This window comes from Vibrio sp. 1-Bac 57, assembly GCF_037546855.1.
Classification (GTDB): domain Bacteria; phylum Pseudomonadota; class Gammaproteobacteria; order Enterobacterales; family Psychromonadaceae; genus Psychromonas.
This window is the reverse complement of the sequence record NZ_JALAAC010000012.1, coordinates 57,672-115,342: the sequence shown is the minus strand read 5'-3', so window position 1 is coordinate 115,342 and position 57,671 is coordinate 57,672. Positions and strand designations below refer to the sequence as shown.

Here is a 57,671-nt window from a genome sequence, read left to right as displayed (position 1 = left end):
CCAAAGTGTTCTGGTACGTTTGTATGTGTAATTAAAATATCTGACATATTGTCTACCAAGTGATTGCATCATAAGGCTAACAGCATTGGCTTTTTTAAGGAGTAAAAAGCAAATGAACATGATTTGTCATCAATACCCACGCGTGAATTTCAACATTAAATTTACGTGAATGCTCTTTTAGCCATCTAGCATATGCTTTAAAGTCTTGTTCAGACGTGAAGCAAAGGTGGCGATTATTACCTCGTTGAATAACGTGTTGAGGAATACCGATGGGGCAAATTCTTTGGGATCTTGGCATGTGCAACTTCCCTGTTAAAATGACTTGAACTAGAGAGTATAGCTGATAAATTTAAGTTTACTCTGACCCCATTTATTACAACTGACTTAAATTAACAGCTAGCCTCAACGTCAGTCGTATCGGCTGATATTTTTCTTATTGAAGGGAATTAAATAAAGAGTGGGTAGAATTGATGAGAAATGAAGATGATAACTGGACTATTTGTCCTGAATGTCAGGGATGTGGCACAAAAAGTAAGGGGCTGCGCAAGAAAGTGAGACTCCGCTACCAGAGCGAGTTAGCGCAATTTGAAAAAACCAACAGCCAAGGGGCAGCACCCGTTCGTCCTAAGAGTCACCGCGATACATGCGTGAACTGTAAAGGATCAGGGTTGATTCATTCTGCGACTCTTCCTTTAGCTGATAAAGAAAACTACCCACACCTTGCCATTATTGGCGCGGGAATGGGCGGGGTGGCTCTTGCCGTAGCTTGTTTGCACCGTAGAATTCCTTTTACTCTTTATGAACGTGATAGCGCCTTCGATACTCGTTCTCAGGGCTATGGGCTCACGCTGCAACAAGCGGCTAGAGCGATCGATGGATTGGGGATTTTATCGTTAGAAGAGGGAGTCATTTCAACTCGACATGTGGTTCATACGATAGAAGGCAAAGTGGTCGGTGAATGGGGAAAAAGAAAATTGGGGCTGTCAGATGAGAAAACTTCACCGAAGCGCACCAATGTGCATATAGCCAGGCAGTCGTTGCGCTTGGCTCTGCTTGAGCAGTTAGGTGGAGATGATGCGGTGCAGTGGGGGCACCATTTGGTGGATTTTACAGAACGTCAAGACGAAGGTGTGGATTTGAGCTTTCAAGTAAATGGGCAGATGAAGCTCGCCAATGCGGATCTTGTTGTGGGGGCGGATGGCATTCGTAGTTCGGTGCGCAGGTTGTTGATTGGTGAGGAGGTTTCCCCATTATGTTACTTAGGTTGTATTGTGATTTTAGGGATTTGTCCTTTGGCTGATATTGAAGGTGCGGGAGAAGGTATTGATAGTGCTTTGCTGGATTCGGCCACGGTATTCCAAACAGCCAATGGTAATGAGCGGATCTATATGATGCCTTATACATCAAACTCGGTGATGTGGCAGCTGAGCTTCCCACTGTCAGAAAAAGAGGCTAAGGCGTTGAGTGCTCAAGGAACTCAAGCACTCAAGGAAGAAGCATGTCGGCGATGTCAGTGGCACGATCCTATTCCCCAGATTTTAACAGCGACGCGGGTAAATCAGATTTCTGGTTATCCCGTTTATGATCGAGCACCAATCGAGGCTGACTTATTGGCGAAAGGGGATAAGGTGACCTTGATCGGAGATGCGGCTCACCCGATGAGTCCATTCAAAGGGCAGGGTGCAAATCAAGCTTTGCTGGATGCGCTGGCACTGGCTAGGGGGATCAAAAAAGGGTGTAGACCCTTATCGAAATGGCGAAAAGCAGGCGTGAGGGAAAGTGTATTGACTGGGTTTGAAGCAGAAATGTTAGAGCGCAGTGCTATTAAAGTTAAGGGTTCTGCAGAGGCTGCACAGTTTCTGCATTCAGAAGTCGTGCTCCATGAGGGCGACGAACCGAGAGGACGGTGCCTAAAGAGAAAAGGAAAAAATGCAAAAGAATAAAGAGCAACATGACGGTAAACCGAAATAATTGCTATCAATAGATCATTAAATGAGCATAGTCTTTACCAATAAAAGTGACAATGTTGCTTATTTTCTTGTGTTGTTGGCATGAAATAAAACTAGCTACGGGGGGGGCGTTAGTGAGTTAGCTTTGTAAGGCGGAGAGGAGAACATTGCTACTTAGAAATTTTGCATTATTTATTTATTGAGATCACCATATTTACGCTCGCTTTCTCCCAATAGAGAGCGTAAGTAGCAAAAGGCAAGACACGACCCCATTGATTCTCGTTTCTCAAAAAAAATACCAAACTCATCGCGAAGACGCTTCGCTTCACTGAGGGCACGAAGAAAAGGACTCGATCTTGGTTGATTCATAATTGTGCATAAGAGACAGCGGAGACCATGAGAATGAGAGTATATTCAATTAATGAATCGGCAAAAAATTTCCACGGAGACCATGGGAACGAGAAAAATAGTTATTTCTGTATTATAGTATCTCAGTTTATTTTTTATTATTTCGTGTAACCAATTACTTCCTAGATTCGCATAATAAGTGCAATTTTAGTTTTTTTAATATTTGAAATAATTGAATATATAATTCCATGCAACGCATGATGTTACGCCAAAAATAAGACATAAATGGTTTCATTACTTGTTAAAAATCACTTAGGTTTTTCTCGGGTATGTTAGGTTTTATTGGTGAGGAGTGTAAATAAGTAGGGGCAAAGTAAACTTTATTCTATTACCTTAAAAGGGCGTCCCATTTTCTTTGAGTGCATACTTTTACCCGTTATTTTTTCTATTTAGTCTTTAAATATGTCGCTGCCGATTACCATGCCTATATTGGTTGCTTGACGAATATCGTTAATCATTTTTGCATCTAATTGATGTTGAAATAGGGCTCGGTAAGATGATTGCCTTGCTTGAGAGTCGTTGCTTATTGAAGTAAACCTGATGTGGAGTACAAAGCTGAGAGGTTTTACCTAGGGCGTTGATTTGATAGCTTGACCATACCTATTCGGCAGGGTCATTAACCATATTGGCTCTCACAGGGTTGAGTTCAATATAACGATATAGTTGGATTAAATATTCTTCGGTTTGCACTAAGCAATACTTGAAACGACCTTCCCAAAGTGTTCCGGTAAGTTTGTATGTGTAATTAATGCACAATGGTGCACAATGGGGTCAGGTCTTTCATTTTGAATTTGTTGATTATTTAGCCTATATTTGCGATGTGACTGTTAATTTATAGGGGTATTTATGAGTCGTCCTTTACGTTTAGAATTTTCAGGTGCGCTTTATCATGTTACATCGCGTGGTAATGAAAGAAAGGCTATTTACCTGGAAGACAGTGATTTCGAGATATTCCTTAATTTATTAAATACCCTTTGTTCACGTTTTAACTGGGTTATTCATGCTTATTGTTTAATGGATAACCACTACCACCTACTTGTTGAGACTCCCGATGCTAATTTGAGTAAAGGAATGCGCCAGTTAAACGGTGTATTTACGCAATCAATTAATAGAAAGCACGGTCGAGTAGGGCACCTTTTTTAAGGGCGCTATAAAGCTATTCTGGTTGATAAGGATGCTTATTTATTAGAACTCTGCCGTTATATTGTTTTAAATCCTGTGCGTGCAGAAATGGTTGATACGCCTGATGAATGGTTGTGGAGTAGTTGGCATTGTATGGTTGGAAAACAAGCCTCCCCAAACTGGTTAGCAACGGATGCATTGTTAAATTATTTTGATAAAAATCGGTCAGTAGCGATTGCAGAATATATTCACTTTGTAGGAGAGAGGGTGAATAAAACCATCTGGGATGATTTACAGCATCAAATATATTTAGGTGATGATGCCTTTGTAGAAAAACATCAATTATTAAAAGAGTTACTTGAAGGGGATGTATCTGAAATCCCGTTTAAACAACGTTCTATGTCGCCACTGACGTTAAAAAGTTACCAAGACCAATCCAATACTCGCAATGAAGCGATTATAAAAGCTTACCAGTCAGGTGGATATACAATGAAAGAAATCGGCATTTATTTCAAAATACATTATTCATTAGTAAGTCGAATTATATCGACTGATAACAAGTAATAGTCATAAATGCAAAATGAAAGACCAGACCCTAATTTTATCAAGTGGCGTTATCAGATACACCTTATTACCACTATATATTTCGTTGTGTTCGTCGTGCATAAGTGCTTTTTGTAAAAAATATTGTCAGGTATTGTCTAGCTTTGTATATCATGGTAAGTGACACCTCTTCTTTTTAGAAAAGGCGTCCTTTTAAGCGGGGAAATCTAGTGCTATTTATCCATGTTAATTTCTCGAAAATTAGCTTTACCTGCACCGGCGCTGCCTGCTTTTGTTTATATTTTCTTTTTATCTTGAGGTTTTATTATACTAATATCTTGCATGTTTGCTTTACCTGCACCGCCGCCGCTGCCTGCTTTTGTTGATATTTTCTTTTTATCCTGAGGTTTTATTATACTAATATCTTGCATGTTTGCTTTACCCGCAGTGCGGAATGTTGATGGTTTTGATGACGTGGATGCGTTAACTTCATCCTTGTTATCAGCACCTTGGGCAACAGTATTAGCCATCAATAGTGGAATTGCTGCGACTATTAGAGTTAAAAATTTTATTTTCATGTTTACCTCATTAATTTTATAGAATATATGTCTATATTTTTTTGATAAAAACACTCAGTTTCTAATATAAAATGCATTATAACTGATATACGGCATAAAGTGACTGGGGTCAAGTCTTTCATTTTGCATTCTTTAGTAATTAGGTTCTGATATAAGTCGCAATGGGGGCGATAGTGCTTTAGATTCATAACTCGCAAAGGGACACAAACCACCTTAGAAAAATAAACTAATGTTCTTTGTATTAGTGGTTAACATTAATAAGCCGCTATAAACCTCTGCTATGATCACATTGCTGTCATAAATAAGCTTTCCTAAGATGATCGCTTTTGCACAAAGGGGAGGAAGCTTGCTACTCAGTGACCTTCACATCCGCTTTGAGCGACCGTCCATTGGGTTTTGAAACACAAACTTTTGCTCGAATATTATTTTTTATAGATATTTTTAAAGCGCATCATGGGCACTGGATTGAGCGGGTTACGACTAAGTTGAACCACGGTAAATCGCATTAATGTCTTATGAAACCCTGCATTGGGTATTGCATTTCGTACCTGCTTGATAAAAGCCTTGTGGATACGATTTTTAACGAGACCCAATGAGAAATCAATTAAATCGGCTTTTCTAAATACTTCAGCTAACTTTTCATACGGCCCTTTATAAGTAAAGAGTAAATGGTGCATATCAATGATAATTTGAATCTCTTCCTTCCAATCCTCTAAGCCTTCATTTTCAAGATATTGATGACAGCCTTGATATGATGGGACTAAATAGTCAACCCTGTTATGCGTCCATAATGCAATATCATGAAAGGCCGCCGCAATTTGTATTTTTTTACTATCTTCCATTGTTATATCTGGCATTAAATAATGGCAAAAATTTAGCATTCGGGTCACATGGTTACGATAGCCATTAAAGTCATTTTTTATGACAGGTTTATACGTTTCTAAAATCTCATCTGCCAGCGAATAGCTCATTACAACGTTCATTGTTACACCTCTATTAATTCAATGAAGTAAGTTTAAAGTCTTTTAGTTAAGGCTATAATGGTCAAAATGACACATAACATTACTTTTAGGCCAGTCTATATGATCAACGTGGTGATAGTGGTTTTCAATAGAATTAGCATGTTTCACTTATCTGTCCCTACGGCTATTTTCAACGATGCGGCACTAAATAGTGAAAAATTATTTGACGTAAAAATATGTGCAGAACAGAAAGGGCAATTAAGTTTCGCTAATGGTCTTAGTTTCATTGTTGAAGAGGATTTTTCCATTATTCAACATGCTGATATAGTTATCTTTCCCAGTTGGGAGCCTGAAATTCGACCTAGTACAAGACTTATTAATCTCATAACAAACCTCTCTAGAAATAATAAAATGGTAGTCGGTTTATGTTTGGGGGCTTATGCGCTTGGTTATTCAGGTCTATTAACTAAAAAGCGTGCAACAACTCACTGGAAAATGAGCGAAGATTTTCCATTAAAGTTTCCTCAAGTTCAATTTGAAAGTAACCCATTATTTATAGTGCAGGACAATATTATTACCTCTGCTGGCAGTGCCGCTGCGATAGACTGTTGTTTATATATCGTTAAATATTTTTACGGTATAAAAAAATCAAATCACATAGCTAGGATGATGGTTTCATCACCCGAAAGGGATGGTGGTCAAAACCAATACATTGAACACCCGGCCATTGAACGAGGGAGTGATGAGCGCTTAGTTAAATTAATAGAATACATCCAGACAAACTTAACTGATGATTACTCAATAGAATGGGTGGCTTCATATTGTGCAATGAGTATTCGAAGCTTTAGTCGTTACTTTAAAGCTAACCAAGGAATAAGCTTCAAACGATGGCTGAATAATTTACGGCTAAATCGTAGTCAAGAGTTACTAGAGTCAACAGCCTTATCTATTACTCATATATCAGAACAAGCAGGGTTTAGCTCAGAACAAATATTTCGTAAACACTTTAAACAGCGATTTGATACAACACCTAATGCTTGGCGAAATTTGTTTAGAAGCAAAAATAATGAGTGAACAACCTATTGTTAGTGATTGTTTTATAAAAATTTTCATTTTAAATGTCTTGAAAAACACCGGTGATGAGAAAGTGGTTTTTTGTTTGCTTTCCTGGCTGTTGAGACTAGATAATATTGACTACTGATTTCAATTCTGTAACTCGCAATAGGGGCGTTTTCGCGTTAGCCTCCTGTGTCGTTTCGGGGCGAAAACGATTCTTCTCGATTAAAAAGCATGTTCGCCAATCATTGGAGCGGTTTGATTGCTACTAAACAAGCTGGCATGTAAACGCAGCGCATGGTTATCCGTTAAGCTAGATATATAATCTGCGATAACTCGTTGTTCACGTGATGTATCGCCATCTTGAGCTTTCCATAGTTGTTTTGCTCGTTCAGGTAAAAAGCGTAACGGTCCTGCCTTAAATGCTTCAAATAGTTCCATCACAATTTGCTGACCACGATATTCTAATATTTGTAAATCTGGACTTTTAATCACATAGTTTAAAACAAAGCCTTTTAGTATCTCTAATGCTTTAAACATCGCTGGATCTAAGTAGGCGTTGTAGGCTAATAAGGGCTCGATAAATTGTTTATTAACACGCTGAATACTGATTGATGTGATCAAGGCATTAACTAAAGCACCAATCGCATCTTTACGTTTAAAGTGTTGCAATGAAAATAGATTCTCAGTGATCTCTTGCAGGTTATCGCGCAAACAAAAATCTTCGATGGAGGATAACTGGTTGAGTACCTTTTCTTGCCATAATGGTTTATTAATAATGCCCATTGCAATTGCATCTTCAAGGTCATGTACGCCATAGGCAATATCATCTGCAATTTCCATTATTGAACAATCTAATGATTTGTACTTAGATTTATGGTGCTGTTTTGAATCATTAACAGGTGTTCTTTTACTGCCAAATAAAAGTCGATCACTACTGCATAAAGGAGCAAGAACAGACTCTAACAGTGCTTTATCGTGGTCATAAATACCTTTAGCTGGCATCCATTCTTCGGTTTTTAATTGGCGAAAGTTACGGCTATTATCCACTGGATAGGAGGTGCTAATTTCGCTCAAGCAAACGGGATACTTTAATAAACCTAACAAACTACGACGCGTCAAATTCATGCCATTATGCTCAGTGTATTGTTCAAGTTGAGTTAATATTCTAAAGGTTTGACCGTTACCTTCAAATCCACCGTGTTTAATCATCATATAATTAAGTGCGGTTTCTCCGCCATGACCGAATGGTGGGTGCCCAATATCATGGCTTAAGCAGATAGTTTCGATTAAGTTATTGCCGGGTAAAATATCTTCAAACTGTGGTTGAATAATTTTTAAATTAGCAACAATACCAGTGCCTATTTGTGCGACTTCTAAGGAGTGTGTTAAGCGAGTTCGATAAAAATCACTGAGACCATTATTATGAATTTGGGTTTTAGATTGTAAACGACGAAAAGCAGCAGAATGTAGCACGCGCGCTTTATCTCGTTGAAAGGGAGTGCGTTGGTCTAAACGTCTTTTTTTATTGGGTTCTTCAATTAAACGTTCAAGCCATTGCTCAGAAACGCAAAGCGGTGAAGTTAACTGATGACTGTTAGCATCAACTTTATTTGAAATAGTATTTTTATCTATAGCGGTATTTTTTTCTAAACTCATATTTCCACCGTTGTTTGCTAAGTACACAAAAAGTGTAACGTGTTTTTATGCTGAAAAATACCACTAAGTTATTGTAACAAGTGGTTGTAACAGAAAATATAAAGGCGCTAGAAAGGATCAAGGTCAAATATTATAGTCAAATTATATAGTCAAATAATATAGTCAAATAATATAGTCAAATTATATCGTTCAATACCATTGAGTAAGGACAGCGGGAAAGCTGAAAGTAGCTAAGCATTTATCTGGATAACAGATGTCGCTAATAAACAGTCAATATATTTTTTAGATGTAGAAAGTGGTTATTAAAAAACAATATATAAAAAGAGCAACAGAAAGCTTTCTGCTGCTCTTTTTATTAACTTATTAAGATTTGAATCTATTGTTATATTACTGACGAATACCTTCTAAAACGATATCCAAATCAACGTAAGTTGATGCACCTTGTACATTCATACCAAAATCAGCTAATTCTAAGCGTGTTGTTCCTTCTAAACCCGTACGGTAATTGCCCCATGGGTCGTCGCCTTGCCCGATCACTTTAGCATCAACAACAACCGGTTTAGTCACTCCATGGAAAGTCATATCTCCAGTAATTGTTAAACCGCCATCAGCTGTTTCAGCAACGCTTGTACTAACAAATTTTGCCGTAGAGAATTTACCCGCGTTAATGTAGTCATCACTTTTAAGATGCTTATCACGCTCTGCATGGTTTGTATCTAAGCTAGTTGTATCAAGGTTAATAGAGACTTTAGACGCAGCTACATTTTTGTCATCGTAGCTGAACTGTCCTTCAAATTTATTAAAGCGTCCTTGAATAAAGCTGTAACCTAAATGACTAACTTTAAAGTTAACGAAAGCATGGGTTGTATCTACTTTATAATCTGCTGCGATTGCGCTCATTGGTAAAGCTATTGCTGCGCTTAAAGCTGACGCGATGAGTACTTTTTTCATGGTGTTTTCCTTGTTGAGTAAATTTAACGTAGAACTGGGTTTGAAATAACTAAAGCATTTTTTTCAGTGTATTATCTTTATCAATGAAATGGTGTTTCAAAGCAGCAAGCGCATGTAAGCCTGATAAACCGATTAATATATAAGCTGCATATTCATGGACTTGCCCTGCAAGATCTTCTTGGTTTTCAATAAATGAGCCTAATCCAGGCACTTCGAACCAATTAAAGACGGCGATACCACGCCCATCTGCTGTAGATATTAAATAGCCAGATAAAAACATGGTGAATAACAATACGTATATCAAATAATGTGCGTAGGTTGCGGCTTTTTTTTCAAAAGCTGAACCTTCAATTTTAGGTGCATTCGATATTAACTTCCATATCAATCGTCCTAAGGTGATCACCACAAAGCATAAACCAAATGATTTATGCCAATGTGGTGCCTTTTGATACCATTCACTATAATAGCTAAGGTCTACCATCCAGTAACCTGCTGCAAATAATCCAATGACCATAATGGCTGAAAACCAATGTAATAGCTTGGCTAGTTTATTATATGTTGTGAGTGAGTTGCTCATTTTAAAACCTTGTCCATAAAATCAATCATTGAGAGTAGTTAACCTTGGGTTAAAAAAACGTTAAGAAGAATACTATCACCACTAATCGTTTACTTTTCTTATTACTAAAGAACGGATTGTGGACTGATAAATTTCATAAATAAAACAATAAGTTATTTTTAAACTGTGTGGTGTTTTTTCGCGACATAAAATTTGTGATATTTAAGCGTTCAAATTAAGTCAAATAATGGTTAAGGAAATTCAACTGCTTTACCTGAATCTAACCACGTCTGGTGTTTTTTCATGCAAGCATTAAATAAATCGCTACCCATTAAACCTGCTAACCATTGTTTGACTTGAGGATACGGACTTTGTTCAAACCAAGTTTTATCGACGCTGGCAAATTGTCTAATAAAAGGAAAAATAGCCATATCGGCAAGCGTGATATGTTCGGCAAAAAGGTAAGGTTGACGATTTAATCGTAGCTCTAACTCCATTATAAAATCTTCAGCTTGCTCACGATAATAAGCTTCACTTTGTTCTGGATGTCTATCGGCATATTTATATTTATCTAACCATGGTTTAAATTCATAATCGTTGCTATCGATTAAAGTTAGCATCTGCGGTAATTGATCCGTTAACCAACGTTCAGGATCATGCTTAGAGAGTGCCCAGACCATTATCTCCAAACTTTCAATCAACACCTGATTTTGATCAATCTGTAACACAGGAATTGTTTTATTTGGAGAAATAGCCAGTAGAGCTGGTGGCTTATGTTTTAATACGATTTCTCTTAATTGTACCTTTTGCTCACTAATCGCAATAGCTAACCTTGCGCGCATGGCATAAGGACAGCGACGAAATGAATATAAAATAGGGATCATAAGTGCTCTCTTCAAAAAAGTGATAATTGATTGTGGCAAATTACGATCATAAGTGCATGTTAAATATTTCTGAAGTGGGGGTAAGTTATTCATTAATTTGGGTATATATTTTCTCATTCAGCTAAAACTGCTCAATAGTGAATGAGAAAAGTTGGTACATTTCTTATTTTAGAAGTGGTTAATGTTGATGATGCTTGGCATCCGCCTGTTGTTTTTTCTCGCTATTAGCTTGTTGAATGATTTGCTTTGCTGAACTTAAAAATAAAGTCGCTAAAAATGCAGCAACGATTAAGTCTGGTAGCGCACTTTCTGTGACCCATACACCGGAGGCAGCCACTAATACTACTAAATTACCAATTGCATCGTTACGGCTGCATAACCAAACAGAGCGTATATTGGCATCTCCATCTTTATATTTCATGAGTAATAAAACACTGACCACATTCGCGATAAAAGCGAGAATAGCGATGCTGCCCATAATGCTTGCATCGGGGGTTTCTATGAACCAAAATTTATACAATGTGGATGATAAAACCCATATTGCCATGGCTAATAAGCTAACGCCTTTTAACCATGCAACACGACTACGTAAAGATAATGATTTGCCGATCACCCATAAGCTAATACCGTAGGTTAGCGTATCACCTAGAAAATCCAAGGCATCAGCCTGTAGTGCTTGAGAGTTTGATTTTACTCCCGCAAACATTTCCACAAAAAACATGATTGCGTTAATAAGGATCACCGCCACTAATATTCGTTTATAAGCGGGATCCATACCTGTAAAATCTGCCTTATGATTGCAACATCCTGCCATAAAATAACCCTTTTAGATTGTAAAATGATTTTATGAATTTAATATATAAGCTCTAGTAACTAGAGGTTCAAGCATTTTATTTAGTTATTTTAAAAAATATAGGTATCTAATGATTTATACGATTGGACAATTAAGTAAAAAAACACAATGTAAAATACCCACCATTCGTTATTACGAAGAGATTGGGTTGTTAGATAAAGCAATGCGCAGTGCTGGTAATCAACGGCAATATACAAGTTCACAATGCCAACGATTACATTTTATTCGCCACAGCCGTGCATTAGGTTTTAGCCTCGATGAAATTAAACAATTGATCCATTTGCAAGACTGTAAACGCCATGACCCTCACCAAGCACATCAAGTCGCGCAACATCACTTAACTGATGTGAGAAAAAGAATTGAGCAGTTAAAGGCGTTAGAGGAAGAGTTATTAACCATGATTGATAATTGTGCAGGTGAAGATGCTGAAGATTGTTTAGTTTTGAAAAGTTTAAACGATGTGCCTGAGAAAAACTAAGATTCAAATAATAAGTGATTAACTTAATCTTGAAATCAACAAAAGTGGTGAGTAATTTTTTACCGTGGAAATAATATGTGAAGTTACAAATTTGATGGATAAGAAGGGGGCTAAATCGACTATATGAAGTAACTATATCTTAGTACTTTATTCATCAATTTAAGAATCAATGCCGATTCTACTAATAATCTTCTCTTATAAGCGAGTCATATTACTAATTATTGATGAATAGCATAATTAATTATTTGCTAACAGGTTATTTAGACGATAAATTCATCTAGACTATAAACTCATTTAACTTACCCTATTTAGAGAATACCTATGAAAAAACCGCAACGCGATATTACCCTTCGATTTTTAGCTGAAACACAAGATGTTAACTTTGGAGGCAAAGTTCACGGTGGTGCTGTTATGAAATGGATCGATCTAGCAGCTTATGCCTGTGCGGCAGGGTGGAGTGGTCGTTATTGTGTTACTGCATACGCGGGTGGTATTCGTTTTGTGGCGCCAATTCATGTTGGCAGCTTGGTAGAAGTACTTGCAAAGGTAATTTACACCGGTAAATCATCGATGCACATTGCGTTAGAAGTGAATGCTTGTGATCCAAAGTCTCTTAACAAGCGAACAACTACACATTGTATTGTGATCATGGTTGCTGTTGATCAGAATGGTCAATCAGAGCAAGTACCACAATGGATACCAGAAACAGAAGCTGATATTAAGCAGCATGATACCGCCATGAAACTAATGGATATGCGTAAGCAAATTGGTGAAGAAATGGAAATATTTGTTGATTAATTAATTGCTTTGAAAATTAGTGAGCCAATTAAAATTATTAGGTTAAATTTAGTTGGCTGATTACTTATTGGAAGCTTTGGTTATACAAAGATTAATAATCACTGCCTGTTTAATCATCGATAAATGAGCCTAGATTCAATAAATATGGTTGGTAATCTGAACTATAAAATGATGAGTATAAAAAATGAAATTAGTATTCAGTAATGAAAACCACTTTATTGTTAATAACGTAAAAAACTTAATTGAAGCTCAATCGATCCAAGTATTTATCAAAAATGAATTTGCACAGGGTGCCTTAGGTGAGACTGCCGCATTCGATTGTTGGCCTGAAGTTTGGGTGTTTGATGATGCTGATTTTGAACAAGCAGAAGCTATTGCCAATGAATCACAGTCTGAAAAATCAGGAGCCGATTGGGTTTGTAAAAATTGTAATGAAACCAATGCATCTTCTTTTGATATTTGTTGGCGTTGTCAATGTGATAAAGCCACTAACGTAAATGATCAGTAAGTTTCATTTTACAAGTAACTATTTTACAAGTGATTATTTTATAAAGTATCGGCTTTGAAAGTAATGACTCCGCTAGTAACTAGTCTTTAAGTAACTTATTCACAAATAACTATTTCGAAAAATTAAGATGGAAAATATATTCAATCCTCAAGTTATCAAGTTAAGCTGGCAACAAACAATCCCTGTTCGACATCAGGTGCTATGGCCTAACGAATCACCTGAATTCTGTCAGGTAGAAGGTGATGCAGAAGCATTACATTTTGGCGTGATATTAAATGAGCAGATAATTTGTGTAGCTTCACTTTACCTTGAAAAAAATAGAGCGAGATTGAGGAAGTTTGCAACGCTTGAATCTTATCAAGGAAGGGGGATCGGTTCATTAATGTTAAATCACCTGATTGAATCATTAAAAATGGTGGATATAAACTATTTATGGTTTGACGCAAGAGCCTCTGCATTACCATTTTATCAGCGCTTTGGTTGTACCCAAAGTGGTGATGTATTCTTTAAAAAAAACGTACCCTATTATAAAATGCACATTGATCTTTAAAGTTTTTTTCCCGTCGCTTATAAATGTTAACGCACATATCAGGTGCAATTAAGCTTAATTATCGCTGGTTTTAATGCTTAGTGGGTAATTGGTTGGTAGGTTATAAGGTTATAAGGTTATAAGGTTATAAGGTTATAAGGTTATAAGGTTATAAGTTATTAGTTAGCGGGTAATAGAGGGCTTACCTATTTCACTTATATAAGTTCCAAACTTTATATATTCCAGCTTTAATTTGCCTATTACTTACTCTCTAATATTAACTTTATAATGCAAAATCGATTTAAATAAGTTGAATATTTGACTTCAGTGCTCAATGAAACTATTGATCAAATTATCTGTAGATCAAAGTATACGAAGTTATCAACTTGCAGCTGGTCTGAAATTGCAAGTTGATATAATAAAGGAATAGCTAAATCTTATAGAAGTTAGTCACTAAAACCTTGGTGGATGAACTGCTTTCTTAATTGCACAAAATTTTCCTCTGTGCATTGTAAAAATTGCATCGCAAAGTTATATCCCTCTGGTTTAAATTTATCAAGCTTCGCTAATTCATACTCATTCATAATGATATGCATTGCTTCCTGTACTAGCTCTGCTTCATCTTCACCAATCAAGGTTTCTGGTGGATCAAAGTGTGTCACCATCCAGTCTTGAAGTTGTTCATTATCAATTTTGCTTTGTTCCCATAGGGTCAGGGTATCAATCAGCTGTTTTTTTGTAACAATAGGTTGAGTCATTTTGTATCTCTCTGCTGGTCTTGAATATTGGTCATTAAGGTCGATCATAACTGATCATAGGCGTGATAACTAATTGCTGATCATGGCCATGCCATTTAACCAAGTCTAAAAGGAGGGAAATCGATGTTTGTGTAAGGTAGCTAATAGTTAATATTGCTTTAACGTACTTATTTATGATTTATATCGTATTTAAGCCTCTATTATTCAAGGAACTATTATGCGCAAATGGGTTTTTTAGGCATAATTAACGACTATCTCTTACTGAAACATCACTTTCACCTTGAATCTCTTTTGTAGAACAAGGTTAATTTGTTCAGTAATGATGATAAGTGATTGAATAAATTAATTGATGAAGCAGTGACAACAAAAATGAAGGGATGCTAGTGGCTGAAATAGATAATCGGGAGTTTGTTCGCTTAAACCAAGTGAATTGTGGTGAACTCGTACATTTACAAATTATTACCGCCACTAAACCGATACGTTTAAAAACACGTTTAATTGGTGTTGATCCTAATATGTCAGTTATTTTGGCATTTGGTAACGATGCTACCTGGGAAAAAGCCGCGCCTCATATTAAAGAATCAAAAGACGTTATTGTGCGCTTTATGAATAATGAAGATCAACAAGCCAGTGTGATTGCATTCCGCTCTTCAATACAAAAAATAATGACCATTGCAGGGCGTTGGTTAGTTTTAGACTACCCTAAAGCCATTGAATCTGCAGAATTACGCCAACATCTTAGAGTCGCTGTAAAAATAGAAGCTTCTTTACTAGATAGTGATGCTAACTCAGTCCTTGTTACAGGTCTTTTAAGTGATATTTCTATTCAAGGTTGTGCTTTTATTACTCGTCAAAAAGAAGCATTAGACTTACATAACTTATACCGTCTTTCGATCTCCTTTGAAGATGAAAGCGCTGCTAGTAGTGCTGATAAAAGTGTTCAGCTATCTGTGGCTTTAAAAAATATTCAAACATCAATTGCCAATGGCCATACACAGTATGGACTTGCTTTTATGACCCCAGAAAAAGAGACTAAAGTAAGCATTCAAAAATTACTTTTACACCATTTACAAAAATAGCATTAGTTCTCTCAATCATTATTTGAAGCTGTATCGCGATGCTGATACAGCTTAAATCATAAGTAGATAAGCTGAAGTCTCTCATTATTTTAATACAGGGAAGTCTATGAACTATTTTATTGTATTTATCATCAGTCTATTCACGATGCCCATTATTGCTTCAAGCGAGGAACTTGATTATTTTGGTGGTAGCTTTGAAAACGATCTCTTTTTTGATGACGATGGAGGCTATAGTAATGGTTTGATGGTGAACTGGGGATATTATGATATCGATGCCCTAGACAATGATAGCTTGCCTAATTGGATCGCATATTTAACGGATAGAACATATTTAAGCTCCCTAGCAAATAGACAATACGCAATTCATTACAATCTTGGTCAATTTATTCAAACACCTGTCGATATTAAACAAACCACGCTCATTGAAGAAGATGCTCCCTATGTTGGTCTTCTAGCTTGGGAAGTCAATATACTTGCTTATAATCAATCTATTATCGATGACCTCAGCTTAACAATTGGCATTGTAGGTCCTGCAGCTGGTGCCAAAGTGGTACAAAAGTCGGTCCATGAACAACTCAGTGCCAATCAGCCCATGGGCTGGGATAATCAAATAGATAATGAAGTTGTTGTAAGGTTACAACTAAAGCGCTTATGGCGTAATGCTAGCGTTGACCTTGGAAGTTCTGAGATTGATTTTATTTCTGGCCTTAGTGCAGGAGCGGGGAACTTATTATCCGATGCAAGTGTTGGGGTTGGGGTTCGCTGGGGACAGCAATTACAATCGAGCTTTGCTTCGAGCACGCCTTTTCCGATACAGCAATTAAAAGGGCAAACGCCTAATGCAGCTGGTTGGTATATATTTGCTAATTTATCAGGTTCTTATGTATTAAATGACATCTTTATCGATGGTAATACTTTTAACAGTAGTCATCATGTGGATTTAATTCATTGGCAAACTGCAGCAACGGTGGGGGCGGTGTTTAATATTTCTCACTGGAACTTGATGTATAGTCTGACCTATTCTTCCGACCAATATAAAGATCAGTCGGAAGATAGTCGTTTTGGCACACTTTCAGCGGCCTATCACTTTTAATAAACTAATAAACTAATAACCCATACTTAATGAAGAAGGGGTACGGGGATCGGAAGCACCAAATAATCCGGTGTCTTTTTTCATGATACTTTGTGTACTACCCATGGTAGATTGAAGTTTTAGTTTATGTCCTTTCGCTTCTAATAGTTTGATTGTATCGGCATTTAAACCTGATTCAATACGAATATAATCGGGTAACCATTGATGGTGAATACGTGTTGCTGAGGTTGCCTCTGCGACATTCATACCATAATCGATAACGTTAGAGATAACTTGCAATGTGGTGGTAATAATACGAGAACCGCCGGGTGTACCTGTCACCATAAATAACGCGTTATCTTTTAAAATAACCGTTGGACTCATTGAGCTAAGTGGGCGCTTACCTGGTGCAATCGCATTTGCTTCTCCACCAATTAAACCATAACCATTAGCATGGCCGGGTTTAGCTGAAAAATCATCCATTTCATTATTTAATAAAACACCTGTTCCCTCTGCAACAATACCCGACCCGTAACTATAATTTAACGTATAAGTATTAGTTACTGCATTGCCCCATTTATCGACAATACTAAAATGTGTTGTTTGGTCACTTTCATAGGGTAAGTTAGCATCAGGTTGTACATCTTTGCTTAATGTTGCTTGATCTGGGTTAATAGCCGCAACTAACTGTTTTGCATATTTTTTACTGATTAATGTTTTTACTGGTACTTTTACAAAATCACTATCACCTAAGTGTAAACTCCGGTCTGCATAAGCACGGCGCATACTTTCGACTAATGTATGTATATGTTGCGCACTATTGTGTCCCATTGCGGTGATATCGTAATTTTCAAGCATATTAAGAATCTGTACAATATGCACGCCGCCTGAAGAAGGTGGTGGCATAGAGAAAACTTGATAACCACGGTAAGTGCCTTTAATGGCTTCACGCTCTACTATGTTATAATTGGCTAGATCTTCTTCATTGACCACACCGTCAGCTTCTTTAATACTGTTAGCAATCGCTTTTGCAACAGGACCCTGATAAAACCCTTTTTCACCTTGTTCACTGATTAAAGTTAATGTTTTTGCTAAATCAGTTTGTTTGAGTAGATCACCCGCTTGATAATTTGAGCCATCTTTTTTATAAAAGATGTTACGCGTGTTTGGCCATTGACTAAGACGCTGTTGCATTGCTGTCAGCGAGTTAGCTAAGTCTGCAGTTACCTCGATGCCTTGTGCAGCTAGCTTAATCGAAGGTGCCATCAGTTGTTCACGAGATAAGCTTCCGTAAGTTTTACGGGCATGCTCTAAGCCCATCACTGTGCCCGGAGTACCAATCGCTAGACCATGAAATTTAGAAAGGTCAGGTACCACTTCACCTTCTGCATCAAGATACATATCACGTGATGCGCTAGCAGGGGCTTTTTCTCGATAATCAATGGCGATCACTTGTTTTTTATCTGCAAGGTAGACCAACATAAAACCACCACCGCCTAGGTTACCTGCTCTTGGCAAAGTGACTGCTAATGCATAGCCCACTGCAACGGCTGCATCTACTGCATTACCGCCTTGCTTTAAAATATCGAGACCTATTTGAGTGGCTACTGCCTCTTGTGTTGCGACCATGCCACTTCTTGCCCACACTGGGTGATGAATAGACATTTGGCTATAAATAGCGGGTTGCGAAGCAGGAGGCGTAATGATTGGTGTTTCAGTCACCACTGAGGTGACTGCAAATACACTTTGGCTTACGGATAATAACAAACAGGATATGACGATATTGTTGAGGGGCTTGCTTACTGTCTTTTTAATTAGAGCTAACATAATGTTGTTCCTTATTTGGCAGTGGTGCGATAGGTTATTTATAACATCGTTGTTCTTTTATATAAGCGCATACAGGTTGTGGAGTTAAAAAGTTAATACTTTTATTTGTTGCGAGTAAATCGCGTATTTCAGATGACGATATAGCCAACTGTGTTGTACTTTGAAAATAAATATGACCCGACAAAAACTGATGTAATTGGGCAGGGTCACTTATTTGATGTTTTCTTAATAATTCACTGATAACACTATTGAATTGTGGCTCCCAGCCGGGTCGGTGGCTGACAACTAAATGACAATAGCTCAATATTTCTTGATATCGATACCAAGAATCAAATTGAATCAGTGAATCCATTCCCATAATAAAGCACAAAGGAGTCTCGGGATACTGTTGTCTTAGCAGTTTTAAGGTGTCGATCGTATAACTGCGAGAAGGTCGTAAAAGTTCTTGTGTTGTGAGTTGCAAAGTGGGTGTATCTTGAATCGCTAGTTGCACCATATCAATACGTTGTTGTGCACTTGCCAAGCTTTTAGATTTATGGGGAGCGATATAGTTAGGCATTAAGTACAAAGCTTGTAAATCTAAAGCTTGTTGAATTTCGAGTGCAGGGCGTAGGTGTCCAAAATGAATGGGGTCAAAGGTGCCGCCTAAAAAACCTATTGCTGTTTGGTTGCTTTTGTTCATCGCAAGGTGTCCTTAGGGATAGCTTTATTTTAAAAATTGATAACAGATTGCATCTAACTGTAACCAAGTATCAGATTTATTTTCAACCTTAACCGAGACCTCTAACTGCGCACATTGAATCAGCATATTTTCTAATTGCTTGGTGTTTAGTCGGGTTAAAGCATTCGTGAGTAAGGCTTGTTTCGCAGGCCACAGTTTTGGCTTTTGTTGCGCCAATAAAGTTGTTAGTGGCTGCTTTTTGAGTTGATATGCATAGGAAAGTAGTTTTTGTATTTCACTGCTTATCGTTGCACTGAGTAACAATAACTCAGTGCCTTCAGCATGCAATTGTTTAATGATACGTGCATTACGTGCTTTATCACCAGCCAAGAGGCTATCCACCCACTGAAATAAGCTAAAGTGATTATGGGTAGTAATACTTTGTTCCACTTGCGCAAGATGTAAATGTTGCTTAGGAAATAAAATAGAGAGCTTTTCTATTTCTTGTTTGGCGGCTAATAAATTACCTTCAAAATGTAACACTAGAAAATCGATGACTTCCGAATTAGCAGTTAAGCCAACAAATTTAAGGCGCTGAAACAACCATTGTGGAAAGCGCTGTGGTAATAGGGCATTGGTTGAAATAAATAAACCTTGTTGCTCTAATTTATTAAACCATACACTTTTTAGTTGCTGACTATTTAGCTTAGGGCCTTTTAACACCAATAGAATATCTGTATTTAATAGCGGGGTTATTTCGCGAATAAAGTCAGTATTTTCTTTTGTTGTTTTAGACAGGGTGAGTTCAATAATTTGCTTTTCAGAGAACAAAGATAGGGTATTAAACTGGCTAAATATTTGGTCTTTATCAAAGCTGCCATCCAAACTATAACTAAAACGTTCTAGAAAGCCTTGATTTTTGGCATGAGATTGAATTTGTTCAAAAGCTTCAATGGACAATAAAGGTTCATCGCCGAAGATTAAACAACAGCTGGGCAGTTTTTTTTGAATATGGCTACTTAATTGCTCTGGATAAATGCGCATTGAAATTACTCAGCCGATGGATCTTGCATGCTTAACATAGTCGAAATAACATGATCTGCTGCCACTGCGCGTAGCTCTTTGGTCAACAATTCCGCTTCTCTAGATTTAGCTAAGGCTTGTGTTGAATCGTCTAGAAAATCTCGATACAAATTAACGTTAAAATCACGTGGAGTATAATTAGGCAACTTCAAAGAGTACGTCATGACATAACCAATTTCTTTTTCTGCATTCTGAGCATTTGCATATAAAGAGATGGTACGTTCACTTTGACGTTCTGACTTAAGGTGTAATATTGCAGAACTTGGTGATGATTCAGTTAAAATTTTAATGTTTGCACCACGTAATCGCAATCTCACTAAGCGAGCTAATTCACCCTTTGGATTATTAGTTTGTAAGTAAATTTCTGGAAACTTTTCAACTAAACCATTGTTGTGCTTAAGGTGGAATCCGCAACCACTGAGTAAAAGAGTCATGACTAAGGTTGTTAAAAACAATCTATGACGATACAAAGCTTGAAGGTTAAATGAGTGCATAAACAGCCTTTTGATAGCATTTAATTGAGGTTAGAGAACAAACGACGTTTGCTATTCTATTTAAGAACAAACCCCTCAATCTAATTAAATAAAGTGAGAGGTTTGTTAAAATAAACGAGTAATGCTCGCTATTAAAGTATTACTTATTAACGTTAATTACTCATTAATTCTACTTACTAACAGCTCGTTAGCAATGATTAATTAGCAACGATTAATTGGCAACAATGTTAAGTAGTTTACCGGGTACATAAATAATTTTACGCACCGTTTTATCTTCAGTAAATTTGCTAACATTCTCATCTGCATTAGCAAGTGCTTCAACATCTGCTTGTGTTGCATCAGCAGCGACAGTTAATTTTGCACGCAGCTTGCCATTTACCTGAACAATAATCAGTTTTGAATCTTCAACTAGTGCTGATTCATCAACCGTTGGCCAAGGTGCTGACAAAATGTCATCTTCTGAGCCTAATAGGGTGAATAACTCAGCACAAATATGTGGAGTGATAGGCGATAACATTTTAGTCACTGCTACTAATGCTTCTTGTAAAATAGCACGATCTTGCGCTGCTTCAGTTGGCGCTTTAGCTAGTTTGTTCATCAACTCCATAACTGCTGCAATCGCAGTATTAAAGGTTTGACGACGACCGACATCATCGCTTACTTTAGCAATAGTTTTATGTAACTCACGACGTAAAGTTTTTTGATCATTGTTGAACGCTTTAATATCTAAGGTCGCTACTTCACCTAACGCTACATGTTCAAATGCTAATCTCCATAAGCGTTTAAGGAAACGTAATGAGCCTTCCAATGCGGAGTCAGACCACTCTAATGTTTGTTCTGCAGGTGCTGCAAACATCATGAATAAACGTACGCTGTCTGCGCCGTATTTATCAATCATCACCTGTGGGTCAATCCCATTATTTTTTGATTTAGACATTTTACTCATGCCATCATAAATAAGGACTTGTCCTGCGGCTGTCTTAGCAGAAATAACTTTACCTTTAGCATCAGTTTCCGTGATTGCTTCAGTTGGAGATACCCAAACTTTACCGCCTTTAGCATCTTCATAGTAATAAGCATCTGCTAATACCATACCTTGCGTTAGCAATTTTTTGTAAGGTTCATCACAATCTACTAGTCCAAAATCACGTAGTAATTTATGGAAAAAGCGTGAGTATAAAAGATGTAAAATAGCGTGTTCAATACCACCAATGTATTGATCAACCGGTAACCAGTAATTCGCTTTAGCTGGGTCTAACATTTTATCGTCACTTTGCGGTGAGCAATAGCGTGCGTAATACCAGCTTGATTCCATAAAGGTATCAAACGTATCAGTTTCATGAGTCGCAGGTTGGCCGTTATAAGTCGTTTTAGCCCACTCCAGGTCCGCTTTGATAGGCGAAACAATGCCGTTCATGGTGACATCTTCAGGTAACACAACCGGTAATTGATCTTCGGGTACAGGTACAACCGTGCCATCTTCAAGTGTTAATGTTGGAATTGGCGCACCCCAATAACGTTGGCGAGAAACACCCCAATCACGTAAACGGAAGTTAACTTGTCTTTTGCCTTTATTCTCACTTACTAATCGTGTTTCTACTGCATCAAATGCTGCAGTAAAGTCTAAGCCATCTAATGCAGTAAATTCACTAGAATTAAAACAAACACCTTTTTCTGTATAAGCTTCGTTACTTACATCTACCTCTGCATCAGCAGGTTTGATCACGGCTTTAATATCCAGACCGTACTCTTTAGCAAACTCGTAATCGCGTTGATCATGAGCCGGCACCGACATAACCGCACCAGAACCGTAACCCATTAATACAAAGTTAGCCGTCCAAATAGGTACTTCTTGTCCAGTGATCGGGTGGATCGCTTTTAAGCCTGTATCAACACCTTCTTTAGGCATAGTTGCTAATTCAGCTTCCGCTAATTTAACGTTCTTACAGCTTTCACAAAATGCGGCTAATGCCGGGTTAGATTTTGCAGCTTCTAGTGCAAGTGGATGCTGTGCAGCGACAGCAACGTAAGTTACTCCCATTACGGTATCTGGACGAGTAGTATAAACAGAGAAACTTTGATCGCTGTTTGCTACTTTAAAGTCCATCTCAATACCTTCTGAGCGACCAATCCAGTTACGTTGCATAGTACGTACTTGTTCAGGCCATTCGTCTAGTTGATCTAAATCGTCTAATAATTCTTGTGCATAGGCAGTAATTTTTATGAACCACTGTGGAATTTGTTTTTGCTCAACAACTGCACCAGAACGCCAACCGCGACCGTCGATAACTTGCTCGTTAGCGAGTACAGTTTGGTCTACAGGATCCCAGTTAACCGTTGCCATTTTTTTGTACACTAAGTCTTTTTCTAATAATTTAGTGAAAAACCACTGTTCCCAACGGTAATATTCTGGTTGGCATGTTGCTAACTCACGACTCCAGTCATAACCAAAACCTAACTGTTTAAGCTGTGTTTTCATGTAAGCAATGTTTTCATAGGTCCAACCTGCTGGTGCAGTGTTGTTTTTAAGTGCAGCGTTCTCTGCAGGTAAGCCAAATGCATCCCAACCCATTGGTTGCATTACATTTTTTCCTTGCATACGTTGAAAGCGAGAAACTACGTCACCTATGGTATAATTACGCACGTGTCCCATGTGTAACTTGCCGCTTGGGTATGGAAACATTGAGAGGCAGTAATATTTTTCTTTTGATGGATCTTCTGTCGCTTTAAATGATTGATTGTCATCCCAATACTTTTGGAATTTCGCTTCAATTTCTTTAGGGTTGTATAACTCTTGCATATTCAGTCTGCCTGCAATCAAAAATGGAATGATAATGATGCGCTAGGATACAGGAGCAGGCGCTTGGCAACAATATTTATGAAGAATGAAGCTGATTTTTTTAAAAAAAATGAATTAATGAGAACAAGAACGGTCAAAAATGATAATTAATTGATCATAATATCTGAAAATTGTCGTAAGGTTATATAGTTAAGGATTTCCCCGACTTTAAACATGGAGGCCACGTGGCTAAATTACATCAAGAGTTACTAGTAAACGATCAAGAGTTCGAGCTGCTATCTGAAATGTTGCTTGAAACTGAAATCATGAATGGTAAAGAACATAAGTATGATATCTCAGGTCAATCCGGTGGCAAAGAAGCGCTATTGTTTCAGCTTGGGTTAGCAGATGATTTACAATTAGTTGCAAATTACGGCGATCACCACCTTGTTTTTCCAGTACAAATGGAAATGGGTGACTTCAGTAATTTTAGCATGTCATTAAAGTCTCCAAAAATTTATGAAACAGGTGAACATTTACGTTCTTGGCGTTTAGCTGCCGACAAAACCATGAGTATTGTTAATGAGGCAGGTGAACTCTTGCCCTATCATGTTAAAGACTTATCCGCGTCAGGTATTTCATTATTAATTGAAGATGATGAGAATGCTGCACTACCCGAAGTCCTTAATAACCTGTATCTACAATTACCAGACCGTGAACGCCTGCCTATTTGTGGTTCGCAAATTCGCCGTATCGATCAACATACTGTTGCTTATTCATTGGGTAAAGGAACAGACGATGAGGTGTTATCTTCATTAACTGAATACTTATTCGAATGCCATGCGGAGCAACATCCTGAAGCGCATATAAGTCGATTTAAGTAATTGTTTTGTTTGTAATTTAATCTCAGTGTTGTTTATTTAAACTGTTTGTTCGATAATTCGGCAAACAGTTTTTTTTTGTTAAAATAAACTTTACAAGCAAGCCTTTAAATCTGTATTATTCGTCTCGTTCCGGAGGGGTGGCAGAGCGGCTGAATGCACTGGTCTTGAAAACCAGCGAGGGTTAATAGCTCTCCGAGAGTTCAAATCTCTCCTCCTCCGCCACATTAAAAAAACCACTTACAGTTTTACTGCAAGTGGTTTTTTGCTTTTTAAATATAAAATTTTAAAACAATTAAAAAATTCAAATCTCTCCAACATCATCTTCTTTAAAATGATCTTCTAGTAATCTTAGTCTCCTTAATCGTTAAAATATAATTTCTGCATTGTATTCAACCTTAATAATGAACTGTCTACCACTTCAAGTACTCATTATTGGTTGTTTAATTTGCTTTTATATGACTTATTTATTGCCTTAATATTAAAGTTAAGTAATATATAAATGCTTTTAAATTATCAACTTTTTCCTGCTTTTTTTGGTTAAAGTGATGTTTTATAAGAACAATCAATATTGGGCTTATAATAACTCCACAGCCTGACCTAAATAGACTGGAGTTAATTAAAAAGGATTTACCTGTGAAAGATATATTTTTCTTTGATTCAATGCTAACACCTAAAATAATTACATTTATATATTGGCTACTTTTATTGTCAGCAGTCATCACTGGTGTTATCACTATGTTTAGTGGTTACTCAGGTTTAACATTTTTTACTTTTCTAATGGGAATGCTATATATGGTTGGCGGGGCTGTTGGCGCACGAATTTGGTGTGAATTACTGATTGTCTTATTTAAAATTCACGAAAACTTACAGAAAATTGCTAATAAGTCAGAGTAACTAGTCTCATATCTAAATAGGTGTCGCTTATCGACACCTTTAAACCTCCTTCTTTATTTCGTTAAATTATCAAATGCAGAATACTAATTAGTTGAGCTTAATTGAATAATAATATTTTTAGTCTTGTTAAAGCTAATTAGTATTTTTAACAATGAACCATATATACTCGATGTGTTATTTTGTTCTTTACTACGATTTCATTTAATATTTTAGCCTTTTAAATTCAGTTATTTATAATATAAAACCGAACGATTAATTTTTTAGGTTAATAATTTCTATTTATTTATTGGTGATCTCATAAAGATAATAAGCATTTATATCCATTTTCGATTTATATTAAATGACTTTTCCGTGTGAAATTTAAAAAGTAGGCCTAATGTAATTGTGCTTATTCGTTATACTTTTTTAATTATTTCGCTTTAGGTATCTCCTTTTAGTTAATTTACTTTTGTAAGGTATTTAATGATAAAAAGATCCATTTATTCAATTGCTTTCGTCAGTATTATTATTATCGTCATACTAGCGGCGATTGCTACTCAGCAACTTTATAGTTCGAAAGTAGGCACGTTAGATATTGCACTTAAAGAGATATCTGGTATTGAATATGATAAAAATGGCAATTTGTGGGGGATTAATGACGGGGATAATAGTGCGCAATTACATCAAATAGAAAAAGATGGCAGCGTCAGTAGAAGTATTACTATTACTAATGCTAAAAATCTAGATTGGGAAGATATGACTCAAGATGATTTTGGCCATTTTTTTATCGGCGATTTTGGTAATAATGACAATATACGAAAATGGTTTACTATTTATAAAATTGAAAGCCCTATTGATATTAAAGGCACTGAGACTGAAGCTGAAATAATTAAGTTTACTTTTCCAAAACAATTACATTACCCCCCTAAAGCCTCAGAGAAAAACTTTGATTTTGAAGCCTTTGTCTTTTACAAAAAACATCTTTATATGTTTTCAAAAAATCGCACTAAACCTTTCGATGGTGATACTAATTTATATCGAATAGGGGACCATGCCGATAACTATGAAGCCGAGTTTGTTAGTAACTTTAATACCTGCACAACTTTAGAAGAGCTTTGCTGGATAACGTCGGCTGCATTGAGCCCTGATAGAACTAAATTAATTTTATTGGATTCAGAACGGTTATGGTTATTTGAAAATTGGCAAGGTGATGACTTTTTCTCAGGTGATGCCTATAAAATAAATTTAGGAATCGTTACTCAAAAAGAAGCGGTTACATTTTTTGATAATAATACGGTTATTTTTACTGATGAAGAATTCAATGGAATAGGGCGCAACTATTACATGATTCAACTCGATAAAGTAAAGAAAGAGAAAATAATTAAGAAGGAAGTAATTGAATCCGATGTGCAAAATAAGCCTTTAAAAGATGAATCTATAAAAAATGAACCTGTAAAAATAGAAGAATGAGTTTAGCAATAAATTACAGCCCTAAATCATCTAGTGTGACTTCTATTTTTCGAACTGCATTCTCACAAAAAATATAATGGCTGTTTTTTCTCATGGATAAAAGGCTAATAGGGGGTAATTTATTAATGCTGTTGGTTTATCCGACAGTTAGTCTCTTTTAAGGCTCAATTATTTTACACTCAAATTATTTTACTATATTATTCCTTTCGTTCTGCGGAGGGGTGGCAGAGCGGCTGAATGCACTGGTCTTGAAAACCAGCGAGGGTTAATAGCTCTCCGAGAGTTCAAATCTCTCCTCCTCCGCCACATTAAGAAAAAAGGCTTCTCATTGAGAAGCCTTTTTTCGTTTTAAAAGATTATTACCTACTGCTTTAAAACCAAATTCTCTGCCGTTTAATGTTCATAAATTTATATAATCATCAGCTTTTTCTTATGTTAAATTAAACGATTTTTTATTTTTTGTCTCCGGTCCACATTTGTATGGTTTGCATTTTGTTTGTGTTATTTTGTTCTCCCTATCTTTTATACCAAGGAGTCAATATGGCGCAGGAACCACAACAGAATAATCGTTATCAATTTCGCTTTCATAAACCCTTTGCACACCTTTTTCCTGTATTTGGAAATGATTGGTTCTCTCTAAAAGCAGAGCAGTTTGCTCGTTTTTTTGGTACACCAGTTTTTCTAGTATCTCAAACGGTGGTGGTGGCTGCTTGGATTGCATTGAATCTACTGGGTGTGTTTTCCTTTGATTTATATCCCTTTATTCTATTAAATCTCGCGTTTAGTTTGCAGGCGGCTTACGCTGCACCGTTGATATTGTTAGCACAAACTAGACAAGCGGATAGAGATAAAGCACAAGCGGAAGCAGATGCACTCCATCGAGAAGAGTTATCGTTAGCAAGTGAAAAAAGAGAATTATTATCTAATCAGCAAACAGAGAAATTGCTTGAGTTGATGGAACAGAATACTATGCTCACGGAAGTGACAAGGGAGTTAAGTGAACGTGTTGAGTTATTAACGCAGGAAATTCACAAGCGTATAGTCAAAGATAACTAACTCAATCACAGTAAATAATTTTATTAGTTTGATGAATCAAACTATTAACGTTTTGTGTTGTAAATTTTGCGAAAGGCGTTACGAAAAAAGCTACCACGTATCAAGTTGCTTTTTCGTTTCAATTTGTTCCTTTGTGATTGTTTAATAAAGAGATTATTATGGCATCACCCCAAAAAGGGTTAAAAGCCGTTGCTATTTTAGAGGCAACAAAAGGCATACTGGCATTATTAGTCGGATTGGGGTTACATGTGTTGGCTGGTGAAAACTTACAAATGGTAGCCGAAGCGATTGTAGATCACTTACATTTAAACCCGACTAGTGAATTACCAAGCATATTTATTCATGCAGCGAGCACAATAACAGACAGTAACGTTAAAATTTTTGCCATCGCGGCGGTATTTTATTCGGTTGTTCGTTTTATTGAAGCCTATGGTTTATGGCGTAGTTTTGTATGGATTGAATGGTTTGCATTTTTAAGTGGCGCCATTTATTTACCCTTCGAAATTTATGAAATAGTTGCTCACCTGAGTTATTTAGCTATTGCTATGTTTTTAATTAATATAGTCGTAGTTTGGTATATGGCGCAGACATTGTGGCAGGGTTATCAACATCGTAGACCTACTTAGTAAACTATTAGCAATGATATCAAAAATATGTTTGATCTGTAGGTAACCTCATTTTCATAATAAAAAATGGTTTTTTTAATAAATAAAGGAATGAGCATGATCCAATTATTTATTGGCGGAGTGCGAAGCGGTAAAAGTGATGCTGCTGAGAATTTAGTCAATATGCTACTAGAACAAAACCCAATTTTAAAACCAGCCTATATAGCCACAAGTTTAAGTGTAGGGGAGGAAAGCATTGAACGGATAGAAAGCCATAAAGTAATGCGCGAGAAGCGTTTTCAACAGGCAGTGACAACCTATGAGCTAAATTATTTACAAAAAGATTTATTGTCTGTATTGGCCGAGCTGAATCATCCTGAAAATATTGTGCTCATCGAATGTCTTTCAACATGGGTTGGTTGGTATTTGACGGTAAGTGATTCTTTGCAAGACAACTTGATAGTTTTTGGTGTTCAACAGGAAGCTTTTCTCACTTTTCTGAAACAAGCACAATGCCATATAGTGATTGTAACAGGGGAGGTTGGTTGCGGTTTAATTGGTGAAACTACTTTACAAAGACGCTATGCTGATAAATTAGGTGAATTAAATCAAAGAGTCGCTGCCTTGTCTGAACATGTTTTTTTATTAACCGCGGGTATTCAACAAGTGCTTAAATAAAAGCGAATAGTCTTATTAAGATTGCTTAATGTCGGGCACATAAATTTAATTATTTTAAAAAAATATAATTTTTTGTGATTTTTCCCTTTAAATCTTATTTTTGCTCCCCATATTATTAATTAACCTAGATGGGGAAACCCAAAATTCATTAAAAAAAGAGAAATATTATGTCTGAATATACGACTCAAGAGCAACAAGCAAGTTACGGTATTGGTTTACAAATGGGTGAGCAACTTGCTTCAAATCCTTTTGAAGGCCTAGAGATCTCAGCAGTTTCTGCTGGTATTGCTGATGCTTTTGCTGGCGCAGAAAGTAAAGTTTCTCAAGAAGATCTACAAGCGGCTTTCCAAGTGATTTCTACACGTATGCAAGCAGCTGCGGCAGAGCAAGCTAAAGTATTAGGCGCAGCTGGCGAAGCATTCCTAGCTGAAAACGCGAAGAAAGAAGGCGTTGTTGTAACTGAATCTGGTCTTCAATATGAAGTTATTGCAGAAGGCGAAGGCGAAAAAGCAACAGCTGAATCTACAGTAAGCGTTCATTACCACGGTTCTTTAATCGATGGCACTGTATTTGACAGTTCAGTTGAACGTGGTCAACCTGCAGAATTCCCAGTTGGCGGTGTTATCGCTGGTTGGACTGAAGCACTACAGTTAATGTCTCCTGGTGGCAAAATGAAATTAGCTATCCCTGCAGACCTAGCATACGGCGAACGTGGCGCAGGTGCTGCAATCGGTCCACATGCAACATTAGTATTTGAAGTTGAATTATTAGCGATCAAATAATTGATTGATTAAATTAATCTTCTAACATGATGTGTTAGGCGAATCAAAAAAGCCCTTATCGGTTATCCGCTAAGGGCTTTTTTATAGGTAAATTTAATGGAGGACCGATTAAAACCTTTATTGCATTAGACTTCTATAACATAGCTCCTGTTATGTTATATCGCGTTAAACATTCCTATCTTCCTAATCACTTAATGTTACTGTTTGAATACTTATGCCGACAGAAAGTACACTTACATTGATACTTTCGTTAATTGGCTCAAGTTAAAGTGCTCTAGATTTCAAGTTCAGCTATTGTCGATAACCAATCCATTTATTATTTGCGGCTTACTTTAGATTAGTTGTAGTTAATACCCACCGCTAAAATACTCAAGTAGTTGTGGTAAAAATTCATAGCCGGTTATGCACAGCAGCCAAAACCACGCACTTAAGCTTAAGCGCTGTGCTGCTAATGATAGCGTCTCTAAATCAGGTGTGTTGTTTTGAGCGCTAGTATTGCCTAGTTTAGTAAACGTAATTTTATCGGTTTCATAGATCCTTACCCCACCTAATTGCGTTTGAATACTCAATGCAAAACTACTAAGTAGAAGTCCAGAGGAAAAGTGATGCCAATCTGCGCTTTGCTTAAACTTAGTGACGATTCCGGTTAAGGGTCTGTCGTAGAGTGGAAAAGTAAAACTTAATAATAGGTGTACTGGCATCTGTAGTAGTGTGGTGATAAAAGAAGGTATTTGCCCAAGCACGTTGAATTGAGCTAATTTACAATTCCATTGTTGAGCACATATCGTGAGTAATTGATAAAATAATGCACCGTAAATGCCGCTCGCCAAGTACCAAAAAATCACACCGAACCAACCATTAGCAAGACGTAATACCAATGATTCAATCATCGCTTTGTAAATGCCTAATAGCGAAAGTGGTTTGGTATCACGTAAAGTAAGTTGTGCGAGTAATAACTTTGCTTTTGCTAAGTTATTACCTTGTAAGTTATTACTAATGCTTTGATATATTTGTATTTTATCGTGCCAAGATAACAGTACATAGATAACAACAAAGTCGATAATAAAAGGTTTATAAACCACTAAATATAGCTGACTTATGATCAATGCAATGGGAAAAAAAATGAGAGTAAATGCAAGTAAACTCGCTAAGCGCTTATACCCATCACTGCGTTCCGGCAAATTCACTTTCTTACCTATTTCTTGAAAAATAAGTGAAAAAGCCGAAAGTGGGTTAAGGTCGGTAGGCAGTGAAAAGAAAAACGAACACAGCGCAGCAAAAATAAAGCTGAAGTAAATGCTGTGTTGTTCAAATAGCGCTAAAGCAGTTTCCATTAATTCAATCTATCTACAATCGCAGCGACTAAAATAGAAGCATTTTTAGCGGCAACAGGTAAAAACTCTTCAAAAGACAGTTCTGATTTTTTACCGGCAATGTCAGAGAGAGAACGAATGATCACAAAAGGTACTGAAAATTGGAAACAAACTTGCGCTATCGCAGCGGCCTCCATTTCACACGCTGCCATAGTAGGGAAGTTCTCGCGTGCGATAGCTGCTTTGGTTGGATCAGCCATAAAAATATCACCGGTACAAATTAACCCTTTAATAATATTCAATCCAGGTAATGTGCTAGCAGCCTGCTCTGCTACGTCAATCAAAGCAGGTGTTGCTTCAAAAGCGGCTGGTAATTGTGCCATTTGTCCTATTTCATAACCAAAAGCGGTTAAATCTACATCGTGAAAACGCACTTCTGTTGAAATGACAATATCACCGACGTTTAAAGCAGGATCAAAACCACCGGCAGAACCTGTATTAATAATGGTATCTGGTGCAAATTTTTCTAATAATAGGGTAGTTGCGACTGCAGCTGCTACTTTACCAATCCCCGATTTTGTTAGAATGACTTGTTTTCCGTTAAGGTCACCTTGGTAAAACTCACAACCCGCCACTTTTGTGTTGATCACGTTATTCATCGCGGATTTAAGGATGTTAACTTCTTCATCCATTGCGCCAATAATGCCTATTTTCATATCTTCTTCTCTTTGTTATCTTAATTAAAGCGTAATGCTAACATATACCCGTTACCATTCAATATGCAAAAATCAGCAAGCCGTGAAGTGGGTGGGTTCTGAGCATAAAGGTGAAAGTCTGGTAGCTTAAATTATGATATTTATAACAGAATCAAATATGTCCACTTCAAAACTTGCCCTGCGGGTCGATAACTCGAAAACCAATCCTTTGTTGTAACATTCGACAAGGAATGGCCATTTTCTTCATGTTACGCCTTGTCTTGGTGTCCGAGTTAGTGACTGAATAATACATTTTGATTAGTAACGGGTATATAGTTTGTTATATCTTCACTCTAAGGTTTTTTTGTGGCAACTATCTGTGTAAAATCTCGCATAATTATTTATATTATAAGCAGTAAACTAGCAAACTAGGAAAAAATAAATGAATGCCTTACTCGAAGATTTAAAAGCGCGCGGCCTAATTGCCCAAACAACCGCAGATGAAGAACTACATGAACATTTATCGAGTGCGAGCCGTACTTTGTATTGTGGCTTTGATCCTACTGCTGATAGCTTACACATTGGTAGCTTAGTGCCTTTATTAATCCTTAAACGTTTTCAGGAAGCAGGCCACAAACCTTTAGCTTTAGTGGGCGGTGCAACTGGTTTAATTGGTGACCCAAGCTTTAAAGCGGCAGAGCGTAAATTAAACAGTGATGAGATTGTCGGCAACTGGGTGGATTCAATTAAAAAACAAGTCAGTGCTTTTATTAAGTTTGGTGAGCACGATAATGCAGCTGAAGTAGTGAACAATCTAGATTGGATCGGGAAAATGGATAGCATTTCATTTTTACGTGATGTAGGTAAACACTTCAGTGTTAATGCCATGATCCAAAAAGAATCTGTAAAACAACGAATTGACCGTGAAGGTGCAGGTATTTCATTTACTGAATTCAGCTACATGTTATTACAATCTTATGATTTTGCTGCATTGAATAAAGAAAAAGCCTGTACGTTACAAATCGGTGGTTCTGATCAATGGGGTAATATTACCGGCGGTATCGACTTAACTCGTCGTATGAATCAAGAAAAAGTGTTTGGTATTACTATGCCATTAGTGACTAAAGCAGATGGCACTAAGTTCGGTAAGACTGAGTCTGGTACTATTTGGTTAGACCCGACTAAAACATCGCCATACGCATTTTTCCAATTTTGGATCACCACACTAGATGCTGATGTTTACAAATTTTTACGCTACTTTACCTTCTTATCAATTGAAGAAATTGCAGCAATAGAAGAGACAGATAAAAAAATCAAAGGGCGTCCACAAGGCCAAGCTATTTTAGCGCGTGAAGTAACACGTTTAGTACATGGTGAAGAAGGGTTAGCATCTGCTGAGCGTATTACTGAAGCATTATTCTCTGGGAACTTAAGTAGCTTAAGTGAGTCTGATTTAGCGCAATTAGCACAGGATGGACTACCAGCGACTGAAGTGACTACAGACAGTGCTTCAATTGTTGAATTATTAACAAGTTGTGAATTAGCGGCATCAAATAAAATGGCCCGCGAATTTGTTAATAACGGTGCTGTAATGGTTAATGGTGACAAAGTCACCGATACAGAAGCAACTATCGAAAAAGTAGATGCTTTATTTGCTCGTTACACATTAATAAAACGTGGTAAGCGTTTATTTAACTTATTTATTTGGAAATAAAAGTGAATAATATGATTTTAAAAAACTCATTATTAAAAGTATCAATCGGCTCATTAGTTAGTGCATTTTCTTTATCGGCGATCGCTGCTGATAATACTGACACTTGGGTTGATATGAGTGACCCGACTGCGGTTTATTCTAATGCGAGTATTGGTGGTGGTAATGAAGGTATTGATTTATCTGCTACCTACGGTGGTTATTTAAGTGGTGTTTATAAACATAGCTTTACCGTTGCAGCCAAGCAAGATTTTGATTTTTATGAAGTCAATTATCTGTTATTAAATTCAGCCACTAAATCAGGAGTCACTTTTGATAGCACATGGGATAAAGATATTCGTATAGATCATACTGATTATGATGATGTGAATGATACCTCTGCCGGTGTATTTGCTAAGCTTGGTTATTTGAATAACCGTTTAAACTTTTATCCTAAAATAAGTGTTGGTTTTATGTGGGCAAACCACATGGAAGATACAACTTATGTAAAATTTGATGCGACAACGCGTTATAGCTTTGACCGTCGTTTTTGGGTTGGTATTACACCAACCTATGCGCATGGTATGAAGGGCGTTAATTTCAACGAGTGGACAGCAACCATTGATGCCGGTGCACAATTGTCTGATTCATTTGGGGTTAGTTTAAGTGCTAATGACGATGAAGAATTTACCGCTAACGTTACCTTTGCTTTTTAATAGATAGCAGTTCTACTAAGCGGACAATGTTAAATTAAGCCTTGTGTTAATTAAACATTGTACATCCAATATTAAAAGCCTGAATCTTATTCAGGTTTTTTTTTGCTTTAAAATAAATAATATTAAGCATCTAATTTTAAATGACCGATTTAAGATTGGTGTCAGTTCAGCGTTAAAACCTGACTAAAGAAAATAGCTAATCACTTCAATCGATGTATTGGATTAAACGTGATGCTAAGTCCTACCTAATGTAAAAGCTAATTGAATTAGCTTAAATGCACTTAACTATTATTAATCATTCATAAATAATATTAATCATCGATAAAAAATAGGCGTGTATTTACTTGCGCGGTATTGCTAATGATAATCGGAATCGTTATCATGTTGCTTTGTGAGAGTTCGGTTTTTATCATCTTACATTATAAACAATTTTTCACTGACAATATTTGGATATTTTTAATGAAGTTTACCCAAACTGTATTTATCGCATTATTTTTTGCACTTATTACCACTAAATCATCGGCTGAAACGAGCCAATCCACAACAAGTGTAGAAACAGATAGCAATGGCTTCAGCCAAACCTTTAATGACCCTCGCTATACCAAATTAAAAACTTACCTTATTGAAATGAAAGACGGTGAGTTGATCCCTGCACAACTAGTGATCCCAGAGAAAACTAAAATTCGTCTTGTGGTCCGTAATATTGGTAATAAACCTGCGGAATTTGAAAGCAATCAATTACGCCAAGAAAAAGTGTTATTCATGGGGGCGGAGACAACCTTAGTGATTATCCCATTAGATGCTGGCAGTTATGATTATTTTGATGATTTTGCGCCAGCAACACACGGTAAAATTATTGTTAAAGCAAAAGGGTAAATAAATGGGACAAACAATTTTTGTTGTCTGTAGAGAGAGCATTGAAGCACTCTTAGTGATCGGAATTCTTTATGCTTGGATGGATGGAAGAGCGGACGCTACAACAGGTAAAAAATGGTTGTTTTCCGGCGTGTTAGCTGGTTTTGGTTTGGCGGCATTATTGACGTTAACACTGATTGGTGTATCAGACTTATTAGGCGGTGAAGGGCGTGCTTGGTTTGAAATCGGCATGTTGGCATTTGCCAGTGCCTTGATTGTCCAAATGGTGATGTGGATGCGGGTTCATGGTCGCACCTTGAAAAAAGAGCTGGAAACAGGATTAGAAAAAAGCCTGCAAGGTAAAAAAAGTTGGTGGGGCGTATTTTTCTTAGCAATGATTGCGGTAGGTCGTGAAGGTTCTGAAACCGTTATGTTCCTTTATGGTTCTCTTTTACAACTTGGTACGCTTGCTTCTTACATTAGCTTTTTCACTGCGGTGGCAATTGGTCTAGCACTTGCGATGGTGTTGTTCTATGCATTGCAAATAGGCGGTCGATTTATTTCTTGGAAATGGTTCTTTCGCGTAACCGAAATTATGTTGCTTTTCCTTGGTTCGGCACTGTTTTTGACGACATCAGAAAAATTATTAAGCGGTCCTTTAGCGGCAACAGATTTACCGAGTTGGTTATACAGCAACATGTGGGACATGAGCAGTGTATTAAGCGATGGTTCTATTTTTGGGAACTTACTAGCTTCGTTATTTGCTTATCGTTCACAACCCATTGGTTGGGATGTGGCAGTGTTAGGTACTTATTGGCTGGTGGTCATGGTAATACTGAAGTGGCAATCTAAAGACAAAACTATTGCTATTGCTCAAGTGACAGCAGAACAAGTTTAAACAAACTATTTATAACAAATTGCAGAATACGATTAACTAAGTTGCAGAACATAATTAACTAAGTTGCAGGAAGCAATTAACCCAATGAGTTTTATTAATCAATTTAAAACTCACTAACGTTTTAATGTACATCAGGAGTAATGAAAGTGAAGAAAACAATTTTAAGTACCATTATCGCAGGCGCTGTATTAGCTTTTTCTGTACCAAGCCAAGCAGCTGTTTCACAGAGTGATAAATTAGCAACCTTGTCTACCTATGCAAGCATTGCTTCTGTTAACTATTCAGATGCTGTTAAAGATGCAAAAGCATTACAAGTTGCGATTAGTGCTTTTACTGCAAAACCAACTGCAGAATCATTACAAGCAGCTAAAGATGCTTGGTTAGTGTCTCGTGAAAGCTACGGTACAACAGAAATTTTCCGCCTTTCAAATGGTCCTATCGATGCTGAAGATGGTTGGGTAGCTGAAACCTATGGTGGTGTTGAAGGTGAGCTTAACTCTTGGCCGCTAGATGAAAACATGATCGATTACACAATTGATGCTAATAACAAGCGTACTAGTGGCAATATTATTGATACTAAAGGTTTATTCACACCAGGTGGAGAAGATGTTACTGCGGTAGACGTGACAACAATCACACCTGCGGTATTAGGCGACTTAAACACAAATGGTGGCGATGCAAACGTTGCAGCGGGTTACCACGCCATTGAATTTATGCTATGGGGACAAGATCAAGATTACAATAACATGATCGAAGATGCTATCAGCAACGGTGCAATGACTGCTGGACAACGTCCACTGTCTGACTTTACAACGGATAAATTAGCAAAACGTCGTCTTGATTACCTTAATGCTGTCGCAGCTAAAATGGTTGATGATTTATCAGTCGTATCTAGCGCTTGGGAAGACAACGTAAGTGGTGATAAAGGGCTGTACCGTGCTGCTTTATTAGATAAATTAACAGGCGAACAAAAATCTAAAAACATTGAACCTGCTACCTCTTTAAAACAAATTTTTGCCGGTGTTGGTGTTTTCTCTAAATCAGAATTAGCTAACGAACGTATTGCCGTTGCAGTATTAACGCCAAGTGAAGAAGATGAGCATTCATGTTTCTCTGATAATACACACCGTGATATCGCATTAAACTACCAAGGTATTAAAAACGTATTATTAGGCGAATACAAAGGTAAAAAAGTAGGTCCTGCTTTTATCGATAATGTATCAGATGAAGAGCAAGCTGAAATTGCTAAACTGATGGCTGATATTGAAATGCGTATTGCTAAAATTAATACATTAGCAACAACGACTATGCATTTTGATTACCAGATTCGTCCGGAAAATGAAGAAAGTGTACAAAACATTGTTACGCTTAAAAACCAACTACGTCGTCTAGGTGATCAAATGGTGATTGTTTCTAAAGCCTACGGTATTTCGTTAACAACAAATGATGTTACCGATGCAGAAGAAACACAACTATAAAGCGAATATATCGTAGTCGTTGTTATTGAAGTTAATGACCTTCTAGCATTAATTAGAAGGGCATTATGATAAACGCCACTAGCCGAAATCGGTCGGTGGCGTTTCTCGTCCCAGTCATTTATTTTGAAAGTGATGTATGAAAATTAATGGTAGTAAGGTCTCGGAGTATCTGCTTCTAAGTGTATTTTTGTTTTTAGCATGCAGCCATTTTGCCCATAGTGAAGCGAGCAATGTCAATATAGAACAATTTAGTAATACGGCCGGTAGTAAACCTTTTTCTCATCCTATTAAGATGACAGATACAGAGTTTGACCAGTATATTCTGGGACGTTCTTTTTTCACTATCCCATGGGTTGAAGCACCGAGTGCAACTACTGCACGAGACGGATTAGGTCCTCATTTTAGCGCCAATACCTGCGCCAGTTGTCACATCAATAACGGTAGTGCGCCGACTCTCAGTGATACAAACCAACCCTTACGCAGTTTAGTCTTCAAGTTAACTCAGCCAAGTAAACATTCATTACGTTGGTTGGTAAATAATATAGATACCCCTATGCATGATAATGTACCGGATCCCATATATGGTGTTCAGGTATCAATAAGAGGCAACGGTAAAGTAAAACCAGAAGCGCAAACAAGATTAAAAATCGAATCAATACCTTTTACATATCCTGATGGTGAATCACTAACGTTAACTAAGTTTATTCCTTATTTAGATAAGTTAGGTTATGGGCCATTAGCTGAAGAAACAACTATTTCGCTAAGGCAACCTCCTGTTTTGGCGGGTTTACGATTAATAGAGCAAGTTTCAAATGAAGATATCCTTGCGTGGGAAGACCCATCAGATGATAATGCTGACGGAATTAGTGGCCGTGCTAATTGGTTAAATTCCCCACTGCAAGATGAAAAAATATTAGGGCGAATGAATTGGAAAGCTAGTGCTGCCAATATTATTGCGCAAACGGCAAATGCTGCAGCACATGATCTTGGTTTAACTAACCCTTCTTTTCCTGAAGAGCTTTGCCAACCTGCACAAGCTGACTGTATAGCGGCACCTAAAGGAGACAATACAAGGTTAGGAAGTTTAGACTTACCAATGTTGCGTTTACAAGCGATTGCCTCTTTTATTAGAGACCATAAAGCACCTAAAACCGTCAGGTTAGATGCACAAGGTCAGCAGGGTAAAAAACTATTTACAGAAATTGGCTGTGCTAGTTGTCATCGTTCGACATTAAGCACAACGAAAGGCGTTAAATTCCATCCTTATTCTGATTTACTGTTGCATGATATGGGGGAACTGTTAAAAGATGGGCGTCCAGAATTCCTTGCCACTGAGCGTGAGTACCGCACTGCGCCTTTATGGGGAGTAGGTGAACGGGTTCGTGCACGACATCGTTTTTTACATGATGCACGCGCGAAAACACCGGAAGAGGCTATTCTTTGGCACGGTGGAGAAGCTGAAAAGGCAAAATCAACATTTATACAATTAGACCAAGCACAGCGCTTGGCCTTGTTACACTTTTTGGAGCAATTATGAAAATTTTTACCCCCCTGTCAATTCTGTGTTTACTGAGTGTGCCAGCGCTAAGTCATGCTGAGCAGACTAATACGGTGGTCAATGATGCAGAGGTCAATAATGAAGTGGTGAAAGACCCTTATGCTTCTATTTACGACAATGTACTGCAGCATAATGCCGATAACGCAGTGCTATATTGCGCAGAGTTACAAACTTCGTTAGAAAGCAAATCAAGTGATGTGCGTCACCAAGCATTTGTGCAACTTGCGGAAGGGTGGGGACGAGTACAAGCTAGTTATATTCTTGGTGACTACGACATGAATGCAATGGATTACCCATTAATGGTGGATTACTTCCATAGTGGTAATGAAGATATTCATGAAAGCATTGAACGTCTAGTGGGGCGTGACTCAAAACCGTCAACCGCATTATATAAAAATTCATATAAAACCATGGGCGCAATCGACTCTGTTATGTTCAGCGGTGAATGGTCTGAACGCAGAAAAGCCTTTGCTGAAGTAATGGTCGCGAACGTTTGTAAGCGATTTATACAAATTAGTGATGGTTATAAAGCCAATCGTGATGAATTTCTTTTTGATGTAGATAGAGGTTTGTCTTTAGTTGTGAATGCTGAGATTGAGCATATTTATAAAACAAGAGATTGGCGTATTGCTCAAGTCAGTGGGTTAACAAAAGCTAATCTTGGTGAGACTAAACCAGAGCATCAACAATACCCTTACAGCGAAGCATCTTGGGCATTTATCGGTGGGGTTTTAGAAACTAATAGACAATTGTTAGCGGAAGACCAGCAACCTAACGTGGCAACTATTGCCTATGAAAAACATGGTAAAGAGGGGATTAATGCAGTGCAAGCCGCGTTAGAAAACTCATTACTTGCTTATAAAAACACACCTGCAGACCATAATTTTAATTTAAACGACATGATCCCAATTTTCCAGGGATTGTTAGATGTTCAAAAAGCCTTTTATAGACATTTAGTGAGTCAGATTGGCGTATCGGCGAATTTAATCGATGCAGATGGCGATTGATACACCTTTAGCGGCATTTATGAATGGTAGTGACCGCATATTCTGGGGCTACCTTGTTGTTAGCGGGATCATTGCCATTGTTTGGTATGTCTTCAAAGTGGGGGCTATTTCAGCACCCCAATTAAAGGCTTATTGGTTTAATGCTGACTCAAAATTAGATTATCGTTATTTTGTATTTAATTGGGTATTCAAGGCACTGTTTATTGTGCCTGTTTTACTGTCAGCGAACACGGTTGCGCTGTCGACGCTGAATTGGTTGAACTCGATATCGGATCCCTTGTTTTTGTCCTGGTATTATCGCGATATTATTGTCGCGTACACTTTCAGTTTATTTGTACTTGGCGATTTTAGTCGCTATTGGTTGCATCGTTGGTTACATACTAATCGATGGTTATGGAAGTTTCATCAGGTACATCATAGTGCTGAATCATTGAACCCATTGACATTTTATCGCTTACATCCTGTGGAAATCATGTTGTTTGCACTACGTAATGCATTGGTTGCTGGTGTTGTTACAGGCATTTTTGTTTTTTGTTTTGGCGCGCGTATTAATCTTTATTCGGTATTAGGTGGCAATGCCTTTGTTGTGATCCTATTTTCTTTTACTGGCAACCTGAGACATAGCCATATTCGCTTGAGTTATGGGCGTTGGTTAGAGCGTTTATTAATATCGCCAGCACAACATCAGGTGCACCATCAACAGAAATATATACACAAAAATTTAGGCAGCATCTTAGCCTTGTGGGATTGGCTCTTTGGTACATTAAGGCTATCAAAAGACGTTCCTTTAGATCAAAAATTTGGTTTAGGGCGCGGTAAAAGAGAAAAATTTGATGGCATTATAAAAATTATTATTCAGCCATTTTTTGATATTTACAGAAGTATTAGACGGAATTGAAATGAAAAAAATATTTTATTGTTTACTCGCATTAATCGCTTGCACAAACGTAGCTAACGCCGCTGGTCAATTGACTGAAGCACAATTAGGACAGATCTTGTTTCTTGACTCTAACTTTTCTGTTAATCGTACTATGTCTTGCGCAACTTGCCATGATCCTTCAAAAAGTTTTAGTGACCACCGTGAAAATGTAGGACTTGGTATGGTTTCATTAGGAGACGACACTAAATCTCTCGGTACGCGTAATACTCCCATGGCAACATACGCCAACACATCACCATCATTTCATTTTGATGAAGTATTAAAAGAGTATGTTGGAGGGCAATTTTTAGATGGTCGTGCTAACACATTATCTGACCAGGCAATGGGGCCGCCACTTAACCCTGTTGAAATGGCCTTACCCGACGCCGAAACGCTCGTTAAACGCTTACAAGAAAACCCTTTCTACGTGTCTACTTTTAAGCGCTTATACGGTGAAACCGTATTTGACTCAAAGCAATCAGATACAGTTTTGCCTGCTTTTGATGGTTTTTCACGTGCACTACAAGCATTTGAAAAAACAGATGCCTTCTCTAGTTATGACAGTAAATATGATCGCTTCCTAAAAGGCGAGTACGACCTGACAGTCTTAGAAGATCTTGGGCGTACTTTATTCTTCTCGAATAACAATGTTAACTGTAATAGTTGCCACATGTTAAAAACTGAAGACAGCCCAAAAGAACCATTTACGAATCATCAGTATCGTAATATAGGTGTGCCTTCTAATGATCAATTAATAGCATTAGGTCATATAAAAGAAGACTTTATTGACCACGGTTTATTAGAGAACCCAGCAGTTGATGACCCAAAATATGATGGTAAGTTTAAAAACCCGTCGTTACGTAATGTCGCAGTGACAGCACCTTACATGCATAATGGTGTGTTTAAAGAGTTGCGAACGGTGATGGAGTTTTATGATCATTACAATAATACAGAACGCACTATTAATCCTGAAACTGGTAAACCTTGGCGTTCACCAGAAGTGCCTACGACCGTTGATAAAGAAGATCTTACCGCTCATGCTTTAACAGATCGGAAAATAGATGCCTTAGTTGCCTTTATGAAAACGTTAACGGATAAACGCTTCGAACCTTTATTGATGCTTGATAAGAAGTCGAAATAAAATTAACTCAGTAATTATTGTTATGATAATTAATACTTTTATACCCGTTACTATTCAAACTACAACAATCAGCAAGTCTGAAGTGAAGCTATTTTAGGCGTCAAGCTTAAGAGTTAACGGGTTACATCATAGTGATAGCACACATTAAAATAGTTGATTTAGGCCACAAAAATATTATTGCTGCAATGCGGTGTTTTTCAAGAGAGTGTCAGTCATAGTGCTTTACCTTTATTTCTTGGCATGATTAGTGCTTTTAATCCTTTGTAGGTAGATATCTGCTTATTTAATTTAAAAGGAATGTATTAATGAGAAGAATAATCTTAATTTTGGTGCCGTTATTATTTTCAGTAACTGCCCAAGCAACATTGATGAGTGCTGAAACCATTGGTGCTGTAACTACTAATAATGGTAGTTTTATTATAGATTCAAGCAATGGCAAAAATAAAAATAAAGTAGCGCAATTGACCGGCGTAGAAAAGAACGCTTTTAATAGTATTGCGACGGGCAACGTAACATCTGGCTCAGCTTATAAAAATACCGTTGCAGTTGATGCAGGTTCAACTTTTTCATTTGATTGGAAATGGTTGAGTAATGAGGGTTCAAACTCTTGGTACAACGATTTTGCATTTGTTAACTTGAGCTTAGGTAGTCTAGATTGGCTTGCTGATACGTCGACGCCTGACTATACAACAGGCAGCTTTGCTTGGACCGCAGCAGAATCTGGTTGGTTAACTTATACCATTGGTGTATTTAACGTTAAAGATTCTTTTGCTAATTCAACATTAACAGTGAACAATATTTCAGTGTCCAATCCTGTATCTGTACCAAGTCCTGCTTCATTCGGTATATTGGCAGTGGCATTAGTTGGATTGATGGTTAGTCGCCGTAGAAAACAGGTATAATTACAACTGTTAGTAACTTGCATGATAACGGATATACAAAAAAACCATTCAATATTGAATGGTTTTTTTATGTTTTCAGTTTATTTTAACTAATACGTTTGTATTTAATACGATGAGGTTCAACCGCTGCTGCACCAAAGGTTTTCTTCAACCACGCTTCATAATCACTGTAGTTACCCTCGTAGAAGTTAACTTGACCTTCATCGCGGTAATCAATAATGTGCGTTGCAATACGGTCTAAGAACCAACGGTCATGTGAAATAACCATAGCACAACCAGCAAAGCCTAATAGGGCATCTTCTAGTGCACGTAAGGTTTCGATATCTAAGTCATTGGTTGGCTCATCCAGTAGTAACAAGTTACCGCCAGATTTAAGTAGTTTAGCTAAATGCAAACGGCCACGCTCACCACCGGATAAATCGCCTACTATTTTAGATTGGTCAGAACCTTTAAAGTTAAAACGTCCTAAATAAGCACGGCTAGGAATTTCAATATTACCAACTTGAATAATATCGCTACCGCCAGACACTTCTTCAAATACTGTCAACTTGTCATCCATATGATCACGGAACTGATCAACACTGGCCATTTGAACCGATTCACCAATGATGATTTCACCTGAATCTGGTTTTTCTGTGCCGTCCAACATTTTAAACAGCGTTGATTTACCCGCACCATTGGCACCGATAATACCGACGATAGCACCTTTAGGAATACTAAAGCTTAAATCGTCAATCAATACACGCCCATCAAAGGATTTAGTCAAGTTATTGACATCAATTACTTGATCACCCAAACGTTGTCCAGTTGGAATAAATAATTCGTTGGTTTCATTACGTTTTTGGAAATCTTGATTATTAAGCTCTTCAAAACGTGATAAACGTGCTTTGCTTTTAGATTGACGACCCTTAGCATTTGAACGAACCCATTCCAGCTCTTGTTCAATTTGGCGTTGACGTGCCTTCTCTTGTCCGGCTTCTTGTTTTAAACGCTCATCTTTCTGTTCAAGCCAAGATGAGTAGTTACCTTCCCATGGAATACCGTAACCACGGTCTAATTCCAAGATCCAGCCTGCTACATTATCAAGGAAATAACGGTCATGGGTAATCGCCACAACAGTTCCTTCATAGTCATGTAGGAAACGCTCTAACCATGCAACAGATTCAGCATCCAAGTGGTTAGTTGGTTCGTCTAGTAACAACATGTCAGGTTTTTCAAGTAATAAACGACATAATGCAACACGGCGACGTTCACCACCAGATAGGACTTTGACAGGTTGATCCCAAGCCGGTAGACGTAGTGCATCGGCAGCACGCTCTAATTGGTTATCTAAGTTATGACCATCGTGGGCTTGAATAATATCTTCAAGTTGACCTTGGCGTTTTGCTAAGGCATCAAAGTCTGCATCTTCTTCTGCGTATGCAGCATAAACCGCATCTAACTCTGTTAACGCAGATTTAACTTCAAAAACTGCTTCTTCGACGACTTCACGGACATTCTTTTCAAGATCTAATACAGGCTCTTGCGGTAAGTAACCAATTTTAGTACCGGTTAATGCGCGTGCTTCACCATCAAATTCTTGGTCGATACCGGCCATGATACGTAACAGGGTCGATTTACCTGAACCATTCAGACCTAAAACACCGATTTTAGCGCCAGGGAAAAAGCTTAATGAGATATCTTTTAAAATAGTGCGCTTAGGTGGCACTATTTTAGAAACGCGAGACATAGAATAAATGAACTTATCAGGCAATGGTTGAGCCATGGGGGATCCTTTATAATGAATAAAATAATTGAGAGCTATTGTAGAGTATCTACTAATCAACAAGCAACAGATGGTAATGTCTTAGGTCATCAAAAATAACCAAAGCATACTAATGAGTAAAAAAATGAGCGCTTAATAGTTAACTGCTTACCTTGTTTAGCCATCTAAGCTTTGTACTAAGTTGAGTAGTAGGATATTTAGCAGTGTGACAAATAAGAACCCTAATAAGCATGATGTTAACCCTATTTGATAAGTGAAATATAATCGTATTATTTATAGGGGGCTATTGGATAGAGTATTAGATAGATTGTTAACCGAGCTGGTTCAGTCTACATTTACAGGGTCTTACAGTGATAGATGAATAAAGTGGTAGATGAAATTCCCTTATCTATTTAGATTAGATAATAAATACGACAGAGTCCTGTCCTAAAGGGGGTCATAGGAAATTTTAAGTGCAAAAAATATGGCCTATTTTTCTATTTTTGCTTTAAGTTGAAGTACATCCAAAATTAGATTGCTTTTAAACAAGTCATAATAGAGATATTCCCAGATAGTGAATTCATCAGTTCTTATGTATTCATTTAAATCATTTGACGTCATATCAATTTGGCTAATATATTGCTCTATTTCTTCTCGTTGCTTATCCCAATCAAGTTCTACTTTATGTTTGTTTTTCTCCCAATTACGTTCATCAACGGTTGCTTGCACTGCATCTTTAAGCTCTTTTTTATTATAGAAAAACTTGGTTAGCTCGGTAATATCAAAGGACTCAAATGCTTCAGATAATGGTCCATGTTGCTTATCATTTGGGGTTCGACTTACTGTTGTCGCCAAATCGACTATTTCCTGATGGTCTAATGTTGGCCATCGGTCGACAATAATAGTTTGAATAAATGTCCAATAATTTCTACAAATGGCAACTTGCCATCCGAGTTCATTCATTGCTTCTATTAAAGCCCAACGTTCTGTTGCTGAAAAAATACTGCCTGATATCGAGGCTATCTGTGTTTCTAGCATTTTAAACTTGCTGTATGCATCGTTATTGGTGGTTTTAGCTGTTTTTTTGTTATTTTTTAAAATTAATATAGCAGTTTGGTGAGGGGTTAAAATACGTCGTCCCATTGTTGGTGGGGTGTAATAGCTTCTAAAGGTCATCATTTTTCCTTAATGTTGAATACATTCAAAGACTAATTCCTTAGATTAGGTATTGTTTAGGTATAAAAAGAAGGTTTTCAATGAATGTAAATTACTTGTGTAGTGTTTTGTGTGTAGTTGTGTAGAACTATAAATAGAGGATTTTGTTGAACAATCAAACTACCGGTTTTAAATACCAATATCAAGGCTCAAACGTACAATTTAACTTACAACTTTCTATTAGTTCGATTATGCATTCGATGATCTATTAATAAGGGAAGCTAAGGTAAAGCATCGCTGTTATAAAAATGTCTAATAATAGTGACTTATTAGTAACGTCGGCATGTCACTTGTTAATGAGGATAACGCTCGAACAGTTATAACCCTGTTGCAACATAGTTATTTCACTACTTAAAAGAACTAGTTGGTTTATCAATTTGCTACATAATTGAGTCATTGTTGAGCATTAAAAAATGATTCCGTAATTTAACTAATATACGGAATCATATTTTTTCTATTTTGCTTTAACACCTAACCTAACATCTAAACAAACTATTGATTACGGCAGCATTGTGAATGCTAACAAGCAAATATTGAGTTTATTAAGACTCTGTTACCGGTGCAGTCGTTATTTTTTCTTCTGTTTCTAGGCCTTTCTGAGCCCAATATCCAGATAGAATAGACCCTGAAATATTGTGCCATAGCGAGAACACTGTGCCAGGGATTGCGGCAGCAGGCGAGAAGAACTTCATTGCTAAAACAGCTGCAAGACCTGAGTTTTGTAAACCCACTTCAAAGGCAATGGTACGGCTGGTTTTTTCATCAAACCCTAATAATTTGGTAATGAAATAGCCAGAAAACAGGCCAATGCTGTTATGGATAATCACTGCCAGCATCACAATCGGACCGACATCTGTTAATTTACCCGCGTTTAGTGCAACCACGATAGCAATAATTATCACGATTGATAGCATTGAAATAAGCGGTAATAGAGAAGAGATAGCTTGTACTTGTTTATTTAAAAATGAATTTATCAAGATACCAATAGCAATCGGCAACACCACTATTTTAAGTAAACTAATAAAGATGGGTAACATTGGGAAGTCAACGCTTTGACCCACTAATAAACCACTGATGACGGGAGTTAATACCACGCCAACTAATGTTGATAACGCAGTCATAGTGATTGATAATGCAACATCACCCTTTGCTAGGTAACACATTACGTTTGATGATGTACCACCTGCAACACTACCCACTAAAATCATACCAACGGTTAATTCTGTGTCTAATTGCAAAAAATAACACACTAAAAAAGCCGTAATTGGCATAATGGTAAATTGTAATAACATGCCAACACCGATTGCTGATTTCTTATTAATGACATTTTTAAAATCTTGCAGCGTTAATGTCAGGCCCATACTCAACATGATCAGCATCAGTAATGGAACAATATAGCTTTTTATCCCAACGAATAGTTGTGGAGAAAGAAAAGCGACGCCAGCAAAAAGAATGGCCCAAACGGGAAATAGCTTGATTAGTTTATTCAACATTTAAATCCTTTTATAATTATTTAATTTTTATTAATGAGATAGGGAAGATGAATTTATCATAAAATTAAAAAACGTATATATTTAGTTGTGCATCAACAGAATTTAAAATGTATTTAGTGGCTAAATTAAATGTTAAAAAGTAAATTTGGTTGGTGCTTTTTCAATGCCATAAATATTTTTAATAAAATAAATTTTATTGCTGAAATCCTTATAAAAAATATGTTATAAAGACCTCCTCTGAATCGTTATTCACTTTTAAACTTGTAAAATATTTTACTTTTTAATGAGTTAGACATCCGTCTCAACGTTTTCAATTATCAGCATATCAATTAATAAAAACAGCAATCGCTAAGGTGAAGCAATGAGCACAAAACCATACCAAACTGTTAATCGGCAACGTTATCGATTAGCAGAGGATGGTTCCTTTGAGATGCGTTTGAGTCAAGATTTGGTGATCAGTGAAGAGCCTCTCAACATCGTATTGCATTGGACATGCCAGGAAACGGGTGAACTGCTTGAAAAAACCTTGATGGTCACCATGAGAACCCCCGGAGATGATGCTTCGTTAGTGACTGGATTATTACTATCGCATGCAGTTATCGAACATGCAGATCAAATACAATCAATTATTAGTTCTGAACTTAATCAATGTGACATTACCTTAGCTACATCGGTTGTGTTAGATTGGGAATCCTTAACGCGTCATTTTATTAGCCATTCAGGCTGTGGTATTTGTGGCACCAGTAATGTGAAGAAACTAGCGCATACTTTTAATGTCACTATCGATGAAACGCCACAGTGGTTGCCAGTCTCTGCTTTACTTACATTCTCAACGCAATTACGGCAACAACAGTCTTTATTTTCTTTAACGGGTGGCGTTCATAGTGCTGGCATATTCTCTTTGCAAGCTTGCTTGTCAGCGAAAGAGGATGTGGGTAGACATAATGCAGTTGATAAAGTGGTTGGCGATTTATTGACACAGGGTAAGCTGGATAATCAATCTATCTTAATGCTCAGTGGACGTATCAGTTTCGAACTTATGCAAAAAGCGGTTGCCGCAAAGATACCAGTGGTCGTTGCGATAGGCGCGCCATCAAGTTTAGCGATAGCAGTAGCAAAACAATTTAACATCACTTTAATAGGCTTTGTTAGTGAGCATACTTTTAATGTCTACCACGGTGACTTTCGTTTACAAAAACAACATTAATAACCATTACAAATGATAGGTAGGCATTATGAGTGTTAAAAAATATACAGCAGCAGCTGGTGGTTGGGGTTCACTTGCAAGTACAGCCAAACATTTATTACACAGTGAGAACGTAGCAAAAAACGTTTTGAATTTACTCAAAACCAATCAAGATCATGGTTTCGATTGTCCCGGGTGCGCTTGGGGTGAAGAAGGTAAAAAAGAACGTTTTCGCTTTTGTGAAAATGGCGCAAAAGCCGTTAACTGGGAAGCGACTTCTCGCCGTTTAACACCTGAATTCTTTGCGAATAATAGTGTGTCTGCCTTACGTAAACAAAGTGATTACTATTTAGAAGATCAAGGGCGTCTTTCAGACCCTATGCTGTACCAATCAGAAACAGATTGTTATGTACCCATTAGCTGGGATGATGCTTTTTCATTGATTGCACAGCACCTAAATGGCTTAGAAAATCCTAATCAAGCAGAGTTTTATACCTCTGGCAGAGCAAGTAACGAAGCTGCTTTTTTATACCAGTTGATGATAAGAAAGTTTGGTACTAATAACTTTCCTGACTGCTCAAATATGTGCCACGAAGCCAGTGGTTATGCATTAAAACAAGGTATTGGTGTAGGTAAAGGTACAGTAACACTAGAAGACTTTGACCATGCCGATGCCATTTTTGTGTTTGGTCAAAACCCAGGGACCAACCATCCTCGTATGCTACATACCTTGAGCCATGCTGCACAACGTGGCGCAAGTATTGTGACCTTTAATACATTAAGAGAGCGTGGTTTAGAACGCTTTGCTAATCCTCAATCACCAGCGCATATGGTGCTTGGTGGTGAAACGAAGCTGACCAGTCAATATTATACCCCTAATTTGGGCGGCGATATGGCTGCCGTGCGCGGCATAGTTAAAGTCTTGTTAAAACGTCATAACCAAGCACTTGAAAATGGTGACCATGTATTCAATGTTAAATTTATTGAACAGCATACCAGTGGTTTAGATGCCTACTTAGAGCAAGTAGATGCAACGCCTTGGTCATTAATTACTGAACAATCCGGTTTATCTAAAAAGCAGATAAAATCAGCGGCAGATATTTACCAACAAGCAAAACGTGTTATTTTTACTTGGGCAATGGGTATTACTCAACATAAGCACTCAGTGCCTACGATCAACGAAATGACCAACCTACAATTGTTGTTTGGCAATATTGGTAAAAAAGGGGCAGGTTTATGTCCTGTTCGTGGTCACTCTAATGTGCAAGGTGACCGCACCATGGGCATCGATGAAAAACCTAATGCCACATTGCTTAATAACATAGAAAAAACCTTTAACTTTACGCCTCCCGCGGAGCATGGGCACAATGCCGTACAAGCCGTGGAAGCGATGTTACGTGGCGACAGCAAAGTGTTTATCGGGTTAGGTGGCAACTTTGTGGCGGCAATGCCGGATTCTGAAATCACACGCCAAGCAATGAGTCGCTGTGATTTAACCGTTAATATTGCGACTAAACTTAATCGAACTCATTTATACCCCGGCAAATCTGCGTTGATTCTACCTTGTTTAGGCCGAACAGATATCGATTTACAGGCGGGTGAATCTCAAAAAATCACAGTGGAAGATTCATTTTCCATGGTACACAGTTCGCAAGGGGTAATAAAAAGTGACACCAGACAAATGCGTTCTGAGCCTGCGATTATTGCGGGCATAGCGCAAGCCACATTGGGTAGCTCTCCAATCAATTGGTTAGATACGGTTCAAAACTATGATCTTATTCGTGATTATATTAGTCAAACTATTCCCGGCTTTAGCGACATGAACCAACGTTTGCAAGCACCAGGTGGGTTCTATTTAGGTAATGCTGCTGGGCGAAGAGAATGGAATACGAGCGATCAAAAAGCACAATTTCATAGTGCACCTTTACCCGATGCAATTATTTCAGCCTCGCAACGAGCGTTAACTAAAAACCGTATTTTTGTTTTACAAACACTGCGTTCTCACGACCAATACAACACAACTATTTATGGTTTCACAGATAGATACCGTGGTTTAAGTGGTGATCGTAATATTATTCTTCTTAACGAAAATGACATAACCGCATTAGGATTAAAAACCGGTGATAAAGTCGATATTGAAGCGCTATGGGGAGATGAAGTCGTGAGAGAAGTGACTAATTTCACTTTGCTTGCCTATGATATTCCTACGGGTAACGCTGCCGCTTATTATCCGGAAGCAAATCCTTTAGTGGCATTGGCTAACTATGGTGATTTTACCTTCACGCCTAACTCAAAATCGATCGCGATAGTGATCACAGCAGCTAAAAATCCGTTACCTGAGCGTATTGTATAAACTGTTTTTCCCTGTATTGAGAGGGTGATAAAACAACAAAAGGTTATTAGCAATACGTTAATAACCTTTTTAGTACTAACTTATCTATTAGTCCTAGTACTTAGCATTCATCTATTAGCCCTAGCATTTGACGCTTAAACATAACCTTGACGCTTTCATTCGTGTAATGCTTACTTTACCCTTTGTCCTAATTAAGAGAGAGTATTGTGCGCAATTGTTTATTTCTAGATCCGCATAATAAGTGTAATTATTATCTTTATTCAACATAAATTAATTAGCATTACTTTTATTCAAGTTCATGTTCGCTATATTTCACACTATTTGCTCTATGCAATAGCGCAAAGATTGCGTAAAATGCGCATCATAAATTGACTTACACTATAATTCCTACCAGGAGATGCACATGTTTAACCGAGATATGAATATTGCTGATTACGATCCAGAACTATGGAAATCAATGACTGATGAAGTACAACGCCAAGAAGATCACATCGAGCTTATTGCGTCTGAAAACTACACTAGTCCACGTGTTATGGAAGCACAAGGTAGTCAATTAACAAATAAATACGCAGAAGGTTACCCTGGTAAGCGTTACTACGGTGGTTGTGAATATGTTGACGTTGCTGAATCTTTAGCAATTGAACGTGCTAAATCTTTATTTGGTGCAGACTACGCAAACGTACAACCACATGCTGGTTCTCAAGCAAACAGTGCTGTTTACGCTGCATTATGTGCTCCTGGTGATACGGTTTTAGGTATGAGCCTTGCTCACGGTGGTCACTTAACACACGGTGCATCAGTTAGCTTCTCTGGTAAAGTTTACAACGCTGTTCAATACGGTATCAACCCAGACACAGGTGTTTTAGATTACGCTGAAGTTGAGCGTCTAGCAATTGAGCACAAACCAACAATGATTGTTGCTGGTTTCTCTGCATACTCAGGTATTGTTGATTGGGCTAAATTCCGTGAAATTGCTGACAAAGTAGGTGCTTACCTGTTTGTTGATATGGCGCACGTTGCTGGCCTAGTGGCTGCGGGGCTTTACCCTAATCCTGTACCATTTGCTGACGTTGTAACAACAACTACGCATAAAACATTAGGCGGTCCACGTGGCGGTCTTATCCTTGCTAAAGCTAATCCAGCACTTGAGAAAAAATTAAACTCAGCTGTATTCCCTGGCGGTCAAGGTGGTCCATTAATGCACGTTATCGCTGCTAAAGCAGTAGCATTTAAAGAATGTGCTGAGCCTGCGTTTAAAGAATACCAACAAAATGTATTAGACAACGCTAAAGCAATGGTTAAAGTATTCCAAGAACGCGGTTACAAAATCGTTTCTAACGGCACTGAAAACCACCTTTTCCTAGTTGACTTGATTGCTCAAGACATCACAGGTAAAGAAGCTGATGCAGCGCTAGGTCTTGCTCACATCACAGTGAACATGAACTCAGTACCAAACGATCCACGTTCTCCATTTGTTACATCTGGCCTACGTATCGGTACTCCTGCATTCACTCGTCGTGGTGCAAACACTGCTGACGCTGCTGAATTAGCGGCTTGGATTTGTGACGTACTTGATGCGATTAAAGATGAAGAAAAACTAGCAGCAACAATCGAAGCTGTTAAAGTGAAAGTCGCTAAATTCTGTACCGCACACCCTGTTTACGCGTAAACTCGATGCTTATCTGAATCGCTTTATTGGTTAGACTGTAAAAATAACCGATAAACGACTTTTAAAATCCGTACTTGTTAAACAAGTGCGGATTTTTTTATTGTATTTTTAGTATCGTTTAGCTGAATGTTGAGGTTTAGTTGGACGTCGAAGGAACTTACTTATTCATTTCTATTGTTTACTGTTCAATAATAGGGCTGTTATTTATAAGACAAAAACACAACATAAAGTAACAGTTGCACTAAATTATATTTAATTTCATAAATAGTTATCAATTACATTTTGTAAATAAAAAATCTGCTTAACAAAACAAGTAATTTTTTTGTTATTTTTAAAAAAAAACTTGCTTGCTCCTATTATCGAATCTATATTTATCAAATATTTACATATAAAAATAACTCTTAATAGGGAGAGGTGTTTTTGAAGTGTTAAAATACAATTAATAAGTCTCTGTTTTTTTATTTTTTTGATGTTTTTATATAGGTGATTTAAATCTATTTAATCGATAAAAGGTTAGCTTTTTTCAAGGTTAACGGTTTTATTAATCATATTACAATAATAAATCATAGTGATTAAACTGCTTAAAATAGGTTGTTTTCTCTAAGGCTTTCAAATAATAAAGTTAATTCACCCGTTTAAGCTACTTAGATTTAAAATAAGTAAGTGGATAAGCAAAATTATATTTTAATAAATTAGAGAATGTAGAGAAAATAGATTGACTAAACTTGTAACGACAACCGTGTTTTCAAATGAGGCTTCACATTGGCTAGACTGGCAATGTAGCATGATCTCAAATGTTAAATGTGGAAGCATATTTCTAACCAAGACAGACCAAGAAGATCTGCAAAGTATCGCCCTTTGGCCTAATGCTGATTCTTTCTCTTCAACACTTACCAATATTGCAGTAAATACTATTAAGAGTGCTACAGGAGGAGTCAATAAAGCGCTTGATGATAGTTCACAACTTATTGATTATATTTCTAATCCACTAGTCCAGCAAGGGCAAGTTGTGGGTGTTGTTGTTCTCGCTGTTGCTGTTCGGTCAGAGCAGCAATGCCAAGCTGTATTGCAATTATTACAGTGGGGTAGTGTTTTCCTAGAAAAAATGTTGGAACGTAAAAGTGAACGACAGGATAGCGACGCAACACTTGCTTTAAATGCTGTTGCATTACTTGCCGTAAATGAACCTTTGCCGGTAAGCGGTTACCATTTTTGTAATTTTATTGCGGAACATTTTGACTGTACCAGAGTAGAGCTCGGCTTGGTTAAAGGCTTACAAGTGAAAGTACTAAGCGTATCACATCAACTTCATTTCGACCGTCGTATTGAGCGTATTAGACAAGTTGAATTTGCGATGGAGGAGTGTGTAGAACAGAATGAAAATATTATTATTCAAGCTAATTCAAAACAAACAACCTCAGTTATTCATAAACATACCCAGCAGCTACTCAATGATAAAAATGGCGCAGTTTGTTCGATTATTTTACGTGATGATGTAAGCCCGATAGGGGTATTAACACTCGTTTCTCAGAAGAGTAATCGCTTTAACGCCGAAGCGATTAAAAGACTTGTTACTATTGCTGATAGTATCGCGCCAGTGGTTCGTTTACATACTAATAATTCGTTACCGATTTGGAAAAAAGCGGCGAATAATATTAAACAGCAACTACATCGATTAATCGGTCCTGGGTACTTTCGTACTAAAGTGATCACGCTTACAAGTATCATCTTGATAGGGCTGTTAACACTGTTGCAAACGGATCATATTATTACTGCGCCAGCTTCGGTGGAAGGAAAAGTGCAACAGTCGATTGTTGCTCCTTTCAGCAGTTATATCGCAACTGCTAAGGTGAGAGCGGGTGATTTAGTTGAAAAAAATCAAGTGCTAGCAACTTTAGACGATAGAGATTTACAGCTTGAATATGATAAGTGGTCTAGCGAACGAGACAAACAAGCGAAAGAATACCATCAGGCTTTAGCACAACGAGACCGTGCTCAAATCAGCATATTGAAAGCTAGCATCGCACAAACTGATGCGCAATTGGAGAGTATTGAGGAGCGATTGCTGCATACTCAATTAAAGGCACCATTTAGTGGTTTATTAGTTAGTGGAGACTGGAGCCAATCGCTTGGCGCACCGATTGAGCGCGGACAATTACTTTTTGAGGTAATACCGGCTAAAAATTACCGTGTAACACTACAAGTAGATGAGCATGATGTTGCTAATCTGATGTTGGGACAAAATGCAAATTTACGTTTAACAGGTTTATCTGATCAATTAATTTAATTACGCATCTCACAGATCTTTCCCATCGCCTCAGTGACGCAGGGTAGCAATAATTTTCGAGTAGAGTCTGACATCATCGACTCCCCCGAAGGTTTGCGTCCTGGTATGCAGGGAACCGCAAAGATAGTCGTTGGTCGTGGGAGTTTATTAAGTGTTTGGACTGATTCGCTCGTTTCTCGATTACGCCTTTGGGCTTGGTCTTTGGGTTTCTAAGCGATGAATAAACAACAGCAAACTTCATCCCTTTGGCAACATGTAGCAGAATTACGCCCTTATCTGCGTAAGCACGTAGAAATTCTTGTGCAGGATTATCGAGGGGAACGTTGGTACCTTCTGCATGATCAATCAGGTGGTAAATTTACCCGATTTAATGCCACTGCCTATGAAGTGATTGGCAGATTAAATGGTGATTTCTCAATGCAGGAAATCATGTACTTGGTTAATAAAAACCGAGAAATTGATGAATTACTTGAAATTGAAGATATATTAAATATTTTGGCACAATTACAACGTGCCGAAGTATTACGTAACGGCCTTCCTGTTGGTAAGCAAGAGGTGCTAAACCGCTATTATCAAACCCGACATTCAAAGCGTTCAGTGATAAGTAACCCACTGGCGATTCGAATTCCATTGTTTGATCCTGATCGACTGTTGAACTACTTAGCCCCCTTAGCAAGGTTTGTTTTTTCAGTAAAAGGGCTTTGGATTTGGCTGATAACAATCGTTATTGCACTTGTTTTAGTGGTAGTCAATATGCAATCGATCGTAGCGGCAGTTGCAGATAAAAGTCTCAGCCCCTCGGAGTTAATCGCCTTTTGGTTGATCTACCCCGTGATTAAAATATTGCATGAGTTAGGCCATGGTATGGCGGTTAAAGCGGGTGGGGGCGAGTCCCATGATACCGGTATTACACTGCTATTATTTATGCCCGTACCCTATATTAATGCATCTGCATCTTGGGCATTTCGCGATAAACGCCGTCGTGCGATAGTTGCCGCTGCGGGCATATTGGTTGAATTGTTTTTAGCAGCATTAGGGTTATTTGTTTGGCTGCTTAGCGAACCCGGCCTTGTTCATGAAGTAGCCTTCAATACAATGCTTATTAGTGGTGTATCTTCACTGTTATTTAACGGTAATCCACTATTACGTTATGACGGTTATTATGTGCTTTCCGACCTCATTGAAATTCCAAACTTAGCCTCCCGTGCAAGCCAGTTTTATCTCTACTTAATGCAGAAATATGCACTTGGAATAAAGGGATTACGCTCACCTGTTACCGCGCATGGTGAGTCAGCTTGGTTCCTTTTTTATGGTTTAGCATCACCACTTTATCGCTTGATAGTGTTGATAGGTATTGCCCTGTACTTACCCAGTGAATTTTTTATTATCGGTGTTATTTTAGCGAGCTGGGCGATATTCAAGCAAATACTTAAACCGATATTACAAACATTGTATTTTCTGCTGACTAGCCCTCGTCTTGAGGCGCGTCGTCTACGTGCTATATCGACCATTGGGTTAATTATTATTGTATGTGCAGGTTTAGTACAGATACCCGTGTCACTCACCACTCAAGCGCAAGGGATTATCTGGTTCGATGATAATGGTAAGATCCTAAGCCCTTCTAATAGCTTTGTTGAATCGGTTGTGGTCAATTCAGGCACTGAGGTTCAAGCAGGAGAGCTACTTATAATACTAAAAGATCAATCATTGTTGACAGAACGTACTATATTAGAAGCTCGACTAAGAGAATTGAGCACAAAACAGATCTCTGAGAGAAATAACAGTCGGGTTCGTGGTGCGATGGTTGCAGATGACATTAAAGCAGTTACTGCAGAATTAAATAAAGTCAGCGAACAGGTAAGCTCATTAAAGATAATAAGCCCAGTTAAAGGTCGTTTTATCTTACATGATCCGCATCAGTTAAGAGGTAAATTTGTCAATCAGGGCGACATATTAGGCTACGTTATTCAAGATCAACAACCGATTGTACGTGCTGTAGTAAAACAGGAATATGCAGATTTATTACATTCAAAACCTGATTCCATTGAGGTCAAACTGCCCGGACAAATGACTGACTCTATTCAAGGGACATTAATACGCGAAGTCCCTGCTGGTGGTTCATCACTGCCTAGTATTGCGCTTGGTGCACTCGGAGGTGGTGAAATTAGTGTCGACATGCGAGACGAGACAGGCTTAACGGCCACAGAAAATGTTTTTCAGTTAGATATTGCACTACCTGAAGGGACAAAAGTGACAGGTATTGGTGAGCGAGCTTATATACGCTTTAACCATGGTTCAGAATCTTTGTGGGGGCAATGGATGAGGGGCCTACAGCGATTATTTTTAAGATATTTACTACCCTTAACGGCCTAAACACATTACATACAATGTTTTGGTGGATAGGTCGAACAAGTTCAAGTGCTGAACATGAACAATACCATGCTCAGGTTCTGCACAATAAACCTTAACAATTCTTTGAATTAAAAAGGTTATTTTATTTTTAATATACGTAAAGTTGAATTATAGATTTCAACTATTTGTTACTTTTTAGCTGTTTATATCAGATCTCAACATGGCCGATGAAGGCCAGTGAGCAACAGCGTAATATCATATAAAA

At 37.6% G+C, this 57,671-nt stretch carries 53 protein-coding genes and 2 tRNA genes; 35 read left to right on the top strand and 20 right to left on the bottom strand.

The features are described 5' to 3' along the window. Nucleotides 1-94: 94 nt before the first annotated feature. A complete protein-coding gene (locus tag MT391_RS10125; protein WP_205963096.1) occupies nt 95-298 on the bottom strand; it encodes a transposase in 204 nt (67 codons plus the stop codon). A 172-nt stretch (nt 299-470) separates the two neighbouring features. Here MT391_RS10125 and MT391_RS10120 point away from each other — a divergent pair, with 172 nt between their 5' ends. Then, nucleotides 471-1,943, top strand: coding sequence for an FAD-dependent oxidoreductase (locus MT391_RS10120; protein WP_166372647.1), 1,473 nt, complete (start codon nt 471-473; stop codon nt 1,941-1,943). A gap of 198 nt (nt 1,944-2,141) precedes the next feature. On the opposite strand, the gene MT391_RS10115 is transcribed toward MT391_RS10120, so the two are convergent. Next, a complete protein-coding gene (locus MT391_RS10115) occupies nt 2,142-2,318 on the bottom strand; it encodes a hypothetical protein (RefSeq protein WP_166372648.1) in 177 nt (58 codons plus the stop codon). Nucleotides 2,319-3,203: 885 nt separating this feature from the next. Between MT391_RS10115 and MT391_RS10110 the strand changes: the two genes are divergently transcribed. Then, on the top strand, nt 3,204-3,500 hold the full coding sequence (locus tag MT391_RS10110) for a transposase (protein WP_499497840.1): 297 nt from the start codon (nt 3,204-3,206) through the stop codon (nt 3,498-3,500). An 87-nt stretch (nt 3,501-3,587) separates the two neighbouring features. Further along, a complete protein-coding gene (locus MT391_RS10105) occupies nt 3,588-4,043 on the top strand; it encodes a hypothetical protein (protein WP_499497839.1) in 456 nt (151 codons plus the stop codon). Nucleotides 4,044-4,318: 275 nt separating this feature from the next. On the opposite strand, the gene MT391_RS10100 is transcribed toward MT391_RS10105, so the two are convergent. Together MT391_RS10100 and MT391_RS10095 are read right to left on the bottom strand one after the other, a co-directional pair. Then, nucleotides 4,319-4,600 (bottom strand): hypothetical protein, encoded by a 282-nt coding sequence (locus MT391_RS10100; RefSeq protein ID WP_499497838.1) that lies wholly within the window; start codon nt 4,598-4,600, stop codon nt 4,319-4,321. 422 nt (nt 4,601-5,022) lie between these two features. After that, entirely contained in the window at nt 5,023-5,583 is a 561-nt protein-coding gene (locus tag MT391_RS10095) for an HD domain-containing protein (RefSeq protein WP_499497837.1), read from the bottom strand. A gap of 57 nt (nt 5,584-5,640) precedes the next feature. Between MT391_RS10095 and MT391_RS10090 the strand changes: the two genes are divergently transcribed. Next, nucleotides 5,641-6,636: a GlxA family transcriptional regulator gene (locus tag MT391_RS10090; RefSeq protein WP_499497836.1), complete on the top strand. Its 996-nt coding sequence runs from the start codon at nt 5,641-5,643 to the stop codon at nt 6,634-6,636. A 207-nt stretch (nt 6,637-6,843) separates the two neighbouring features. Here MT391_RS10090 and MT391_RS10085 read toward each other — a convergent pair whose 3' ends face one another. The 5 genes from MT391_RS10085 to MT391_RS10065 form a co-directional block, all read right to left on the bottom strand. Next, nucleotides 6,844-8,277, bottom strand: coding sequence for an anti-phage deoxyguanosine triphosphatase (locus MT391_RS10085; RefSeq protein WP_499497834.1), 1,434 nt, complete (start codon nt 8,275-8,277; stop codon nt 6,844-6,846). Between the two features lie 387 nt (nt 8,278-8,664). After that, nucleotides 8,665-9,228: a YceI family protein gene (locus MT391_RS10080; RefSeq protein WP_499497832.1), complete on the bottom strand. Its 564-nt coding sequence runs from the start codon at nt 9,226-9,228 to the stop codon at nt 8,665-8,667. Between the two features lie 49 nt (nt 9,229-9,277). Continuing rightward, entirely contained in the window at nt 9,278-9,805 is a 528-nt protein-coding gene (locus tag MT391_RS10075) for a cytochrome b (RefSeq protein WP_499497830.1), read from the bottom strand. 230 nt (nt 9,806-10,035) lie between these two features. Beyond that, on the bottom strand, nt 10,036-10,668 hold the full coding sequence (locus MT391_RS10070; protein ID WP_499497829.1) for a glutathione S-transferase: 633 nt from the start codon (nt 10,666-10,668) through the stop codon (nt 10,036-10,038). Between the two features lie 178 nt (nt 10,669-10,846). After that, nucleotides 10,847-11,482: a cation efflux transmembrane domain-containing protein gene (locus MT391_RS10065; protein ID WP_166372660.1), complete on the bottom strand. Its 636-nt coding sequence runs from the start codon at nt 11,480-11,482 to the stop codon at nt 10,847-10,849. 109 nt (nt 11,483-11,591) lie between these two features. Between MT391_RS10065 and MT391_RS10060 the strand changes: the two genes are divergently transcribed. From MT391_RS10060 to MT391_RS10045, 4 genes are all read left to right on the top strand, one after another. Next, the gene (locus MT391_RS10060; RefSeq protein ID WP_205963097.1) at nt 11,592-11,999 is read left to right on the top strand and encodes a MerR family transcriptional regulator; all 408 of its coding nucleotides are present in this window, start codon (nt 11,592-11,594) and stop codon (nt 11,997-11,999) included. A 321-nt stretch (nt 12,000-12,320) separates the two neighbouring features. After that, nucleotides 12,321-12,797 carry an acyl-CoA thioesterase gene (locus tag MT391_RS10055; RefSeq protein ID WP_166372661.1) on the top strand — a complete coding sequence of 159 codons (477 nt, stop codon included), beginning with the start codon at nt 12,321-12,323 and terminating at the stop codon, nt 12,795-12,797. A gap of 184 nt (nt 12,798-12,981) precedes the next feature. Then, nucleotides 12,982-13,305: a putative signal transducing protein gene (locus MT391_RS10050; RefSeq protein WP_166372662.1), complete on the top strand. Its 324-nt coding sequence runs from the start codon at nt 12,982-12,984 to the stop codon at nt 13,303-13,305. 127 nt (nt 13,306-13,432) lie between these two features. After that, a complete protein-coding gene (locus tag MT391_RS10045) occupies nt 13,433-13,855 on the top strand; it encodes a GNAT family N-acetyltransferase (RefSeq protein WP_499497827.1) in 423 nt (140 codons plus the stop codon). 425 nt (nt 13,856-14,280) lie between these two features. Here MT391_RS10045 and MT391_RS10040 read toward each other — a convergent pair whose 3' ends face one another. Continuing rightward, nucleotides 14,281-14,592 (bottom strand): hypothetical protein, encoded by a 312-nt coding sequence (locus tag MT391_RS10040; RefSeq protein WP_166372664.1) that lies wholly within the window; start codon nt 14,590-14,592, stop codon nt 14,281-14,283. Nucleotides 14,593-14,975: 383 nt separating this feature from the next. On the opposite strand from MT391_RS10040, the gene MT391_RS10035 reads away from it, so the two are divergent. Both MT391_RS10035 and MT391_RS10030 read left to right on the top strand, forming a co-directional pair. Beyond that, a complete protein-coding gene (locus MT391_RS10035) occupies nt 14,976-15,671 on the top strand; it encodes a PilZ domain-containing protein (protein WP_499497825.1) in 696 nt (231 codons plus the stop codon). Between the two features lie 106 nt (nt 15,672-15,777). Next, nucleotides 15,778-16,764, top strand: a complete 987-nt coding sequence (locus MT391_RS10030) for a lipid A deacylase LpxR family protein (protein WP_499497823.1) — start codon at nt 15,778-15,780, stop codon at nt 16,762-16,764. A 12-nt stretch (nt 16,765-16,776) separates the two neighbouring features. Here the strand turns inward: MT391_RS10030 and ggt are convergent, their stop codons facing one another. The 5 genes from ggt to leuS form a co-directional block, all read right to left on the bottom strand. Then, nucleotides 16,777-18,570, bottom strand: coding sequence for a gamma-glutamyltransferase (gene ggt / locus MT391_RS10025; RefSeq protein WP_166372667.1), 1,794 nt, complete (start codon nt 18,568-18,570; stop codon nt 16,777-16,779). A gap of 34 nt (nt 18,571-18,604) precedes the next feature. Beyond that, nucleotides 18,605-19,252 carry a nicotinate-nucleotide adenylyltransferase gene (nadD, locus tag MT391_RS10020; RefSeq protein WP_499497821.1) on the bottom strand — a complete coding sequence of 216 codons (648 nt, stop codon included), beginning with the start codon at nt 19,250-19,252 and terminating at the stop codon, nt 18,605-18,607. Nucleotides 19,253-19,276: 24 nt separating this feature from the next. Then, the gene (gene holA, locus MT391_RS10015; RefSeq protein ID WP_166372669.1) at nt 19,277-20,275 is read right to left on the bottom strand and encodes a DNA polymerase III subunit delta; all 999 of its coding nucleotides are present in this window, start codon (nt 20,273-20,275) and stop codon (nt 19,277-19,279) included. Nucleotides 20,276-20,280: 5 nt separating this feature from the next. Beyond that, complete coding sequence (locus MT391_RS10010; RefSeq protein ID WP_299660779.1) at nt 20,281-20,808, bottom strand: LPS-assembly lipoprotein LptE; 528 nt, start codon at nt 20,806-20,808, stop codon at nt 20,281-20,283. Nucleotides 20,809-21,019: 211 nt separating this feature from the next. Further along, a complete protein-coding gene (gene leuS, locus MT391_RS10005) occupies nt 21,020-23,608 on the bottom strand; it encodes a leucine--tRNA ligase (protein ID WP_499497818.1) in 2,589 nt (862 codons plus the stop codon). 224 nt (nt 23,609-23,832) lie between these two features. Between leuS and MT391_RS10000 the strand changes: the two genes are divergently transcribed. The 9 genes from MT391_RS10000 (at nt 23,833) to bamJ (ending at nt 29,935) form a co-directional block, all read left to right on the top strand. Further along, nucleotides 23,833-24,471: a PilZ domain-containing protein gene (locus tag MT391_RS10000; RefSeq protein ID WP_166372671.1), complete on the top strand. Its 639-nt coding sequence runs from the start codon at nt 23,833-23,835 to the stop codon at nt 24,469-24,471. Nucleotides 24,472-24,602: 131 nt separating this feature from the next. Further along, nucleotides 24,603-24,693 (top strand) — tRNA-Ser (locus tag MT391_RS09995). Between the two features lie 411 nt (nt 24,694-25,104). Further along, complete coding sequence (locus MT391_RS09990) at nt 25,105-25,365, top strand: DUF4282 domain-containing protein (protein ID WP_499497816.1); 261 nt, start codon at nt 25,105-25,107, stop codon at nt 25,363-25,365. 462 nt (nt 25,366-25,827) lie between these two features. Beyond that, nucleotides 25,828-26,814, top strand: a complete 987-nt coding sequence (locus MT391_RS09985; RefSeq protein ID WP_499497814.1) for a hypothetical protein — start codon at nt 25,828-25,830, stop codon at nt 26,812-26,814. Between the two features lie 215 nt (nt 26,815-27,029). Further along, nucleotides 27,030-27,120: transfer RNA gene (locus tag MT391_RS09980), tRNA-Ser, on the top strand. Nucleotides 27,121-27,354: 234 nt separating this feature from the next. After that, nucleotides 27,355-27,870 carry a DUF1003 domain-containing protein gene (locus tag MT391_RS09975; RefSeq protein ID WP_166372673.1) on the top strand — a complete coding sequence of 172 codons (516 nt, stop codon included), beginning with the start codon at nt 27,355-27,357 and terminating at the stop codon, nt 27,868-27,870. A 158-nt stretch (nt 27,871-28,028) separates the two neighbouring features. After that, nucleotides 28,029-28,496: a DUF2127 domain-containing protein gene (locus tag MT391_RS09970; protein ID WP_499497812.1), complete on the top strand. Its 468-nt coding sequence runs from the start codon at nt 28,029-28,031 to the stop codon at nt 28,494-28,496. A gap of 96 nt (nt 28,497-28,592) precedes the next feature. Next, nucleotides 28,593-29,153, top strand: a complete 561-nt coding sequence (locus MT391_RS09965; protein WP_499497810.1) for a bifunctional adenosylcobinamide kinase/adenosylcobinamide-phosphate guanylyltransferase — start codon at nt 28,593-28,595, stop codon at nt 29,151-29,153. A 167-nt stretch (nt 29,154-29,320) separates the two neighbouring features. Then, entirely contained in the window at nt 29,321-29,935 is a 615-nt protein-coding gene (gene bamJ, locus MT391_RS09960) for a BamJ family beta-barrel-assembly machinery protein (protein WP_166372676.1), read from the top strand. A gap of 347 nt (nt 29,936-30,282) precedes the next feature. Here bamJ and MT391_RS09955 read toward each other — a convergent pair whose 3' ends face one another. Both MT391_RS09955 and mtnN read right to left on the bottom strand, forming a co-directional pair. After that, nucleotides 30,283-31,269 (bottom strand): cobalamin biosynthesis protein, encoded by a 987-nt coding sequence (locus MT391_RS09955; RefSeq protein WP_499497809.1) that lies wholly within the window; start codon nt 31,267-31,269, stop codon nt 30,283-30,285. Continuing rightward, a complete protein-coding gene (gene mtnN / locus MT391_RS09950) occupies nt 31,269-31,964 on the bottom strand; it encodes a 5'-methylthioadenosine/S-adenosylhomocysteine nucleosidase (protein WP_499497807.1) in 696 nt (231 codons plus the stop codon). The genes MT391_RS09955 and mtnN overlap by 1 nt, the downstream gene beginning before the upstream one ends. A gap of 421 nt (nt 31,965-32,385) precedes the next feature. On the opposite strand from mtnN, the gene tyrS reads away from it, so the two are divergent. The 10 genes from tyrS to MT391_RS09900 all read left to right on the top strand — a co-directional run bounded on the left by tyrS (nt 32,386) and on the right by MT391_RS09900 (nt 43,107). Beyond that, the gene (gene tyrS / locus MT391_RS09945) at nt 32,386-33,657 is read left to right on the top strand and encodes a tyrosine--tRNA ligase (protein ID WP_499497806.1); all 1,272 of its coding nucleotides are present in this window, start codon (nt 32,386-32,388) and stop codon (nt 33,655-33,657) included. 11 nt (nt 33,658-33,668) lie between these two features. Further along, the gene (locus MT391_RS09940) at nt 33,669-34,349 is read left to right on the top strand and encodes a hypothetical protein (protein WP_166372680.1); all 681 of its coding nucleotides are present in this window, start codon (nt 33,669-33,671) and stop codon (nt 34,347-34,349) included. Between the two features lie 459 nt (nt 34,350-34,808). Further along, nucleotides 34,809-35,225 carry a cupredoxin domain-containing protein gene (locus tag MT391_RS09935; RefSeq protein ID WP_166372681.1) on the top strand — a complete coding sequence of 139 codons (417 nt, stop codon included), beginning with the start codon at nt 34,809-34,811 and terminating at the stop codon, nt 35,223-35,225. Between the two features lie 4 nt (nt 35,226-35,229). Next, the gene (locus tag MT391_RS09930) at nt 35,230-36,102 is read left to right on the top strand and encodes an FTR1 family iron permease (protein WP_499497805.1); all 873 of its coding nucleotides are present in this window, start codon (nt 35,230-35,232) and stop codon (nt 36,100-36,102) included. Nucleotides 36,103-36,248: 146 nt separating this feature from the next. Beyond that, nucleotides 36,249-37,580 carry an imelysin family protein gene (locus MT391_RS09925; RefSeq protein WP_299660737.1) on the top strand — a complete coding sequence of 444 codons (1,332 nt, stop codon included), beginning with the start codon at nt 36,249-36,251 and terminating at the stop codon, nt 37,578-37,580. A gap of 136 nt (nt 37,581-37,716) precedes the next feature. Then, nucleotides 37,717-39,117 (top strand): di-heme oxidoredictase family protein, encoded by a 1,401-nt coding sequence (locus MT391_RS09920; protein ID WP_499497803.1) that lies wholly within the window; start codon nt 37,717-37,719, stop codon nt 39,115-39,117. After that, complete coding sequence (locus MT391_RS09915) at nt 39,114-40,145, top strand: hypothetical protein (RefSeq protein WP_166372685.1); 1,032 nt, start codon at nt 39,114-39,116, stop codon at nt 40,143-40,145. Before MT391_RS09920 ends, MT391_RS09915 begins: the two co-directional genes overlap by 4 nt. Next, nucleotides 40,135-41,043: a sterol desaturase family protein gene (locus tag MT391_RS09910; RefSeq protein ID WP_499497801.1), complete on the top strand. Its 909-nt coding sequence runs from the start codon at nt 40,135-40,137 to the stop codon at nt 41,041-41,043. Before MT391_RS09915 ends, MT391_RS09910 begins: the two co-directional genes overlap by 11 nt. 1 nt (nt 41,044) lies before the next feature. Then, entirely contained in the window at nt 41,045-42,205 is a 1,161-nt protein-coding gene (locus MT391_RS09905) for a cytochrome-c peroxidase (protein ID WP_499497800.1), read from the top strand. Between the two features lie 305 nt (nt 42,206-42,510). Next, nucleotides 42,511-43,107, top strand: a complete 597-nt coding sequence (locus MT391_RS09900; protein WP_166372688.1) for a PEP-CTERM sorting domain-containing protein — start codon at nt 42,511-42,513, stop codon at nt 43,105-43,107. Between the two features lie 85 nt (nt 43,108-43,192). Here MT391_RS09900 and ettA read toward each other — a convergent pair whose 3' ends face one another. The 3 genes from ettA to MT391_RS09885 form a co-directional block, all read right to left on the bottom strand. Next, entirely contained in the window at nt 43,193-44,872 is a 1,680-nt protein-coding gene (gene ettA / locus MT391_RS09895) for an energy-dependent translational throttle protein EttA (protein WP_166372689.1), read from the bottom strand. A 468-nt stretch (nt 44,873-45,340) separates the two neighbouring features. Next, complete coding sequence (locus MT391_RS09890) at nt 45,341-46,027, bottom strand: hypothetical protein (RefSeq protein WP_499497799.1); 687 nt, start codon at nt 46,025-46,027, stop codon at nt 45,341-45,343. A gap of 581 nt (nt 46,028-46,608) precedes the next feature. Further along, nucleotides 46,609-47,559, bottom strand: coding sequence for a bile acid:sodium symporter family protein (locus MT391_RS09885; RefSeq protein ID WP_028870056.1), 951 nt, complete (start codon nt 47,557-47,559; stop codon nt 46,609-46,611). A gap of 361 nt (nt 47,560-47,920) precedes the next feature. On the opposite strand from MT391_RS09885, the gene fdhD reads away from it, so the two are divergent. From fdhD to MT391_RS09855, 6 genes are all read left to right on the top strand, one after another. Beyond that, nucleotides 47,921-48,766 carry a formate dehydrogenase accessory sulfurtransferase FdhD gene (fdhD, locus tag MT391_RS09880; RefSeq protein ID WP_299660721.1) on the top strand — a complete coding sequence of 282 codons (846 nt, stop codon included), beginning with the start codon at nt 47,921-47,923 and terminating at the stop codon, nt 48,764-48,766. Between the two features lie 28 nt (nt 48,767-48,794). After that, entirely contained in the window at nt 48,795-51,098 is a 2,304-nt protein-coding gene (locus tag MT391_RS09875) for an FdhF/YdeP family oxidoreductase (RefSeq protein ID WP_499497797.1), read from the top strand. A 403-nt stretch (nt 51,099-51,501) separates the two neighbouring features. After that, a complete protein-coding gene (gene glyA / locus MT391_RS09870) occupies nt 51,502-52,767 on the top strand; it encodes a serine hydroxymethyltransferase (protein WP_499497795.1) in 1,266 nt (421 codons plus the stop codon). A gap of 715 nt (nt 52,768-53,482) precedes the next feature. Then, nucleotides 53,483-55,054, top strand: coding sequence for an efflux RND transporter periplasmic adaptor subunit (locus MT391_RS09865; protein ID WP_499497793.1), 1,572 nt, complete (start codon nt 53,483-53,485; stop codon nt 55,052-55,054). Nucleotides 55,055-55,087: 33 nt separating this feature from the next. Further along, a complete protein-coding gene (locus tag MT391_RS09860) occupies nt 55,088-55,267 on the top strand; it encodes a hypothetical protein (RefSeq protein WP_499497792.1) in 180 nt (59 codons plus the stop codon). Nucleotides 55,268-55,270: 3 nt separating this feature from the next. Continuing rightward, nucleotides 55,271-57,427, top strand: a complete 2,157-nt coding sequence (locus MT391_RS09855; protein ID WP_499497791.1) for a hypothetical protein — start codon at nt 55,271-55,273, stop codon at nt 57,425-57,427. Nucleotides 57,428-57,671: the final 244 nt, after the last annotated feature.

What these genes read in the sequence shown, in the direction of transcription:
- ggt (WP_166372667.1), bottom strand. Translation starts at nt 18,570, where the DNA reads ATGTTAGCTCTAATTAAAAAGACAGTAAGCAAGCCCCTCAACAATATC.
- MT391_RS09930 (WP_499497805.1), top strand. Translation starts at nt 35,230, where the DNA reads ATGGGACAAACAATTTTTGTTGTCTGTAGAGAGAGCATTGAAGCACTC.
- MT391_RS10105 (WP_499497839.1), top strand. Translation starts at nt 3,588, where the DNA reads ATGGTTGATACGCCTGATGAATGGTTGTGGAGTAGTTGGCATTGTATG.
- leuS (WP_499497818.1), bottom strand. Translation starts at nt 23,608, where the DNA reads ATGCAAGAGTTATACAACCCTAAAGAAATTGAAGCGAAATTCCAAAAG.
- MT391_RS10045 (WP_499497827.1), top strand. Translation starts at nt 13,433, where the DNA reads ATGGAAAATATATTCAATCCTCAAGTTATCAAGTTAAGCTGGCAACAA.
- MT391_RS09910 (WP_499497801.1), top strand. Translation starts at nt 40,135, where the DNA reads ATGGCGATTGATACACCTTTAGCGGCATTTATGAATGGTAGTGACCGC.
- MT391_RS10125 (WP_205963096.1), bottom strand. Translation starts at nt 298, where the DNA reads ATGCCAAGATCCCAAAGAATTTGCCCCATCGGTATTCCTCAACACGTT.
- MT391_RS10055 (WP_166372661.1), top strand. Translation starts at nt 12,321, where the DNA reads ATGAAAAAACCGCAACGCGATATTACCCTTCGATTTTTAGCTGAAACA.
- MT391_RS10030 (WP_499497823.1), top strand. Translation starts at nt 15,778, where the DNA reads ATGAACTATTTTATTGTATTTATCATCAGTCTATTCACGATGCCCATT.
- MT391_RS09975 (WP_166372673.1), top strand. Translation starts at nt 27,355, where the DNA reads ATGGCGCAGGAACCACAACAGAATAATCGTTATCAATTTCGCTTTCAT.
- mtnN (WP_499497807.1), bottom strand. Translation starts at nt 31,964, where the DNA reads ATGAAAATAGGCATTATTGGCGCAATGGATGAAGAAGTTAACATCCTT.
- MT391_RS09890 (WP_499497799.1), bottom strand. Translation starts at nt 46,027, where the DNA reads ATGACCTTTAGAAGCTATTACACCCCACCAACAATGGGACGACGTATT.
- fdhD (WP_299660721.1), top strand. Translation starts at nt 47,921, where the DNA reads ATGAGCACAAAACCATACCAAACTGTTAATCGGCAACGTTATCGATTA.
- MT391_RS10115 (WP_166372648.1), bottom strand. Translation starts at nt 2,318, where the DNA reads ATGAATCAACCAAGATCGAGTCCTTTTCTTCGTGCCCTCAGTGAAGCG.
- bamJ (WP_166372676.1), top strand. Translation starts at nt 29,321, where the DNA reads ATGTCTGAATATACGACTCAAGAGCAACAAGCAAGTTACGGTATTGGT.
- MT391_RS09985 (WP_499497814.1), top strand. Translation starts at nt 25,828, where the DNA reads ATGATAAAAAGATCCATTTATTCAATTGCTTTCGTCAGTATTATTATT.
- MT391_RS10095 (WP_499497837.1), bottom strand. Translation starts at nt 5,583, where the DNA reads ATGAACGTTGTAATGAGCTATTCGCTGGCAGATGAGATTTTAGAAACG.
- tyrS (WP_499497806.1), top strand. Translation starts at nt 32,386, where the DNA reads ATGAATGCCTTACTCGAAGATTTAAAAGCGCGCGGCCTAATTGCCCAA.
- MT391_RS10065 (WP_166372660.1), bottom strand. Translation starts at nt 11,482, where the DNA reads ATGGCAGGATGTTGCAATCATAAGGCAGATTTTACAGGTATGGATCCC.
- MT391_RS10040 (WP_166372664.1), bottom strand. Translation starts at nt 14,592, where the DNA reads ATGACTCAACCTATTGTTACAAAAAAACAGCTGATTGATACCCTGACC.
- ettA (WP_166372689.1), bottom strand. Translation starts at nt 44,872, where the DNA reads ATGGCTCAACCATTGCCTGATAAGTTCATTTATTCTATGTCTCGCGTT.
- MT391_RS10075 (WP_499497830.1), bottom strand. Translation starts at nt 9,805, where the DNA reads ATGAGCAACTCACTCACAACATATAATAAACTAGCCAAGCTATTACAT.
- MT391_RS09970 (WP_499497812.1), top strand. Translation starts at nt 28,029, where the DNA reads ATGGCATCACCCCAAAAAGGGTTAAAAGCCGTTGCTATTTTAGAGGCA.
- MT391_RS09905 (WP_499497800.1), top strand. Translation starts at nt 41,045, where the DNA reads ATGAAAAAAATATTTTATTGTTTACTCGCATTAATCGCTTGCACAAAC.
- MT391_RS09935 (WP_166372681.1), top strand. Translation starts at nt 34,809, where the DNA reads ATGAAGTTTACCCAAACTGTATTTATCGCATTATTTTTTGCACTTATT.
- nadD (WP_499497821.1), bottom strand. Translation starts at nt 19,252, where the DNA reads ATGAACAAAAGCAACCAAACAGCAATAGGTTTTTTAGGCGGCACCTTT.
- MT391_RS09855 (WP_499497791.1), top strand. Translation starts at nt 55,271, where the DNA reads ATGAATAAACAACAGCAAACTTCATCCCTTTGGCAACATGTAGCAGAA.
- glyA (WP_499497795.1), top strand. Translation starts at nt 51,502, where the DNA reads ATGTTTAACCGAGATATGAATATTGCTGATTACGATCCAGAACTATGG.
- MT391_RS09955 (WP_499497809.1), bottom strand. Translation starts at nt 31,269, where the DNA reads ATGGAAACTGCTTTAGCGCTATTTGAACAACACAGCATTTACTTCAGC.
- MT391_RS10010 (WP_299660779.1), bottom strand. Translation starts at nt 20,808, where the DNA reads ATGCACTCATTTAACCTTCAAGCTTTGTATCGTCATAGATTGTTTTTA.
- holA (WP_166372669.1), bottom strand. Translation starts at nt 20,275, where the DNA reads ATGCGCATTTATCCAGAGCAATTAAGTAGCCATATTCAAAAAAAACTG.
- MT391_RS10110 (WP_499497840.1), top strand. Translation starts at nt 3,204, where the DNA reads ATGAGTCGTCCTTTACGTTTAGAATTTTCAGGTGCGCTTTATCATGTT.
- MT391_RS10100 (WP_499497838.1), bottom strand. Translation starts at nt 4,600, where the DNA reads ATGAAAATAAAATTTTTAACTCTAATAGTCGCAGCAATTCCACTATTG.
- MT391_RS09920 (WP_499497803.1), top strand. Translation starts at nt 37,717, where the DNA reads ATGAAAATTAATGGTAGTAAGGTCTCGGAGTATCTGCTTCTAAGTGTA.
- MT391_RS09875 (WP_499497797.1), top strand. Translation starts at nt 48,795, where the DNA reads ATGAGTGTTAAAAAATATACAGCAGCAGCTGGTGGTTGGGGTTCACTT.
- MT391_RS10120 (WP_166372647.1), top strand. Translation starts at nt 471, where the DNA reads ATGAGAAATGAAGATGATAACTGGACTATTTGTCCTGAATGTCAGGGA.
- MT391_RS10050 (WP_166372662.1), top strand. Translation starts at nt 12,982, where the DNA reads ATGAAATTAGTATTCAGTAATGAAAACCACTTTATTGTTAATAACGTA.
- MT391_RS10070 (WP_499497829.1), bottom strand. Translation starts at nt 10,668, where the DNA reads ATGATCCCTATTTTATATTCATTTCGTCGCTGTCCTTATGCCATGCGC.
- MT391_RS10080 (WP_499497832.1), bottom strand. Translation starts at nt 9,228, where the DNA reads ATGAAAAAAGTACTCATCGCGTCAGCTTTAAGCGCAGCAATAGCTTTA.
- MT391_RS10090 (WP_499497836.1), top strand. Translation starts at nt 5,641, where the DNA reads ATGGTCAAAATGACACATAACATTACTTTTAGGCCAGTCTATATGATC.
- MT391_RS10085 (WP_499497834.1), bottom strand. Translation starts at nt 8,277, where the DNA reads ATGAGTTTAGAAAAAAATACCGCTATAGATAAAAATACTATTTCAAAT.
- MT391_RS09965 (WP_499497810.1), top strand. Translation starts at nt 28,593, where the DNA reads ATGATCCAATTATTTATTGGCGGAGTGCGAAGCGGTAAAAGTGATGCT.
- MT391_RS09940 (WP_166372680.1), top strand. Translation starts at nt 33,669, where the DNA reads ATGATTTTAAAAAACTCATTATTAAAAGTATCAATCGGCTCATTAGTT.
- MT391_RS09915 (WP_166372685.1), top strand. Translation starts at nt 39,114, where the DNA reads ATGAAAATTTTTACCCCCCTGTCAATTCTGTGTTTACTGAGTGTGCCA.
- MT391_RS10060 (WP_205963097.1), top strand. Translation starts at nt 11,592, where the DNA reads ATGATTTATACGATTGGACAATTAAGTAAAAAAACACAATGTAAAATA.
- MT391_RS09900 (WP_166372688.1), top strand. Translation starts at nt 42,511, where the DNA reads ATGAGAAGAATAATCTTAATTTTGGTGCCGTTATTATTTTCAGTAACT.
- MT391_RS09885 (WP_028870056.1), bottom strand. Translation starts at nt 47,559, where the DNA reads ATGTTGAATAAACTAATCAAGCTATTTCCCGTTTGGGCCATTCTTTTT.